This window comes from bacterium (assembly GCA_037128595.1).
Classification (GTDB): Bacteria; Verrucomicrobiota; Kiritimatiellia; order CAIKKV01; family CAITUY01; genus JAABPW01.
Genome location: JBAXWB010000023.1, coordinates 1 through 57,671, shown reverse-complemented (window position 1 = coordinate 57,671; position 57,671 = coordinate 1). Strand labels below are relative to the sequence as shown.

At 54.3% G+C, this 57,671-nt stretch carries 29 protein-coding genes (1 of these 29 running past the window's edge); 3 read left to right on the top strand and 26 right to left on the bottom strand.

What is annotated here, in order from left to right:
• From WCS52_13890 to WCS52_13810, 17 genes are all read right to left on the bottom strand, one after another.
• Nucleotides 1-1,696, bottom strand: partial view of a hypothetical protein gene (locus WCS52_13890; GenBank protein MEI6168271.1) — the 5' portion only. 548 nt of this gene lie to the left of the window's left edge; only the first 1,696 of its 2,244 coding nucleotides appear in the window; its start codon is at nt 1,694-1,696; the stop codon falls past the left edge of the window.
• A gap of 18 nt (nt 1,697-1,714) precedes the next feature.
• Nucleotides 1,715-4,687, bottom strand: a complete 2,973-nt coding sequence (locus tag WCS52_13885; protein ID MEI6168270.1) for a hypothetical protein — start codon at nt 4,685-4,687, stop codon at nt 1,715-1,717.
• The gene (locus tag WCS52_13880; GenBank protein MEI6168269.1) at nt 4,688-5,692 is read right to left on the bottom strand and encodes a hypothetical protein; all 1,005 of its coding nucleotides are present in this window, start codon (nt 5,690-5,692) and stop codon (nt 4,688-4,690) included.
• 51 nt (nt 5,693-5,743) lie between these two features.
• The gene (locus tag WCS52_13875; GenBank protein ID MEI6168268.1) at nt 5,744-6,823 is read right to left on the bottom strand and encodes a Gfo/Idh/MocA family oxidoreductase; all 1,080 of its coding nucleotides are present in this window, start codon (nt 6,821-6,823) and stop codon (nt 5,744-5,746) included.
• A gap of 156 nt (nt 6,824-6,979) precedes the next feature.
• Complete coding sequence (locus WCS52_13870; protein MEI6168267.1) at nt 6,980-8,872, bottom strand: family 20 glycosylhydrolase; 1,893 nt, start codon at nt 8,870-8,872, stop codon at nt 6,980-6,982.
• A 23-nt stretch (nt 8,873-8,895) separates the two neighbouring features.
• Nucleotides 8,896-12,102 (bottom strand): family 78 glycoside hydrolase catalytic domain, encoded by a 3,207-nt coding sequence (locus WCS52_13865; GenBank protein MEI6168266.1) that lies wholly within the window; start codon nt 12,100-12,102, stop codon nt 8,896-8,898.
• A gap of 16 nt (nt 12,103-12,118) precedes the next feature.
• Entirely contained in the window at nt 12,119-13,411 is a 1,293-nt protein-coding gene (locus tag WCS52_13860) for an SGNH/GDSL hydrolase family protein (GenBank protein MEI6168265.1), read from the bottom strand.
• 149 nt (nt 13,412-13,560) lie between these two features.
• Nucleotides 13,561-16,269, bottom strand: coding sequence for a beta-galactosidase trimerization domain-containing protein (locus tag WCS52_13855; GenBank protein ID MEI6168264.1), 2,709 nt, complete (start codon nt 16,267-16,269; stop codon nt 13,561-13,563).
• Nucleotides 16,270-16,276: 7 nt separating this feature from the next.
• On the bottom strand, nt 16,277-19,018 hold the full coding sequence (locus tag WCS52_13850) for a LamG domain-containing protein (GenBank protein MEI6168263.1): 2,742 nt from the start codon (nt 19,016-19,018) through the stop codon (nt 16,277-16,279).
• Complete coding sequence (locus tag WCS52_13845) at nt 19,015-22,053, bottom strand: hypothetical protein (protein ID MEI6168262.1); 3,039 nt, start codon at nt 22,051-22,053, stop codon at nt 19,015-19,017. The genes WCS52_13850 and WCS52_13845 overlap by 4 nt, the downstream gene beginning before the upstream one ends.
• Before the next feature lie 42 nt (nt 22,054-22,095).
• Complete coding sequence (locus WCS52_13840; GenBank protein MEI6168261.1) at nt 22,096-22,968, bottom strand: formylglycine-generating enzyme family protein; 873 nt, start codon at nt 22,966-22,968, stop codon at nt 22,096-22,098.
• On the bottom strand, nt 22,965-26,486 hold the full coding sequence (locus WCS52_13835) for a hypothetical protein (protein MEI6168260.1): 3,522 nt from the start codon (nt 26,484-26,486) through the stop codon (nt 22,965-22,967). The genes WCS52_13840 and WCS52_13835 overlap by 4 nt, the downstream gene beginning before the upstream one ends.
• Before the next feature lie 20 nt (nt 26,487-26,506).
• On the bottom strand, nt 26,507-28,093 hold the full coding sequence (locus WCS52_13830) for a beta-N-acetylhexosaminidase (GenBank protein MEI6168259.1): 1,587 nt from the start codon (nt 28,091-28,093) through the stop codon (nt 26,507-26,509).
• Nucleotides 28,090-30,072 carry a hypothetical protein gene (locus WCS52_13825; GenBank protein MEI6168258.1) on the bottom strand — a complete coding sequence of 661 codons (1,983 nt, stop codon included), beginning with the start codon at nt 30,070-30,072 and terminating at the stop codon, nt 28,090-28,092. The genes WCS52_13830 and WCS52_13825 overlap by 4 nt, the downstream gene beginning before the upstream one ends.
• A gap of 143 nt (nt 30,073-30,215) precedes the next feature.
• The gene (locus tag WCS52_13820) at nt 30,216-33,791 is read right to left on the bottom strand and encodes a hypothetical protein (protein ID MEI6168257.1); all 3,576 of its coding nucleotides are present in this window, start codon (nt 33,789-33,791) and stop codon (nt 30,216-30,218) included.
• 200 nt (nt 33,792-33,991) lie between these two features.
• A complete protein-coding gene (locus tag WCS52_13815) occupies nt 33,992-35,851 on the bottom strand; it encodes a hypothetical protein (protein MEI6168256.1) in 1,860 nt (619 codons plus the stop codon).
• Nucleotides 35,852-35,880: 29 nt separating this feature from the next.
• The gene (locus WCS52_13810; GenBank protein MEI6168255.1) at nt 35,881-38,610 is read right to left on the bottom strand and encodes a hypothetical protein; all 2,730 of its coding nucleotides are present in this window, start codon (nt 38,608-38,610) and stop codon (nt 35,881-35,883) included.
• An 857-nt stretch (nt 38,611-39,467) separates the two neighbouring features.
• Here WCS52_13810 and WCS52_13805 point away from each other — a divergent pair.
• The 3 genes from WCS52_13805 to istB are packed head-to-tail and all read left to right on the top strand — an operon-like array spanning nt 39,468 to nt 41,979.
• A complete protein-coding gene (locus WCS52_13805; protein ID MEI6168254.1) occupies nt 39,468-39,788 on the top strand; it encodes a hypothetical protein in 321 nt (106 codons plus the stop codon).
• Entirely contained in the window at nt 39,785-41,251 is a 1,467-nt protein-coding gene (gene istA, locus WCS52_13800; GenBank protein ID MEI6168253.1) for an IS21 family transposase, read from the top strand. Before WCS52_13805 ends, istA begins: the two co-directional genes overlap by 4 nt.
• Nucleotides 41,248-41,979 (top strand): IS21-like element helper ATPase IstB, encoded by a 732-nt coding sequence (gene istB / locus WCS52_13795; GenBank protein ID MEI6168252.1) that lies wholly within the window; start codon nt 41,248-41,250, stop codon nt 41,977-41,979. The genes istA and istB overlap by 4 nt, the downstream gene beginning before the upstream one ends.
• Nucleotides 41,980-42,120: 141 nt before the next feature.
• On the opposite strand, the gene WCS52_13790 is transcribed toward istB, so the two are convergent.
• The 9 genes from WCS52_13790 to WCS52_13750 all read right to left on the bottom strand — a co-directional run bounded on the left by WCS52_13790 (nt 42,121) and on the right by WCS52_13750 (nt 56,119).
• The gene (locus tag WCS52_13790) at nt 42,121-45,711 is read right to left on the bottom strand and encodes a hypothetical protein (protein ID MEI6168251.1); all 3,591 of its coding nucleotides are present in this window, start codon (nt 45,709-45,711) and stop codon (nt 42,121-42,123) included.
• A 157-nt stretch (nt 45,712-45,868) separates the two neighbouring features.
• Nucleotides 45,869-46,276: a hypothetical protein gene (locus WCS52_13785; GenBank protein MEI6168250.1), complete on the bottom strand. Its 408-nt coding sequence runs from the start codon at nt 46,274-46,276 to the stop codon at nt 45,869-45,871.
• On the bottom strand, nt 46,273-48,468 hold the full coding sequence (locus WCS52_13780; GenBank protein MEI6168249.1) for a hypothetical protein: 2,196 nt from the start codon (nt 48,466-48,468) through the stop codon (nt 46,273-46,275). The genes WCS52_13785 and WCS52_13780 overlap by 4 nt, the downstream gene beginning before the upstream one ends.
• A gap of 34 nt (nt 48,469-48,502) precedes the next feature.
• Nucleotides 48,503-48,919: a LacI family DNA-binding transcriptional regulator gene (locus WCS52_13775; GenBank protein ID MEI6168248.1), complete on the bottom strand. Its 417-nt coding sequence runs from the start codon at nt 48,917-48,919 to the stop codon at nt 48,503-48,505.
• Nucleotides 48,920-49,057: 138 nt separating this feature from the next.
• Entirely contained in the window at nt 49,058-50,086 is a 1,029-nt protein-coding gene (locus tag WCS52_13770; GenBank protein ID MEI6168247.1) for an MFS transporter, read from the bottom strand.
• Nucleotides 50,087-50,648: 562 nt separating this feature from the next.
• Nucleotides 50,649-51,776, bottom strand: coding sequence for a substrate-binding domain-containing protein (locus tag WCS52_13765; GenBank protein ID MEI6168246.1), 1,128 nt, complete (start codon nt 51,774-51,776; stop codon nt 50,649-50,651).
• Between the two features lie 99 nt (nt 51,777-51,875).
• A complete protein-coding gene (locus WCS52_13760; protein MEI6168245.1) occupies nt 51,876-52,859 on the bottom strand; it encodes a hypothetical protein in 984 nt (327 codons plus the stop codon).
• Between the two features lie 3 nt (nt 52,860-52,862).
• Nucleotides 52,863-53,999, bottom strand: a complete 1,137-nt coding sequence (locus tag WCS52_13755) for an MFS transporter (GenBank protein ID MEI6168244.1) — start codon at nt 53,997-53,999, stop codon at nt 52,863-52,865.
• A gap of 788 nt (nt 54,000-54,787) precedes the next feature.
• The gene (locus WCS52_13750; protein ID MEI6168243.1) at nt 54,788-56,119 is read right to left on the bottom strand and encodes a hypothetical protein; all 1,332 of its coding nucleotides are present in this window, start codon (nt 56,117-56,119) and stop codon (nt 54,788-54,790) included.
• Nucleotides 56,120-57,671 lie beyond the last annotated feature (1,552 nt).

The following is a 57,671-nucleotide window of genomic DNA, read 5'->3' as shown; positions in this document are numbered from 1 at the left end:
AAGGCTTGAAGCCAACTTCTCCCGCAAACTTTGCCGCAATACTCGACTGCTTTTGTACCGTGAACTCTGGAGGCGGCCCGATGACAATCACCGGCACATTCGCCCGAACAATATCCATGACCCGCTTGTAGTATTTTTCAGGGAGCACATAGATATACGGCAGCAGTAGCACCCGATACGTCAGCCCATCAATAGAAAACTCACCCTTGCCGATTTTAGCACGCAGCAGACTTTCCCCGCTCATGATGGCGGAATATTGAGCCGCATCCGTCAGGTGGATCGCCGTATTGGCAAGGAATGTGTAAAACATCCGGGTCAACCACTTGGGCGTTGCGGCCAGGGTTTCCCAGGAATACAAAAGTGCCACGTCGGTGTGCGGGACAAACTGGTCGCCCACCATTTCATCAAAACGATCCAGATTTTCAACATCCTGCATCATCGCACTGCGTGAAGGCTCTTGCGTAAAATTGATCAGGCCCTCGCTGAAACTGGACATCACATGACTGAACCAATTCACATGGAATAGCATCTTCAGGCGATTGGCGTGCTTCATATTCCCCACGGCGGGGTATCGGAACGCCCAGTCGTTGTAGAAGGCGTCGCGCATGCCCAACTCTTTTTTAAGTCCCTCTGCGAGCATGAAATTGTGGAGCGGATACTTATTCTCCACCTCGGTTCCCCCATCGGTCCAAGCGCCCGTCAACACTTTCCCAAGTTTGAAATAATCAAGCACCCCCGCGGCAAGATCAGTGGGAATACCGCTCCACGTTTGATGGGTCCCGAAAATCAGATCCTGTTTGAAAATCTTTTTCGCATAGGTATTGTGACTTTCCTGAGCCACATAGTTCATCTCCACCAGACTCCGGTAGTAGTCACAGCGCACCTGTATGGTCTTGTTGGTTCCCTCTAAATGATTCAAATGGATGAGATTAGGACGCAGTTCATAACCATTGAGCTTTTTGAAAAGCGCGAGGAATCCTTTCCCTGCCTTAAAATAGGCCATATTGCCCATGCCTTTGCCCGGCTCATCCCAGCCGAACCCGTCGAGGGGAATGTCAGAATACGAATCCAGTAATTGTTTCTGGGCTTGAAGGTATTGGGGATGGGCCACATCTACCAGCCCGGTGGTCTGCACCGCCACATAGAATACCGCAGGTCCGGTATAGCCGCCCGCCATCGTCCCCTTGATCACCAGACCTGCCTGGGGCACCAGATAATGCATGGGCGTGGCCTGAATTTTCGCCGGTGGAACCAAGTGATAGCCGTCCTGGCCGGTGACAAAGACTGCCGAGATTTCCTGAAAATTGATCTGGCCCCTCATTTTGGGAAAGTCCACGCGAAACTCGAAGTTTCCTTCGTGAATCATGGTATCAACCGGACAAATCGCCCAGAGGGCTGCCTCAAGACAGGTTTCCACGAAGTTCTCACCCCAGTGGGCATGATCCGTGTCGAGGATCATCTTGATGTTGCACTGATGCCCGAAAGCGACGATCTCTTTGACCGCATCATGGACTTCGGGACTCAACACGGTACTTCGCTGGTGGCGCACGAACATGATCGCTGATGAGTAATTCCAGTGGGCGATTTCCTCAAGATAAGGCCGGGCCTGTTTTGGGTTTTTGACTTCATGCGGTGAAATGAAAAAACCACCGACTTGTTTATGCCCCTTAGATACGGTTGATTTACGGGTTGTCATAGGTATTCCTTTCGTCTCTTAAACGCGAATTAGCGCCATTTCCATGGGTTTTAATTTCAGTCGAGAGTTGCTAACCATACTTTCCCCGAGCAGATTCAGGGCACTTGAATAAGTTCTTTTAACAATTTTTAACTCAGTGTTTTCTTCAGCAAGATTAGAGATCAGCAAGGTGTCCGCCGCGACAAAGTCCTCCACACTAATGCCATGCCAGTCAGCTTTTCTTAAAAGAGGGATCAAGGCAGGATCGCTATTCAAGAGACCTTGCGCCCATGCCCTTGACAGTTGAAAAACGTCGCACTGACCAAACACAATCCCCATACGCCTGCTGAAAACGGATTCACCAAACACATGGAACAGCCACCTGATCGCGCCATTCGTCCGATCCAGTTCATAAAGCGAGGCGCCTTCGTTCATCAGACTGAAGCCGCCTCCATCTGAAGATTCCGCAGCAATATAATAAGGACTTACCGTGCGGTCTTCAAGGGTCAGTGCCCGCACGTTCGGATTGAATCGCCAGACCTTGGCCAATGGCGAGTCCACCTGCATTTCAAGTGCCAGGAAATCATTCCACTTTGAAGAGATATTGAAATCGGTACGCGGCGAGTATTTCAGGTTGATCTCGGCATAGTCCCCCTGCTCCGCGACAACCAGATCCAGAATGACGGTCTGGATCTCCCGCTCCAGCTGCTGATAATGCAGCGTCATAAAGACCAGCCCCCCCGTACGCTTCATCGCCGAGCTCAACAACTTAAAGGGCCCGGCCTTCCTGTCGACTGGGATGCAGGTCATTTTCTGTCCTTTGAAGCCCACCACGAGCTTCCCCTGCTTGTCGATTTCGAGCCGCCAAAGACCGTTGTCGAATGCCCCTTGTGGTCCACTGGCACGTTTGTTAGCTGCCGCGGGGTCACTCGATGAAAATGCAGGGAAAGGGCCAACGGCGTAAAGATCGGCACCCTGCTTTACCGTATTCGCGCCACGATATGATTCCGGTGCGCGAATTCTTCCGAAGGCAAGCGGGACTTCGGCGGCATTGAAAAGCTTTGACGTAGACTTACCTGCAAACAGTAATTTATCGGCCTTATCAAGTTCTGCTACGGCATCCGAAGTGATTTCCGCGAGTTTCTGGGTGAGAGTCTCACGGGAGTAAGGAGGGACTTCATTGTTATTACTGGCATGGAACTCACCACGGCGCTGTCCCTGGACATAGGAACAATCATGCGCCTCCAGAAGACAAAGCTGGCCAACACATTGGTCGAGGATCCGATAGGCCTCGTCACGCTGCCCGCTGGCGCACCCTGCGAGTCGCAACTGCCGCAACCGCGCAGACAATGCCTGGATATTTTCATAATGGCTGAACGGATTCAAATTCGTCTCGTTCGGATAAAAGAATTTTTCAGATAGCTTGTAGGAATCTGCCGTATAGCTTTTGACAGGAGCATTTTCCGGAGCCAACTTGAAGCGCTCCCGATCGAGCTCATAACTGCCCCAAACGGGCGCATACTGGTGAGCCCTGATCATGTGGATCCTGAAGGGGACATAGCCGAGATCCTGAAAGCTCACATAGTTGAGGGATTTTTCACACCTGCCGTATTCGTCATGGATCAGGGGCAAATCCAGGAAGTAGTTATTGCCTTTCCGGGAGAGGGCCGGATGGCGTGCGGTCATGGATATGATGCCGTGTCCGGCCGGACTTTCCCAATTAATGAAATCCGTGTTTTCGGCCGGCGCCTCCCCGTGGTTCTGGGTGATGTGGAGCGCGCGTTGATACCCGAAATGTCTGAGGAGTTCCGGCATCTGGGGCGTTAGGGAGTTTTCCTGGCACTGATAGACGGACGGGGTCTTCCCAAAAACCCTTGCAAAGGTTTCATTGCCCTTTTTGAACTGCCAGAATTGTAGCGCGAGCGATGACATCAGCGCATAAGGAAGAGAATAGGTTCCGTTCGTCAATTCGATCGTTCCCTTTTTCCAGAGCTTCGCGACCGTTTCTCCCAGGCGCGGATAACGCGTAGCGAGATTTTCCCAGCAGGCGGCGCCACCCTCGAGGCTGACCTTGTAACCGTGCTTTTCAATCTGCTCGAAATACGAAAGGAGCATTTCCCTGGAGTAGTGCGGCCATTCAAGTTCAAAGAACCCCTTATCCTTAAAGAGAATCCCAAGATGCGGGTATTCCAGAAAAAGAACATCCATTTTTGAAAATTCTTTTCTCAGTTTAGCCAAATGCACAAAGGCCTGCCGCAAATGAAGGGTCGCATCCTTTGCCCTGTCGGATTGGATAGCCGCCATCGCCTTTAGAAAGAATGCATCCGCAATCCTTACGGCATCACGGCTCTGTCCTTTTATCTCCAGGAACCACTGCAGTAACAAACGGTTAACTCCGTATGCCTGGCAATCGAGGCGAAGCTCGCGAGGAAACGCGCCACGCGCGGGCTTTGCAGAAGAAACCTCACATTGCTCCAACAAACTTGCCACAATATCAGCGCCTTTTATGAGTATCTCCTCGGGCATCTCATTCCGGAAATAGCCGAACATGGCAAAGAGTTCAAAACTAACCGCCATGGATTTTCCAAGTTTTTTAATCGCCGGATTCTCACCGAGAATCCAGTTTGCATCCTCCCCCGCGTAGGTGTCGTAAAGGAGATCGAAAGGATAGAACAGCTGACCTGCAGGCGTCGTCAGTTTCTCTTTTTCGGATTTGCGCGAATGGGTCCGTATCCCCGGGATTATTGCAGGACGGACATAGAGTCCGGGGATTTTCAGGTTTTCAAAAAGCTCCGACGCTTGCGCGCAGGGAGTGATGACAAAATCACCGGCCGCGCTTTTCTTATTCCAGCCGTTCTCCCATTCCGGGACAATGCCTGTCAGCGAAAAGACCGCGGGGTCAAAGAGCATCCCGTATCCTTCCATCCAGCCATACATGTGCTCCCAGCATAGCCCCGGCCGTGTCTCCCGGAAATTAGTCGTCTTCGGGAAAATATATCGGATTTTCTTCATTTACACATCGCCGCTTTCTTTATTCAAATGAATCTGCAAAAACCGGAAGGCATTGTCCAGCATGGGCAGAGTGATCTCGTGACCTTTCCCGGCTTCTTCGTGGAGGGAAAGGCATTTATCAGAAGACTTGTTCTTGACCCGTTTCTGAATGGCGCTGACGAAACTCCGGTACATGATTTCCGGCGAACCTGCATCCAGCGCCCCCCAGCCCAGGAAGATCTTCCGGGGCGGAATGAGGGACACCACCTGATCCCAGTCGATGCCAGCCTTCATCATTCCCGGAATATAGTGATACAAACAATGACAGCAGCGGTACTGCCCGAACTGATGCCGCAGTGTCATGAAGCTGAAGAAGCACGCCGTTGCCTCGACCTTCTTGTTCACCGAGGCAAGAATATACGCCTGCGTACTGCCACCCGACCAGCCGATGGCCCCCAGGGAACGGGCCCCGAGCTTCTCCAGCGCTTCCAAGGCGCGTGAATTATCCCATACGGATTTCCAAGCCAGGCTTTTCCCCTGACCAGTCAGTTCAGCATGCGCGGCGATTTCGTCGAAGAATTTCGTGGAGTAGCCCCATTTGGCCTGACGCTCGCCAAAACAAAGGGCATCCGGAGCCAGGACTCTGAACCCGGCTAATGCTGCATGATAACTGTATTGGAGCGGATCATCTTTTACAGGATGGCAGTGGAACGCCTTGCCTACCGGAAAAATGTCATCGCCGCCATGTCCGTGGATGGACAAGACTCCGGGGGCATTTTGAGGCAGGCCCTTCTTGAAGAGATGGTAGGCGGAAACGCGTTCACCTTTGTCCACGTCGTATTCCACCCGCTGCCTGATAATCCCGCCTTTAAGCTGAAGTTCTTCTGTAACTTTAAGTTTCAAAGGGACCGAAGCTACTTCGAAGTCCCCAAGCACCTTCCGGAACCGGCGGTCAATTTCACCTGCCGAAAGATCCTGCGGATAGCCGGGAAATGTCTTCATCGTCTTGTTAGGAATAGGGCTCATTTACCCCTTTGCGATCTTTGCGTGCTTCTGTTCAAATTCTTTTCTTTCGGCTTACAACTCGCTCATTTTGACGATCCGGTGTTCCCGTTCTGATATCTCTGCGGCAAAGCCGGCCCTCATCGTCTCAAAGGAATCCGCGGCGGGATTTTCCGGAGGTAACCCTTTTGCCACCAGCTCGGCAATCCTGATATTCTGCCCATGCGTGTTGTGGATCCAAGCGTTGTCATCACTGGGCTTGTACGTGATCGTCTCAGCCATTTTGCTAACCAACCGCTCCGGACTATCAGTGAATTCCCAACGGCGGATTCGGCGGCGGAACACATCAGTTTCGATCGCACCTTTTGTCCCGAAAATGTGGTATTGCAGGTAATGGCCATCATCGGATTGCTTCTCCAACATTTCGAGCAGCGGATCGCGGTGATCCGATTCCGCAATATACATGGCAAAATTCAGATTTGAGATGGCCCCGTTTTGAAAGCGCATGCTGATCTGGTGGTTGTCGGAATGGTTGAAATAAGGAACAACATTGGGAGCGGCCATTGAAAACACCTCTTCGACGGGACTGCCCGTAAACCAACGCTGTAAATCCAGGTAATGGGAAAGCTTCTCCCCGATCAGGGTTCCCTTGCTGTTACTGCGCCAGGTGTTTTTGGAATGAAATTCACTGCAGTAGTAACGGCACTGACTATTCACCACTTTCCCAATCACTCCCTGATCAATCCATTCCCTGGCCTTCATGTAAATTTTCGAGTAACGCAGCTCAAAGCCGATCTGGAGGAATTTACCCGTCTCCTTTTCAACCTGAATCATCTCCTTCGCCCCCTCCAGAGTTTCAGCCATCGGCTTTTCGCACATGACCGCCTTCCCAGCCCGGAGCGCCTTAATGGCCAATTCAGCATGAACAGGATTGATGGCGGCAATGGTGACGAGTTTGATTTCAGGATTGTTCAAAATGGAATCCAGATCAGACGTGGCCTTAACGCCGAGCTCCTTGCCCCGCAGCGCGGCTCTCGTAGCATCCGGCTCGTAACCATAAATGGTCCGCACATACGGAGACGCCTTCGCCGCACCCACATGCGTATCCCCCATGCCACCCAGCCCCAACACGGCTAAATCATACTTCTCATTCATAACTTTGTTCCTCTTAGAATCAATTTGGAGTTATTCCTAACAGTGGTATATATAATACCAATGCATGATATTAATGCAATTGTTAATATTGGCCAATTATCGCTGAACGCATTATGGCAAGCGGCAATGATAAAATACTTACAGCAGGAATTTCGTTCACGGTTTACAGCTAAGATCGACTTCAAAACTGTGAGTAGCGTTGGCGATGTCCGGGTTCAACACTGATTCCAAAGTGTTTCGATTACCGGCAAAGGACCATTGCCAGTCGTGGCACAAGAGATTCTCAGGCTCCGACACGTTGCCTGAAATGCGGCTTACCCGGCAGGGGGTAAAACGACCCTTGCTGTTTTCAGCTTCAAAATAGGTAAAACCTTGCCCCCCAAATCCGGACGTTTCTATTTTGAGGCTTGTGGGAATTCTGTCTTTGGCTATCCAGAAGATCCGGGAATAGAAACAATCGGCTGCTTTATTTCCCTTAAAAACACCAACCCCGATTTGTTCCCATTCAGTCACACCGGAATATTGGATGAAAACCCTGGTTGTCTGGGCTGAATACTGATCCGGCAACATGAAGTGAACCTTCAAATAGCCATGTTTTGCCACCACGGCAGGCACTTCCCGCATCTCCTTGCAATATCGGGCATAGACAGACACCATGTCAGCAGGCGAAATATCAGGTCGTACCCGCTGCCACATGGCCACACGGTCCCGGCCTACGCCCTCAATCCTTGAAATAATTGAATCCAGCTTTACAATCAGTTCCGGTTGACCGGTGTTACCTTTAAAGAACTTTGGCAGTAGTTCTTGCAGTTCATGACTGATTTGCTCACTGCGCAATGAGAGCATGATTTCTCCCACAATATCGCGGGAGTTCCCCTTAACTTTATCAATATATCCAGGCAGTACCGTCAGCAACATATCCACCAGACGCGGGCGGCAGTAATCGGCATCATTTTCATGACATGTCAGATAAGCATTCAAACTAGTACAGCGTTCCTGATAAAGCTCCATGCCGCAAACCGCCCGAATAGCCTGATAAAACGGTTTATCATTTATGCCGAAGATGTCCTTTACAACTCCTTGAAGCAACTCATCGTAGTTGCCACTTACCCCGGACGCCCACAAGCGGCCGGTATAGGCGATGGCCGGCATACTTTGCAACATGAACGTTATCCGTTTTGACCAGATGGTCATCCACCCGCCCAAAGGATGGTGGTTGGCACCATATTCGGTGAAGCTCTCGACATTGTGAATCGTGTACTCATCGGCCGGGCAGATGAAATAATCGAATCCAAGCCGGTCATAATGGGTAAGCGAATCGACCACAGCCCGATTATTGAAATGCCCCTTGGCCTTTTCCACCGCTGGCTGATATTGCCAGCAGGCCATGATAACGTCGCGCGGCAACGCTTCCAGCGCCTGCGGGTAATACTCGAACATATCGTCCCAGACAATCATCCGCTTGCCCAGTTTTCCCGTAACAATGCGACGAACCGCCAAAAGGTGCTTCGCAAAAAGATCCGCTTGTGTTTCGCCGTTTTGTAACCGGGCGCGACAAAGATCACAGCACCCGATATCCCAACTTTCGTCACAGCCGGCATGAAAGTACTTCGAGGGGAAAAGCTCGCAGATTTCAGTGAAATATGCTTCCAGAAACGTGTAGGTTGCTTCCAGGGAAGGACAGAAGACCTGTTTAAAACTGGAGCCGAAACGACCCTTGAATTCCCCCCTGTTTTCCGCCAGGGATTCCAGGCTTGAATGCTTGAGAAATAATTCGGCATGTCCCATTGCTGAAACGACCGGAATGATCTCAATATTTCTTACTCCGGCATAGCGGACAATCTCCTTCATCTGTTCCACCGAATAACTTTCCGCATCAGACGGAAACGGGAAAGTCGGCGTTCTGATCCGTCCTTCCAGGTAAAGCGCCAAGGTGTTGTAACCATTCACCGCGATGAAATCAATAAAGCCCTTGATGAAATCGAGGGTTTCCATCTGCCGGGCCAGATCGAGCTGAACGGCGCGAATTTTAAGATCAAATTTTTTCATAAGCAAACAAACCGCTCATCATTTCAACTCGTTATTTGTTCCAATAACATTGTGTACGTTCCGCCTGAGAGCGAAATGCTGTCAGCATGAATGGCTGATGTGATTTTTCCTGACGGGTCCCCTTTAGGAGTTTGCAGACGCCACCCCGAAGGCAGCGACAGATTTCCCGAACAGCCAGCCGGCACTCGCAACTCCAGGCGCACAGTCTCATCGCGCCGCCGCCAGGAAGCACTGACCAGGCCCTGCCGCGTCTCAATCTTCCCACTGGCAAACTGCAACCCTTGCGGAAACTGCGGCCTAAAGCAGATCTGCCCAAATCCGGGCTGTTCCGCAGCTGGCCGTAGGCCCGCCAGGTATTTCAGCATCCAAGCCGAGACGCTTGCCATCCAGGGATGATCATGTGAATTCATGCCGCTGCCGGTTTTAAGCGACCAATGTTCCCAGAGCGTGGTCGCCTGATGGGCTCGCATATAACCATAGCCCGGAAAGTCGGGCGCGGTGATCACGGCCAGCGCCAGGTCCGCCCGGCCTTCTTCTCCAAGCGTTTCCAGTAAATATTTGGTACCCAGAACACCGGTGCTTAAATGTCTCAGCCGCGATTCGATGTTCGCCACCAGTTTAGCAAAAACGGCACTGCGCAGATTTTCCGGAACCACGCCCAGATACAAGGCAAAGCTATTGGCAAACTGGCTACTGCCCGCCCCGTCCATATTTTTGGGGTTATCATTTGCATCCAAACCCAGTTTGGTTTGGGAGAACTGTTTCGCATTTCCATATTGGCTGGTCGCTGGATCAAAAAAGCTTTGATGAAATACAGTCCTTGTTTCCCGTTCCATTTTTTTCCAGCGTTCAGCTTCGACAGGCTGTCCGAGAATCCTGGCAACCCGCGCCGTGGTCCGGGCACTCAGCAGTAAAAATCCGGTATGCGTCAGTTGATGCGGTGTTTCCTCAATCGCCAGCCAGTCCCCACCAAAAATGGAATTATCAACGAAACGCGTCGGATACGACCGGTCGAGAAATTCCATGTAGCGCCGCATGCTATCCCAATGTTGCTCCAAGACCCGTATATCTCCTGTATGGAGATATACCTCCCACGGCACCAGAATGGTGGCGCAACCCCACGCGACATCCCCCCCCATCCGGGCCAGCGTATACGGCGTAGTGTCGCCCACTGCCCCATCCGCACGCTGGTCGTCACGTATATCCTGGAGCCATTTGCCATAGGTCGACGCAGCATCGAAATTACACAGCATCGCCTCGCAGACGAGATGCGCATCCGCCATCCAACCCTGTCGCTCATCACGCTGACAGCAGTCCGTCGGCAAACTGTGCAGGTTATTGAGCAGCGTCCACCGGCTTGCCTGTTGTGCCCAGTTGAGGACCTCGTTGGAGCACTCGAACTGTCCGATGGAAGCAACGTCGGTATGCACGACCCGCCCTTCAATCATGTTGAGATCCGGCCGGCCGGCATAACCGGTCATTTCAACAAAGCGGAACCCGTGATAGGTAAAACGGGGCTCCCAGATTTCTTCCCTTGCGCCCCCGGCGCAAATATAGCGATCCGTTACCCGGGCCGAGCGGTTGTTGGCTGTATTGAGCATGCCGTCCACAGCCTGCAAGCGCCCTGCCTGCCGGGCCTTCGTCTGCGCTTCATCCGTCCAGACCGTGCCATCATCAAAAATGCACTCCGCAAAACGGAGCGTGATTTGCTGGCCAGCCCCCCCTTTCACCCGCAATCGCACCCAACCGGCAATGTTCTGCCCCAGATCAAATACCCAGACCCCTTTTTGGGGTTCACACACGGCCACCGGCGCCACCGTTTCCGCCACACGAATGGGGGGCTGCATCTGGGCTGAAAGCGCAGGACGATATTCTGGAAAGGTCAACGCCTGAGGCCGATCCGAATCATCGAATTTCGAATCGAAAATCTCCGACCGTTCAAGCCGGGCATCATAGGTCTCCCCATGATACACGTGACTTTCAATAACGGGACTTTGCAGTACCCGCCATCGATCGTCACTGCAGAGAACCGTTTGTGACCCGTCCGGATGATCCACCTGCAGTTGCAGGATCACCGCTGGCTGCCAGCTCCAACCGCTGCCCAGCAGAAGGGTCACGACATTGACACCTTGTTTCAAGAGATCCGTCACATCCCATACGGAATAGAGGACGCGCTTTTCAAATGATGTCCACGCGGAATCCAGCACGGCATCACCCGCCTTCTGCTGGTTGAACCGCAACTCATACCATCCCCTGCTTCCGACATACACACGGGCCCGGACAATGGGCTTATTGATTTCAACCAGGCGTCGCAGAAGATTCCCGTCCCCCTGGTTATGCCGTGGTTCATCGACATGAATGATCCCGTCGGTCAGGCAATCGGCATGCCAGTCATAGGTCCCGGCACGGACGCTGGACACCAGTTGATTGGACACGGATACCGACTTACCGAGCGCCAAATTCGTGCCGCCCATGAAAATCTGGAACTCATCCAGTGCCAGTAATCGCGCTCCTTTTCCGGCGTTGAAAGGCGTGATCACCGTCAACCGCACAAAACGCCCCTGAGCCGGGACTAATGGCCTGACTTCAACAGGATTGAGCCCTGGGTTGGCGATGTCCTGGTCTGTCATGTATACCAATCGTGCGGCCGATCCATCCATGTGATCAGAAGTTTCGATGCGGAACGATACCGGAAAGCCAAATCCAGGCCCTGCCGACTCACCTTGTTCCCGGTAATAACAGGGAAACAGGACAATACGATCGAACGTTTCATTCCGCCCCAGATCAATCTGCACCCAGAACTCACCCGCTTGATCTGCCTTCAAAACCGCACTGTGATAGCCGCGCCCCCCCGTTCCGCAATATTTGGGCGCCATAAATACGCCCTGCCAATCAGAGGCCGACAGCAGGCCCATCTCGAACCAGGCGATTTCGCTGACCCGGTGCAGGCCCTGTTCATTCCAGGTCTGAACCTGCCAGTACACCCGTTGCCCGGATTTGAGCGTTTTACCGCCATAGGGGACGAAGCACGAATCCGGACGCTCCACCCGCCCGCTGTCCCAGACATCGACCTGCTCACGACGACGCAATAGCCCCTCATCACTGGCGGCTAGAAGACGATACGCACGCTGGCCCCCTGCCCCATCCTGCGACCACGAAAAGCGAGGCAGGACATCGATCCCCAACGGATTGACGGCATGCTCGGTTTTCAGCTTATCCTGTTCGTCCATATGGCTAATCCCTCATTCACCGAATCGATTGGACTTCGATGGTGTGCTTAATGACAGGAAGCGCCAGGTAGGTTTCCCGCTCCATACGATCATGATAATTCATGAGTGAAATCTTGAGTTGCGTCAGCGCTTGCTGCACCGCTGCATCCTTTTCCAGCTTTTCCAAATCCACTGAATTGAGCCAACAGCCCGATATGTACTTTTGAATCGCGTGGTTTTCAGTTTCCTGCTTGGCGTATATTGCTGAAAGGAACCGCTGAAATTCCACGTCGAAGGGCGTCTTGGAAAATTCCTCCACAAGATTGATTCCCGCCTCAAGATTGACCCTTTCGAATTCCCTCGCCTCACCTCCCCAGATAATCCTCGCCCGCTGGGTGTCGAGATTCTTCACCCGAAGGGTCAGGCGATTCAGATCCCGGTTGAACGGTATAAACGGCAGGATGCTGCGCGTGCTGGTTGGTGATTTCGGATCCGGGTCAAAGCAAAAAGGATAGCGCGAACTGGCGATTTCCACCTTGCTTGTCGCACTCTGGCAGATGACATGACCTTCGGATGCCTCCGCTTTCCCCTTCAGATCAATGGTAATATCGCCGATTGTCCCGTCACACCCCAGGGCCTTGAGGAACGCGTACGCCATGATGAGGCCGCCATTGGCCCGGGGGTGCACGCCATCGCGGCCACAGACATCGTAATCATCGCCGAGTGATGATTTCGCCCGCTTCATGGTCTCCATCATGGGGGTGTGCAAATCAACAAACGAACACCGAAGCTCTGCCGCCAGAGACCGTCCAAGTTCGGTGAGCGAACCCAATGTCGAATTATAGACCTCGGCTACGTTAGTCGACCCCTGCAAGTCCGGGATGGGCCGAGAATAGAACTTCGTATCCACCGCGCCCGGAGAAGCGACGACAATGGACTGCACGCCTTGCTCCCGCAACACCTGCAGCGACTGCCTCAAGCTTCGCTCATAATTGACGCGGGTGTAGTCACTGAACGGTTTGTAAAAGCCGTCATTCATTCCAAAAGCTAATGTGACCCATGTCGGCTTGAACAATGAAATATCACGATTCATGCCGACTGATGTCAGCCACGTCGCACCGGACCAGCCGTAGGTGTAAAAACTGAGATCCTTACGCCCGGCACACGCCACCAGATAGGCTTCGATAACCCTGCTATAGAGATGGCCGTAAGTAATCGAATCTCCCACAATGGCGATCCGCGCCCCTTGGGGAAGGGAGGAGATTTTCGCTTGCGCCAGGGTATCTAAGGGGCTATTCGTCTTCGATACGATTTCATTGTCCCCATTCATTCCAGGCACCGCCCCTGGAAATAAGCAGACCAACGAAAGCACAACGCATACCACCCGTGTGAATGTCGCGGTTGACACGAATCCTCCCTTAACATTGCCTAGGTTCACAATTTTAGTCAGTTTCAACTGTCTCTCTTTCTTGTTTTAATTTAATCGATCTGAACGCACATCGGTTCGCCCTGCAGAACCGTCACAGGCCAGAGCCGACTGCCTGCATGAATCTGCACATTCTTGACATTTCCCGCAGTGGTCCAATCCGTATTCAAGAGCCATAAATGCTGGTGACCTTCCTTCCGGAAAAGATACCAGGCGACGTCGGTCGAGGGGTCCTCCACCCAGATCTTCCCGCGCGCTTCCGTTGCAAGGGATTTGCATAGTTCTGCCATCAATGGCTGCAAGCCGGGCGACCCCGGGAACGCCTGCAACGTCAGCAAACGGGCGACTCCTTTGCCTACTCGATTTTCTACGAGAACCGGTTGCCCTCGTTGGTCCCGCGCAAGAACCTGTGCCCCCGCTAGTTTGAGGCGGGTATTATTGATTTTCGCGCTCAGCCGGATCAATTTCGGCAGCAGGATATTATCCTCATCGCCACGCACTTCCTGGGCGAAGCCTCCCTGCTTGAGCAGTTTTACTCCAAAAAGTTCCTGCACTTCACCTCCGAAAATCCATTCCGGATGAGCCATCTCGCGCAGGTATTCGCGATCCACACGCGTGGAGAGTTGCGGAGCGGTCATCAGGAGGGTTCCTCCACTTTTGACAAAAGTCAGCAACTTGCGATAAAGCGGCGCCTCCATGGAGTTCCATCCGGGGAAAATAATCGTCCGGTATTTCCGCCAGGACTGCGCCGGGGAGGTGCTGGAAATAATATCAAACTGGCCCAGTGGCGTTCCGGAATGCCAAAGGCGGACATCCTCGCTTTCGGCCGGAAAGTCCGGAATCAGAGCGCCTGGCAGTAAGACCCGAAGCAATTTCCAGCCTGCCTCCGGATCGGAAGGATGCCACGCTGCGTCCGTTCCCCCGAAATTCTGCCAGACCTTTTGTTCGCCGATCTTCGGGAACGAGGTCGGGAAAGGGAATTCATATCGCCCGGTCATCATGGCCAATGGGACCTCCGGTGTTCCCGGGTCACCGTGCTGTGACAAGAACCGGTTGTAGCGAGCCAAAAGGGCCCGGCGTCCGCGGCAAAACCGGCTATGTTTCGAATAGGGCCTGATCCCATGAATCATCGCAAGGGCGCTTTCTTCGTCGTAGAGGTGCTTGACGCCGTGCAGGTAACAGGTATGGAGCGAGACCTGATAAAGCCGCTCCGTCGCCAGTGACGGCGGGAAGTTGAGGCATCCGCCAGCAAAATGAACCCCGAATCCCTCTTTTTTGAAGGTGCCATTTGCACCCCGCGCCTCGGCCAGCAGGATTCCATTATGCACACCCCAATTTACTTGAGGAAGCACCCGGTCCACTCCGGCCTGGTAATTCAAAGCGGCTAATAACTGGGACTCGCCGACAGTCACTTGGGTCTGGGGACTGGCCTGTTTGATGTAGCGAACCAGCCAACGCGCGTAGCGCATGTAGTTTTCATGGGCGGTCCGCATGGTCGGCTGATTTTCATTCCTGATCTGGCCTGAGGCATATTGGTGCGGACAATGGGAAATCTCATGGGAGAAGTGCCCCAGGAAAAGTGGACCGGCTTTCTCCTGCAAGCGGCGGGTTCCCTCCATCTCATCGAACAGATAGCTGAAATGGATTCCCTTCTGCGTGAAGATGCGGACCCACTCGTCCAGATCCACGGCATGAATCAAACTTCCCTCCGGGCGGAGCAGGACATAGTTGCAGTGCTGACCATCGCTGATATCGACAAGCAGGCGCTTGAATTCTGCCGCATTTTCAGGCGCCACCACATTGGTGTCGAAGCCGGTGTAGTATCCGCGCGGCAAAACAAGCTCCGGTAAACGAACGCCGAACAGGGCGTCCTGAAGGGGTTCCTCATGCCATTCCGCCTTCACCAGCAAAAGATGAAAACAATGGTCATGGTTGCGGATGGTTAAATGGTTTTTACCCCTCTTCACGAGACGCGGAGGGACTTCCAGCGTGATTTCCTCCAACTTCTGATCGGAGCGGAAAAAGGAGAAGTATCGATCTGTCACGCCCAAAGAATGGCCGTTGATAAGAACTTCATACCGCATCGTCCGGCAGGAACGTCCCCGCCGGGCATCCTGCTTGGCATAAGGCGGCCCCAACATCATATACAGGACTAAATAGGATTTACGGCCGGCTTCCTTCCAGGAATATGAGGCGGAGATTTCCTGCAGTTGTCCAATCCAGGCCGGCTCGCGGTCAAAGTAGCGGTAAAAGCAACGGGCCCCATGAAACGCCTGCGGTTCCAGGGTCAGGATTGGTTTGGGAGGACACGCTTCTGGCAGCGGATCGTTTACAAAACCGAGCTCCATGGGGTCGACCCCATCGTTCCAGGCCCGCACGGACAACAACCGGTACTTGGGCCCGAACGGCCATTCCAGGAAACGCTGCCGGTGGATTTGATCCAGCGTGAAGGCGATTTTTCCCCAGGGAAACATCAGCCGAAACTTCATATCCGGCTTACCCGACACGGTTAGGGAAAGACCGTAAATCTGGTTCCTGGACTCGGCCTGCCAGCCAGCGGTCCGTATTTCACTGAGAGATGTTTCCGTAACCCATCCCCCGCCCGGCTTTACATCCTTGCGGTAAAACTCCTGACGCAGGACTTTTCCGCCACTCACCGCGAGGCGAACGCCGGCATCATAGGCCTCGTCATGCGAAGGATGCGCATCGTGCAAAGCAGGGATCAGCGATCCCCACTCGATCCGAATGATTTCAGTTTTCATAGAAACTTCAGGGACCTGCCTTTTGAAATCTTTGAATTACCTCTTCAGAGGTAAGCGCTTTGGAATACAAACGGAACGGCCCCAGATCGCCGGTATACCAGTAGGCTTCACGCAAATAACATCCGAAAAAGAATTCCCACTGGTAGGCAAAGAAGTTAAACCCCGGTCCGGAAGCGTCATATTCTGCTTCACCGGACTTCTTCCCGTTGACATACAGGATCACCTTGCCGTCGCCATGGGTGATCACAAAATGCAACCACTGATCGAGGGGCACTGACAAGGAAAGGCTGATCTTATTACCGTGAAACAGGTTATTCTGCCACACGAAAAGGCATGTATTAGACTTGGCGTTGAACGCTTCGAAACACGCCCTCGGATTATCCCGATAGTGAAACACCATTCCCCGGCCTTCCTCTTTTCGGGCCGGCAGATGCGGTCGCGCCCAAAACTCGTAAGCGAACCTCTTAAGCGGAAAAATCGGTTTATAGGTATCGTTCCCCGTGGTGCCAGGCGGCGAATCGCTCGGTTCGAGCACCGCCTTTAGCGGAAGACGCCCCATGCTATTGGAACCATTAAACGAGATGAACCTCCGGTCGTCCTTCTCCTGCTCCCACTGCACATTGGTCAGTTGCAACGCGTGCCCATTGCGGCTTTCGTCATAAACCGCCTTGCCGGGCTTGACGTTCATCGGTAAGTCAATCAGCACCTCTTTGTTCGGCTCAAACCCTGAGGGTACAGGGAAATTCGTGACCTCCGGATTTTCCCCCTCTTTGAGGGCGCTAAAAGCCACGTCGTCCAGCCATACGGTTCCCGGTCCGTCCGCTTCAAAAATCACATCCGTGCAATCGCGTTGCGCCGGAGCGGTGGTAATGAACGAGAATGGGGTCCAGTCCTGGTCGCCCAAGCCACCCATATAGAATGCTTCGATTGGCTTTTTATCGTAGGCATACTTGACCTTCAACTCTGCTCCCCGTCCCCGCAAACCTTTGGTCTTAAACCAACCGCGCACCCACCAGCGCTTGGCATTCTGCTCGATGATGTACTGGTACATGTGCAGCGCGGCCTTGTCCGGCCCGTCAATGCGCAGGGAGGCCCGATCGCCATGCCCCGTGGTCTCGTCGAGCACCCCACCGCCCCAGACCATCGTGGCGCCCGGATCCCGCCAGGTCGTCGTCTTGCTGAAAGAAGTGCCGCGCGGATCAAAGGGAATAAGTTTCGTGGCATCCTTAGCCATGGCGTCCGGCAGCTGGGACTGGGCAAACAGTTTATCCGCTTCGTCCGGCGGGAGGGCCGTCAACGTCATGTTCAGCGCGCGCTCGGTTCCGGGCGGCAGGGTGATGCCGTCCCCCACCTCCGCGTGATGATAGTCATAGCCCCAGGTGCACTGCGAAATGACGAACCCGCGGTTCTTGGTTTGCTCCCAGCCAATCTCAGTTTCAAAAGCCGGGCAGGCCGCCGGATCAGGATAGAGAAAATCCTTGAACTTCCCCCACGCCATCTTCGGGTTGTTGTAGGCCTCAAGGAAATCCACAATGGGATACCGCCGCCAGGCATCCCCGACGCCCTGATAAACATTCCACCGGTGCCCGGCCGAGTTCCAGCGGTGTATGACTTCCGGGCCGGCGGTCCGATTGTTGTAGCACAGCGGATCCAACCACTCGAACGAGCTCAAATTTACCAGCGGCTGGTCGCCGACCTTCATTTTTCCCCGATATTCGTAGCGGTAAACCCCGCGCGTGGCATCGAATCGAACCGTGACCGTGTAATCCGTGTGGGCCACACCCGGCTTCTCGGTCGCAAACGAAAAGGTGAGGGTCTCCCCGCCCCCCTCAATCTTAAACGCGTCGGGGAACTTCCCAACCAGCGGCAGCAACCCGATCTCGCTAAGGGCGGGGCCGATCGCCGTGTAATAGGTCGGTCGCCAGCCGGGTTTCAGCTTCACCGCCTCGTGCGTCAGAGTCTTGTCCCGCGGATTCTGGTGAAAGTAACTGATCGGTTCATTCCCATCGTAGAGGACAGGCCCCGCGCCAGAAACGAAATGGAAATCGGGTTTGTGGGGTGGCATCGCGGCAGACTCGGCCTTAACTTTTTCAAGGGAGAAACTCTCGATCGACGTCGTGCTCTGGTAAACCGCCAGCCCCGCCTGACCTCCGGTATGCGGCAGGGTTCGATCCCAATAATCCAGCACCGCTTTACCCTCTAAGGACACCTGAAAATGTGCGCCGCGGGCCGTGATTTCCAAAGTATGCGGCTCGTTCACCGTCACCGCGCAGGGAACGATCTGAAGAAAGGCACCCGTGGAGTCCCACAGGGCGAGCTGCCCGCGCGTAGCGGAAACCTGAACGCGGTAAAAGTTCAAAGGGTCTTTGAACCGCAGCACCACACCCAAGTCCCAGCCCGGCTGATTTTCCCCCCAATAGAAACTCCAGCGGGAACAGCCGCCCGGCAGAGAAAAAGGCGTGCCTGCGCTCTTTTGCACCGTGAATTTCAAGGTGACTTTCTGGCCCCCCCCCTGGTCCCCCGGCAGAAGCCGCGTACTCCATTGCGCACCAGCACCTACGGCTGCCAGAATCCCCTCCTTTTCCGTCCACGTACCGGTCGATTCTTCTGGCGCAAGATATTGAAGTGAACGGGATTCCGCCCATTTACCCAAAGGCACCGTGGACCAGTTGTCAGCTTGGCTTGGGGCCGCAAAACAAATGGCTAACCCAACGAAAATCACTCGTGCAACAATCTGATACCTTTTCATAAATCTCCATTTCCAGTTAACTTCCAACAAAGGCGAACCGGACCGAACAAGCCGGACGGTAGCGGCTTGGGGCCGAACAGATTCTCGGGGGTGTTGATCACCCGCACCTCGAGTTGAACCTCGGTTCCGCCGGCCATCTCCGGCAGGGTGAAGCGCCAGGGCGGATTGACCCGTACCCCGAGTGAGTGGCCGTTGATGAAAACAACAGCGGAATTGGCAAGCCGGCCGAGATCAAGAATCGACATCCGTGCCTCGCCCCAATCAGGCAAACGCAGTGTCTTCCGGTAGATGCCTTCGCCCGCAAAGCAGGGAAAGCCCTGTCGGGTCCAGTCGCCTGTGTCTAACTGGTCGATGGGCGGCGTCAGGCTCGGCCTGGCACGTTGGGGGCTCACCGTAAAGGCCCCAGCCAGATACGGATTCCATAGACGGTGGTCGTTTTCAAGAAAGATGCCACCCGTCTCAAATACCACGCGGTTCAACCCAGGCCGCAGCAGCGCGGCAACATCGGCTTCGAAAATCCAGTGGTCGAGGATGGTGCCAGGATGGAACGGTCCGGCCAGTTGCTCGTTGACCCACACTTTAAGCCGGCTGGAATAGCGCTGGCAAATCAACTCCGCCCGTGTCATCTCATGATCCACCAGGAGCCATACCGGACCACTGAGTTCGCACGCGTGTAAGGTGAACGCGTGGCGCTCCTTGCATTCGGCATACTGGATAGCCCCGTTCCGGAGTGGCAGGATATTGGGTTTATTGGTGGTAAAGGCCCAGGGGCCACTCAGTGCGAGGGTCTGCTCCGGCATGGACGCACCTGCCGCTGGCACCACCGGATACGGGGGGGCGGCGGCGGTGGAATCTGCAACAAACACGACGGTCTCCGCCGCTTCGAGATCGAGCCGGAAACGGCCATGGTCCGCCGTGACCGTAGTGGTGGCCGGGGTCGATTGTTCCAAATCAAGACGGAGCAGTGGCCGCGGATCACGAATCGTGACACCAAGGTTTCGCTGAGGCTTCGCGGAGCAGTTGTGCAGAAGATAGAAGCGCCTGCCCCATTTCTCCCAGACGCGCGAGATCACCTGGCAATGTGAATTCCGGACCTCAAGCGGTTGCGGCACCAGCGCACGCAGCCGGACATCGAGGCGCTGCCAGAGTTCCGGCGGCGCAGGCACCGCCTCGTCCGCCGGCACGAACAGCTCAAACGGAAGATCGCCGGCAGCCAGATCAGTGAGCACCCCGGTGACCGGATCATAGACCGCATCAGGTCGCTCGTACAAGCAGAGCACCGAACCACCGTTCTGTGCAAACTGCCGCAGGGTTTCGAGCGTACGCTGCTCGATGACGCGAATAGCCAGCAGGATTACGCACCGAACTGTGCAAGTCGACTTGCCCTTACGGGTGGGCACCCGAAGCGTGCCTTCCGCCACAGTGGCCTGCTGAAGCACGTCCTCAGGCAGGATTTCATGCACCACCTGCCGGTACAGCAGTTCGTTCACGAGATCGCGGAAGGTGGCTTCGACCCGATCGACCACGGCTCCAAGATCGGTGGCATCGGGTTTCGTTTTCGACGCACCCAGTTCGAGGTGGGCTTGGAGTGTCGTCGTCGGGTGTAGCACTGCGACTTCGGCCACACTCTCCCATCCGGCGGTGAGGAAAGAGAGGCGGCTTGCCCAGTCGGTCCAAGCCCGGCTGTAGTCCCACATCGGGTTGTGCAAGTGATCCGGCGTACACTCCCATTTACGATTGCCGGCAATGGAGTAGTACAAACCATGCGGCACAAACAGATCGGCGCCGAGTGCGGACAGGAAGCCGACAATACGACGAACCTCACCCAAGTCCAGCCGCCAGCCGGAAGCGAGCCCGAAACTTTCGCACATAACCCGGGGTGAGTCATAAAAGAGCGCCGCCGATGCCGTGTTCCGGATGCAGGCGGTGAGGCTCTCCGCCCCCGCGATGCCGCGCGGGTATTCGAACAGCGAGCCCCCTTTGGTTTTCGGCCCAAGTTGATCGACGGCGTTCAGCGACTGGTGCTTCATCACCGCGAAGTAATCGCCAATCTGGCGGATATGTTCGCCCATTCCATCCTCAAGGCAGTAATGGCCGGTACTGAAAATGCGGGCATCGTCGCATACCGTGCGGATGGCTCCAACAAAAATACGGATGAACTCATCACCGAGGAAGCGCCAGAAACGCAGGCGGCTTGCCCGTGCTGCGGGTCCGGACAGGAACAGCCAGGGAAGCAGCGGCTCGATCCGCGAGCCTTCTGCCGTCAGGAAGCGCTGATCGAATTCGCGGCTCCAGGGAATGGCACGCCGGATATGACCAAAATGGGCGCAGGCGTTGTCGGTAAATATGCCGCGTACCTGTTCGCCCAGATCCGCGCCAAAACGTTCACGGTACCAGCCATGCGTTTGCCGGATAAAGGCGCCAGCCACTTCGGGATCAAGATAATCGGGGTAGCTCTCAAATAAAATACCCGGGCCAGGTTGATAGAGATGCTCGACAAGCACGAGCACCACAGCATCGCCCGCAAACGGGTTTCGCCATTCCAGGTGCTGGCCTGTGAGTTGCGGCAGCAGGTTGATCGGCTCAGCGGGCGGTGATGATGGCGTGGCGGGAACGGCAAATGTGTAACGCGGAGCCTGCGCCAGCTCCAGCCTGACCGTGGCGCCGGGGGCGACACGCTCTTCGACCGACACCACCAGTGACCGCATCGAGCGACCGGGGAACTGCTCCAGGATTTTTCCGCCAGCAATACCGCTGGGATAATGGTTTTCATCGTAAAGCCAGGTGTCCAATCCCTGCTTTTTTGCTTCGTCAATCGCCACGCGCAGCGCGTCTTCCCACTCCTGTTCGAGATAGCGGGAACGCAGGCCGTCACGGCCATGGAACATGAAACCGCCGTACCCCTTATCCGCCATTTCCCGGATCTGGAGTCGGAGTTCGTCCGGCTGCAGAAAATGATTCATGAACCAGAAACTGACCGGGCGGAACTCGGCGGGGACATTTTCAAGCGCGTTTATGAGCTGTGCTGTTTCCATTTTGTACTCTTAGTCTATGATTCGGTCTATGAAAACCCGTGATTAATGGCTTGTGAGACTTGTCAGGCACCGCACGCGAAAGCCGATATTGTCGGCCACGCGGGTCGGGGGTGCGCTATAGCGGGCGGCGAGGTTACACATGCGGAAATCGTTATCCCAGCCGCCGCCGACGATGATGCGGTTCTCGCCTTTCTCCGCTGCGGCGGCACTGGAGGACGGCGCCACAGAGCTTGGGGACTGATCCTGACCGGCAGACCAAGAATCCTGGACCCATTCCCAAACATTGCCGAGCACATCATAGAGCCCCCAGGCATTCGGATTCTTTTTCCCGACCGGCTGAACCCCCTTGGGCAAGGCATTCGCATAGATGTCCCGGCATACCGCCACCTCGGAAACCCGCATCTCGTCATCATTGCCGTAAGGAAACAAAAACTCGCTCCCCGCACGAGCCGCGTACTGCCACTCCCGCTCCGTTGGAAGCGAATAGGCCCGGCCGGCGGCCTTCTCGGCAGGCATTTCCGAGAGCTTCCGGCAGAACTCCAGGGCATCGTTCCAGCTCACCCGATTCACCGGGCAATACTTGGAAGACTTTCCAGCGGATGGATTCGCCCCCATAACCTTCCGGTACTGGGCCTGGGTGACTTCGGTAACCCCGAGATAGAATTCCCGCTCGATCTTCACTGTGAACCCTTTGGGTTTTGGAAAGAGAAACGCCGGCTTAATCTCGCGCCCATAACAGAGATAACTGCCGGAGGGGATGCCAACCAATTCCATGCCAATGGAGTTGGTAAACCGCTTCAAGGCCGGCGGCGTCTGCGTCGTTGAAACGATCGCGCGGGCCTTGTTCTCCTCAGCCGACAACCCCATGACGCCAGCACTCAGCAGTATTATCATGCTAATTAATCGCAATTTCATTTTTCCTCCTTGATGGTGAATTTCTGGCGGCCGCCGGGCGACAGAATTGCGGTATCAGGCAGTTTGCCTCGAAGGCTCCAGCCGGCATTCCAGGCAAAGGTCGCCGCCCGCGGCTTGTCCGTGGGATTGTTGACATCAATGATCCATTCCCCATTGGCCATCCGGACGGCATCGTACCAGAGTTCCGGATCTGAACAGGAAATCGGGTGCCCGCAGAAAAATTCCGTTCCGTGTTTGCCTCGCCAGAGCACCACCCTACCCACTCCGTCCGGATCCACCCCGATCGGGCGGACCCGATTAGTGCCGATTTCATGCCAGTAGGCGGTCCGCCGGGTAGTCAGTCCCCGTACTTCCAGTGGGATCCACTCACACGGAACTGACCTGAGGTCTTCCGCTTTGAGCGTAACTGCGCCTTCTGCGGCAATAAAGGTGTAAGGAAACCGATTGGTTACAAGTGCGCCAATGCCTGCTTTAAGACCTGAAGGTGCCAGCAACTCATTGATCGCGACCTCCGAGGGCGGTCCGCTCAAGGCGTACACTTCCCAACGGTAGGCGGTGCCCTTTTCCGCTTTCGCGTCGGCCACCGGCCAGCCAACATCCAGAGTGGCCTTGCCATTCGACGCCGAGAGTTTATAGGTCAGTCCTTTGCCTGTAACCAGCCAGCAAGCGCCGGTTTTTCCAGTTTCCGAGGTAAGGGCGAACAGGCCACTTTCCGGCACGTCGCCCGTCTGTTCCAAGGGTGGGGCGCCTTTCACGGGCAGGGATCCGCTCAACCGCTTGCCGCTGATCCGGAAGTCATAGGAACCTTGGCCGTTCACATAGTCCCGGGTTTCCCGCAGGGCTGAGACCCACGGTTCCTGAAACGTGACAGGAGCCGTCAGGATAACCTCACTGGCGGAATGCCCGATCCGCTTCCAATCAGGCAAACCAATCGTCCATTGATTGGGAATCCCGCGGTTCTCGGGATAGAAGGGTTCAAGCGGTTTGGGGAAATCCCAAATGGTATCGATCGCCCCGGGGAAATACTCTTCAAGATAAAATATCGAGCCGCCGAAATCGCCACGCCAGCGGTAGTCAGTCTTGGAAATGGTCATCTCCTCCATCGGCCAGGTGCGATAATAGGTCGTCCATGGTTTACCGAAACCATAGCCGAAGGCGCCTGCCGTCTCTATACGTGTATCGAGGTTAACTTTCAACGCCAACACGTCCGCAGAAATGACCGGACGCGCCCAACGTGCCATCAACATGGTTTCCCGGCCCTGCTGGGTGGTGTAGGGCCCCGGATGGGTATACCAGGCGCCCTGCCCTTGGTTGCCAGTCCCGAAGTTGCAGCGATCGGCGCAAAGATAATGACGATTCAGCCAGTTCTCGGTCTGGATTTCCGGGGAGACGGCAATCCCACCCGCCTGATCCTTGACGACCAGCACCAGATGGCGTGATTGACCATTGCTCAAGTCCAAGGTGGCCTCAAACTGTTTCTTGCCGTCCGGGAGAAACCGCCGATACACCCCCTGATCACCATCATAGACCACGATTTCCTTCAGCCCGACCGGAGATTGTGCCGCCAGGCGGATCCGGTACCGGTAATTATCGATGGCAAAAAAATCCTCCTCGCGGCGCGCCACATCCCATCGAGGAATGACATAAGAGTAGGTTTGACTGGAACTCCAATTCAAGATTTGCGGGCCGGTCGTGGCACAGATGGCGGAGGCTCGTCCGCCATAGCAGTAGGTTCCGCCGGTATCGATGGCTGACCCGATATTTTTCTTCCCGCCCAAGGTGGTCACAAACGGCCCCCCGCGTTTCACCACGCCGGCAATCTCGGAAGGATCCGACATCAGGGACAGCGCCATCGGGCTGATCACCAGCTTCTGGCTCTGCAGGCGGAGAAAGACCGGCAGCGTGTCCTTAATATCATCAATGACGCCCTTCCGGTCCCGTGTAAATATCGACATGGACCCGAAAGCCCGGTGCGCCCAGGCTGGCGTCAAGTTGCTCTGGTGCGAAAAGAAACCCAGGGTCATCAGAGTACGCAAGGGAAACGGTTGCTCGTAGGCGAGCCACAGTATAAGTGGACCGGCCTCACTGCTGGGAACATTGCGGCTGGTTTGAATAAACCGCCGATCCCGGGTCAGGATGTTCTCTTCAACCAGCCAGAGCCAATGACGATTGAAGAAATACCCCCGGGTGAAGTTTTCATGTTCAAATTCCATGCCTGGGTACGCGGTAAATTGATCGTCTGAAAGAGCGGCACACTCCGCCTTGAGCTTCTCCCACTTCCCGGCATTCATCTTGCCCATGTCTTCCATGAAAATAATAAAATCCAATCCAGAGGCCTTGGCGGCAGTCACCCACTCGGCCACCGTTCCGCTGCCGGAGGAATACGCACTGTGCGCTCCCGCCAGTCCGCGGGGTACCGGAGGAACCATCTCGACCAGCTTTTCGCCTCCCATAGGGGTGGCGGTGGGCAGGAGCGAATCCGCCCCGGGAATAGACGGAGCCAGTCCCGTTTCAGTTGCCTGCTTCCAGTCAACCGATTCAGGAGCCCTCACCGGCTTCCTGAACAACTGCTCCCGCACGGTCTTGGCGCCCCCCAATGCTGTTCCCGCCAGAGAGGGTTCCGCCAGCCAGCCGTACACGTTGTTCAACAGTGTCCAGCCGTCACTGGGTCGATCCTTGAATCCCCGATGGAGCATAACCCCGCCTTGCGCAGGAATATAGGGACTCCAGAACAGATCCTGAGGATTCACCGAAAAAATCGCCAGTCGGCCCTGGCCCCTGGCCCGCACTGCCAACAAGGGGAGCCGCCCCCCGGGTTGCCCTTGCGGCAGGACAAAGTCGCCATACGTCGCCTTGAATGCCGAGCTCAGGATAGTATCCCGCTCAAAAGGCGATTCCGCCCAACTCACGGCTCGACTGCCCGAGCCGGTGAAAACCAACGGAGTCCAGTTCCCGTCCAATGTCAAAGGGGCAGATAATGCCGTATAATGGGCAGATGGGCCGGAGCGGTGCCACAGGGTCTTCACTCCGCGCGTGATGGGGGACTCAGCAATTTCACTGGTCCAGATATACTCGGGCGCCCCGGGCCACTTACACCAATCCACCACTTGCCGCCGTTCCGGATCCTCGACGCCCTGAAAATAGATGGTCGCCCCCAAGCGCTGCAACCATTTGAGAAATTCCCGACCCTCGAGCGGCTTCTCAACACGACACGAGGGGACAACCAGCACCCCTCCCCCTTGCTCCATGAACGACTCCAGTTTGGGCAGAAGATCCGTATCAAAATGAGGAGGGAGACCGGCCAATAGGACGATGTTGTATCGCTGTAGTTCCTTAACCGTCGGACTCTTGTCGCGCGGACACATACCCACTTCATACCCAGCGTCCAGCATCTCCTGCAAGGTCAGGGGATTCCAGTAGTTACGACCACCGCGTTCGTTATCAATGATCAGGATCGCGGGCTTCTGTGCATTGCCGGCAAGCAGGGACGGAACCAAAAAGGTAACCAAAGACATCATCGCTATAAAACAAATCCTGATCATTTTGAATTCTCCAATAAGTATTTTCCAAAATCCTTAAGCCTCACCTCGTGGCTCGGCAGACGCCGCTGAAAGCTTGCCCAATCCCGCTGGCCAACCGCGGACCAATTCAATTCGGCCAGGGCCAGGAGCCGCGGGAAAGTCTGTCGATCGACATTTTCGGGGCGCTGCCCCCAGACCGGGGCGTGAGCACCCAGAATGTGCTTTCGTTTGTCCTCGGGGAGTTGATCCGGGACCGGCTCAAATCCATAGACTTTGTCCAGAGGAGTCTTAACCATGTCATAGTCAAAATACAGATGGCTGCACGAGGAGTTAATGACCTCGTGCCCGTTTTCGATGGCGTCCACAATGGGATTTCCCGGCACATCGGTTTGCTCATATTCATCTTGCTCACCGCAGGGATGCCACTGATGCACCACCGCGCCAGCCGGGTATTTGCCGCCCCAGGCCAGCGTGTCCCACATGATCGGAATACGCCCCTTCGCAACGACAAACTTGGCCATCCGCCGCATCCCGTAGCGATAGAGCAGGTACTTCTTGGGATCGCCTTTAGCATTGCGGTGCAGCGCGGCAATCTCTGGCGAATCTTCGTGAGCCAGCGTGGCTTGCCGCGCCTGACACAGCGGACACTGTGACCACGTGTTGCCGAGATATTCATCCCCGCCAATATGAATCCAGGGTGAGGGGAAAAGATCCATGACTTCCGTCAGCACCGTCTCAAGAAATTCAAACGTCTTCTCGCTCCCCATGCAATACTCGGCCGCAATCAGGTTCTGATCCGGCCAGGTGGTGCAACCGGGCTCGACTTCCGGCCATTGCTTCCAATCCGGCTTCGCCTTGCGCCAGGGGTTGTTCGGACAAAGTAAATCGCGCATGGCCAATTGCGAGTTGATCGAATGGGCCGGCATCTCAATCTCGGGGACTACGACCACATATCGACTCGTGGCATAGGCCACAATCTCCCGGATATCTTCCTGGCTATAGACGCCCCGTGACTTTTGAACATCAGCCTGCCAAAGCCAGCGATCCGTCTCGGTCAACTGCGGATACTGCTTGATCTCAAGGGTCCAAGCGTCGTTGTCCGTCAGGTGCAAATGCAGCCGGTTCATTTTGTAGTAGGCCAGCAGATCGATGTAGCGCTTGACGAAATCTTTGGACAGAAACTGGCGGGCCGTATCCAGCATCAGCCCTCGCCAAGGGAATCTCGGCTGATCCTGGATGGAAAGACAAGGGATGTACCAAACCTCGGATTGCAGCAGTTGGCGCAGGGTCTGGCAGGCATAAAAAGCACCGGCCGGTTTGGAGGCTCGGATCAGGATCCGGTCAGGATGGATATCGAGTTCATAGCCCTCTTCGCCCAAGTTGGCATCGCCCGTGGAGAAGTGGATGAACGAGGTTGCTCCCGCGAGCGGCTCGGATTTCTGCACTTTGAGTGTGCCCCCTATCGCTGGCGACAGCACCTCGGAGAGGTACTGTGCCAACGGCAAGAATGGCGCATCGGCAGAAATGGAGGTACTCGCCTCCACAACAAACCGACCAATACCAGGCCGTAGGTGAGTTGGTGCAGGAATCACATCTGTATTCATTTGAACTCCAGCAGAAAGACGCATCCTTCCTCGGGCTTTTCCAAAATAATATTTGACCCGTCGCGCATCAGAGGCGTTGAGGGTGGCGTTAGGTCGTGGGTCCTATCAATGACGCTGACCTCACAGTTCTTTGCCGCGACATCCACGCCTGCCATATCCATCTTGATCCTGCACTTGCCGGTGAAATTGCAGGAAACCAGTACGGCTAACGAACCGTGATCGTTGAGCCCGGCCAGAACTTTTACGAACTCGTTCCCTTTGTCGTCAACAGCGGTTGCTTTCACCCTGTTGGCATATTTGGTGATCCTGTTGAAGGCACTGAGCGCGTAATAACATTTCTTCTTCCCGCCATAGGTATCGAATATCCCAAAGTACGCCATCGCACTGCTGGTGTAGAAGTTGGCCATGTCGGCGGGCGTATCCTGGAGTCCGCTCAGCACAGCACAGGTATAGGCGGCGGCATCAGGTCCATTCATGTCTTCGGCTGCCCGCCGTTTACTCTCCGCTGATGACGCGGGATTGAAGGCAATGCTGAAAGCCCCGACACCAGGATAATGCCACTCGTTCAAGTGCAACTCCGTCTTGGTGAAGCCATACTTGTCCAGAAGTCGCCGACAGGTGGCCGGACCGGGGAGCAAATCGGTCTCCAGATTCGGCGAGTAGGAATGCCAGGAGAAGAAATCCAATGGCGCATTTTCCTTTCGACACGCCTCAAGAAACGCCTCGATCTTGACGAGTGGCAGATTGGCGACCGCAGGACCCCCGACCTTTACCTGTGGGAAGCGGGCTTTAATTGTTTTTGACGCCGTAATGTAGAGGCGAATGTAGTCTTCCCAAGTCCCGGACCACAGCGGCGCTCCAATATTCGCCTCGCACCAAATCTCCCAGTATTCAATGTTGTAATGGAATCCGTTATCCCAACCCTCGTTGTAATGAGCGATGATGTTGCAGCAAATCTCCGACCACTTCGCATAATCAGCCGGAGGGAACGCGAAATACTTATTCTTGCTGTGCTCTATGGCGACGCCTAGGCGGTAGAGAATCTTAGCCCCGGTAGCGAGGCATTTTGCAATGTAATCATCGGTCTGGGGAAAGTAGTAGTTGGCAGGATCCCTGGGATCGAGATGGAAGAGTGGGAAAATATGATGAATATCGACCAGCCTAAGCCCCCCCTGTTCCCAGGGGACGTCGTGGAGACGCATGAGGGGAATATCCAGCGCCTTGAGATCGGCGGTGTTGTCCTGGAGGTTTTCCGTCGCCAACGAAGGGCCTAAATTCGTCCCGTGCAACCTTCGGATTTTTCCCTGCGGGGACTTAACGTCGACCTTCAGTTCGATGCTCTCCGGCTTCGCCAGAAGATTCGCCCCGTCCCCAAGTGAAACGGCCAGAACCATCCAGAGTGGCCGGCTGGGGACGGTCGCTTCCGCGCGAAGGCGCAACGCCTTAATGACTTTCTCCGGAACGGGGTTCTTGATCGGAGCGGCATAGACAAAGATCCAACTGCTCGGATTCGCATTCTTACCGCTGACGGTGAGACGTTTGGCTTCGCTCGCCGGCCCGCCATAGCGGAACGGCGTCAGATTCTGCCCGTTGAGGATTTCAACGGCTTGGACGCTTCCGTCAGTATAGGCGAACTCTAAAACACCCACCGGTCTATTATCAGCCATAAATGTACCGGCATGCAGAAGATAGACCCAGGCGGCCTTCCGGCCCACCTCAATTGCGACGGACTCCGCAAAGGCCGGCTCTCCAGCTCTTAGCCCCACAACGTCCGGGCATCCCGAGACCGGCGAATTATGGAGTTTGAAGTCCAAGTCCCAGACGCGCATGCTTGTCGGCGAAAAGCCGCTGATGTCAATGGAGCCGTCGTTGGCCAAATTGAGCAAGCCCCCCTTGTCGCCCTGGGTCTCGCCAAGAACCTTATTCACCACCGCTGACAGATCCAACGCTACTGTATTTGATTTCTCGCTTATACTCATCGAAACACTACTCTTTCGCTTTAAGGAAGTTTGGCTAACGGAGATATCCTCTACCGGTAGAGCCTGAGATGTAATAACGCCCAATACCATTACCACTGACGAAATTTGCATCCATCCTAAGAATCGGCTCATTATGTTATCCCTCACTCTTTAACTTCGATGAATTGGCCGGCCTTGATATCCATCGTCTTAGCCTTGAACGGGAAATCCGGCAGATCCATGCTGTTGGTTAAGGTCACTTTCAGATCCTTGTCAGTCGGGTTGTTCACCTGCACGCTGTAGGTGCCCCCATGAAAATATTGCCCATCTTTCCTGGCAGGATACTTATGGTCGCCAAGGATGGCCACAACGACGACCACATTGGTATTGTCCGCCACCACGGGATGTCCGACGGCGACATCGGTCTGTTGGCTGTAATCAGGATCAAAACGGGCGTAGGCAATGCCCTGATAGACGCCTATCGGCCGCGCCAACTTACGCGTCTTGTCGTAACTGACGGCGCTCCAGTGGTCGTTCATGCCGAAAACCCGGACGGGCAGAACCCACTGCAGATTCTGCTTCGGCTTCTGCATGGAGAATTCAACCGCACCATTTTGCGATTGAAGATCGCAGAATCCGAGGGTCACGGGAAGTTGCTTCCCTCGCGTCAGTTTCATCGGGTACCCCGGAGCGCCATCAAGGCCCATATAATCCGCCAGTTTCTTGTAACGCCAGACACCAGTCAGTTCAGGAACTTCCCCGTGGACACTTAACCTGGAGATCTTGATTTCCTCTCCCGCCTTGACTTCACGGCCTTCCACATCAGCCATCAGACAGATGTTACCCGTGCTGAAATCGACCAGCCAGGGAATCTCCCCCACATTGTAGAAAATAATCGTAGACGCACCAGACCGGGTGCCATGGATGGCAAAGAAGCCTTTGGGCTCAATCCGTGTCTTCCCCTCCTTTGCCAGAGCATTCCAGCGTTTGCAGGACAACGCATCATTGTTAGCAGTAAAAATGTCAGATAGGGGCTGGCTCTTTTCATTTTGGCAGATGCTAAGGACCATTTCATTTCCAGGAATGACTCCATAAGGACCAAACCGATACCCCGCAATGGGCAATGCCTTGAGCGTCTGGTCCTGCTTGAACCGGTAGGTCGTGGTGCTGATATTGGGTGCAATATCTCCCCTTGCCGAAACTCCTGCCAAGGATGGAATGTACGGATCGGCGTGATCAAAATGACTGCGGAAGGACAGGTAGTCGATCCGCAGATCATACAATGTGGTATCCACCAACGGTCCATAGGTTCCCCACGGGCCCCAGATCTTTTCCGTTACCGGAAACATCTTGCTGCAGCGGGTACTGAGCCAGGTCACATCTTCGCTGACAAGTTCCTGCAAGGGCCGTGTGACCAGGGTATTCGTGAATTTCCCCGCGGAGGATTCGAAGGTCCGGGCACCAACCGCTTGAGGCGAGGCGTAGAGGTTGAAGCTATCCATCCCTTTTCCTGAGAAATTAAATCCCTGCTCTCCCGAGACCCAAGGAAAAAACAAGGGGCCGCGTCCATAGGCACCGTTGACTCGGTCTCCACAGGTGTAATGCATATTCATATGGTTCCGGTCGAACTGTTCACCGCTCACCGCCACGCCCCCGTCAACATCGCGCACTTCCAGGACCAGATTTTTCTGCTTGTCGTGGTTGAGCATGAACACCTGCACGTAGTCCTTTTCGCCATTGAGACCGATACGCATGTAAGTCTTCAGTCCATCCCGGATCCTGATTTCACGGAGACCGGCTTCGCTCTTGATGTGGAGGCGAACCGGGAAAAGATAATTAGGCGTGAGATAATTCTCGGCGTGGCCTTCGTAATCCCGGTTCATACAGTTCCAATCCACGATCAGCGGTCCATTGGAAATGAACGCGGCCGGGCGCCAAAGATAGTTATACCAAATGGCACTTGGAACGTCCGCCAGGGTTTTCGCAGACACGTAGGTAAGCAAATGCTTTTGATGGACCGCCGCCTCGAGCATCGCCGGTGAATCTAACAGATCGATCGCCAGCGGTTGAGCATTGGCCGCGGCGTTCTGAACCTCCAGATAGGATTCCAGGTTCTCCTTGAGCCCCTCGGTTTCCTTGCCTCCTTCGTACAGGATCAGTCCGACGGAGTTGTACAATTTCATGTTCCACATCGCGGAAATATTGGATTTTGTGAACCCGAAATAACCCAGCGTGTTCTTGTTTGCTACATGGCTCAGCATAAAACTGATATGAGGAAGGCCGGAACTTTTCTTACGGGCCTGAACGTCAAACATTTTGCCGTCCTCTGTCAGGAACTCCTTGCCGGGCCAGACCAGCGTCATGCCGAAATAATGCTGATGGTTACCGCGGTTATCTTTGACGTAGAGGCCGGGGATGCACAGAAGCTGCTCGTCGGAACTTTTGGCGCATTGCGTTTTCAGCTCTTCGAGCTTATCCGCCGTCATATTCTCAAACGTTTCGAGAAAAACGATGTACTGCAGGCCGGCCTTTTTCGCGGCTACGGCGTAAGCGGCGACCGAGCCCTGCGCACCCGACAGTTCGGTTCTGGCGCCAATGATACCGCGCCAGGCGGGAAACGGATCAGGGTTGGACGCCTTGCGCCACTCCGTCATCAGCGCCTCATCAAGTGTCGTGATGGGGCTGGGCCCGGCAACAGGTTCATTCACTCTGGACAAGTCCTGGACATAGCCACCCAGTTTTCCGTTCTCCAGACTGGGCGCGCTGAGCCACTTGACGGTATTGGACAGTAGACGACGGAAGTGGCTGGGTTTACCCAATGCGCCTTTCTCGAGTATAACCCCTCCCTGCATGGACTCCTCATCGCCTTCAAGGTTCCGGTGTGTGCCCGCCACCCAGGTATATTTCCCCCTCATGACATAGATCGCCATCCGTCCGTTTTTGTAGTCGCGCACCGCAAACAGCGGAGGGGCGCTGTCACAGGCGCTCTTGGACATCGCCTCCTGGCACGCAACGTCCTGGAAGCGGACATTTTCCACGGTGGTGTAGGCGGTCTTTGAGCCGCGCACAAGGACATTCCAGGGTTCTGGCGCGAAAAGGGCATACGCAGGCATTCCGCGACTGCCCTCATTCCATTTGTCGCCTTTTGGAATGGCCGGATACCAGAGGCCTTTTACCTCTTCGGTCACCGGATGGGGCTTCACATTATCCGTGAAATAGACCTGTTCGTAAAAAAAGCCAAAACGCAGGGCGAAATCCTCATTTTTCTCGCGCAAGGCCTGCTGGCGCAAATAACTGACACCGAACCGGGCCATCAGAAGTTTTGTATACTCAGAAATGTCGGGTGCCGAATCACTCATCCCTTCGACATCCGTGGCTATAAGCACGCCGCCACCTTCTTCCATGAATTTATCCAGGAGGGTGAAGAGCGCCTCCGCCGACGGCTTCTCTTTCTCATTGGTCGCAAAAAAAGGCTGGAGCACCACCACCATATTGTATTTTTTCAAGCGCTCCCATTTGAGAACTTCCCGCGCCCCCATGTAGTCAATCTGATAGCCTTCACGGAGATAAAACGAGCACACCAAAGGGAAATCGATACTGTTCGCGCCGGATTCATTCAGAACCAATACGGCAGGTTTCCTGACGGCCGCTTCCTCAGACGACCTCGCCTGACATGACATCACCGCGAACACCATCAGTGCCGCGCCTACTAGCCTCCACTTGATAAAACAACTGCTCATTGTCTGCTCCTATTTTTAGACCTTCGCCGGAACGATTCAGGCAAACCGCCCCTCACCCTAGCCCTCTCCCTCTCGTTCAGATCCGCCCGTGGCGGAAAGGGGGGAGGGAATCGAAAGTCTGCTTCCTCTCCCCTTGCGGGAGAGGATTGAGGTGAGGGGTATTAGCCTACTCAAGAAAATAAGTGGGTAGGTATCTTAGTTTACCGGAACTTGTAAATGGTTCCTCTCGGAAGAAACTGACTTGTTCGTCCGTACGTATTGATCTCATACGCATCCGCAAGACCATTACCATCAAGATCGCTCGTCAGCCACGAAGGAACTTCTGTCGTGATCAACACCCCATCCACCGCCGCAGTCCCACTCCTATTTTTGGCCAGAAAAGACGAATAACGGTTGATGTTGGCCGGAGCACTTAACCCCTGGGCCACTAAATTGCTCGCAACAAATACCGCGAACGTTGGCGGACTGACACTCAAATCCTGACAAATCGTGACCCGGGTGACCCCATTGGTTTGCAGTGGAGTCGCGGGAGTATTATCCAACTTATTCGAGCAGACAACCCATCCCCCGCCGGCGATCGCGACCACGAGATACCCATTCGTGTTGGCATATGCCAGGAAACTCGACGTGTTTGTCTCCAGCGCTGCCGGCTGCAGCCCGAGCGCCGGCCGGATGAAAAAGTCGGTCCAGACCTTTGTGGCAGTAGTGGTTATACTATTGTAAAGCGTCGTGCTATCCGGCAAGACAACCGCCTGACTATTCCCGACGCCTTGATTCGTCTGGATGGTTACCGTGTCATCCGAGGCGCTCCAACCCCGGAACTTGAGGCTCGTCACAACGGTGTTCCCGGCATAGAGATCGAAATTATCACTGAACGGCAGAGGCATGCTCGCCAACGATACCGACCCCCAGGTGTTGGAGATGGCAAATGTGCCGTTCATTGACACGCCCGCAGCGCTGGCGACCAACTGTGCGTTGACAAAAGTTACCAGGCCGGCAGAACCGACATCAAGGCTGGTCACCACAAAGGCTCCATTTCCGGAAATTGACAGGCTCCCGACCACATGCGCGGTGGTGGATGTCAGCGAGGCCCCACTCGCCATCACCACCTGGCCGGTCAACGCAAACGTTCCCGTGCAGTTGACAGACTGGGCAAACGTTACCGACGCATTCGTCGCGACCGTGAGGGCACTCACCGTAAAGCCCTGCCCCTCAAAGGCGACATTACTGGTGACCGTCACCACCTCATCATACGTCCCCGCATAGACATAAATGGAATCGCGCGGACGCCACACGCTCAACGCAGCAGTAATTGTGGGGTAATTCGGCGTCCCGGCACCGTTTACGTACAATGTCCGCCGCGCATACCCGTACTGCTGCAACTCATCGGCATCCGGCTTCCCCTCGACATCGTTGTTACGATTGGAAGCCAACCCTGTCACATTGCTCCTAACCCCCACATTGTCCAACCAGCAACTGCTGGTGGTATTTCGTATCACCAGCCGGTTGTAGGCTTCCGGCGTGCCTACAAATCGCAAATCCTGAATAATCAACTGGTCATTCAAAAACACCGCCTGATTCGAAGTGCTGTAATCCTGGAAAACGGAAATCCGGACGTAGGCGTTATTGGTGGCGGGCTCCACCGTATTCCCCCAGATATCGTTTGTGCAAACGTGCCACCCGGCCGCAGTGGCCACAACGACGATGCCGTTGCTGTTGAAATAACACAGGAAGCTGGAACTATTGGTTGCCGGATCAGCGACTTCCAACCCGATCTTCGGCTTGATCCGGAAATCCGTCCACACCTTGAGATTGGCGGCCGCACTCAAGGTATTGGTCAAGGCCACTCGCTCACCCATGACGACAGCCTTGGAGTCCAGATACCCCCCGCTATTGGTCACATAGGCATCCGAACCCGACGCCTGCCAGCCATTCGTGATTTCAACAAACGTTTGACCCTCAGTGTAGAGAGTTTGAAAGTCGTCGCTGAAATTCGGGATCGCCCCGACAGTGGTCACCGCCGCCAGCATTGCCACTGAAAATATTAAGTATTTATTCATGATTACCCCCATTTTTTACGGTTGAGTAATCACTGAATCATAATGACCGTCCCCACGGGTGGGGGATTGAGCGTGATCCGGCCGTTACTGCCACTGCCGTAGTCAACCGAATACGTTGGCGGCATGCCAGTAATGCTCAGGAACGGACTCGCGAGCGTGCCGGTGTACCGGGCGATCACGTAACTGCTGCTCCCATCGGCCGTGCCGGACAGCGCCAGCGTTGCACCCGCGACATCAAGGTTGCCGGAGGCGATCAGCACGTCGTTGGTGCCGGCATTCAACTCGATATTGAGTTTGCTGCCGCTGGTGAACGATGTGGGCCCGACCCGCAGGGTGCCGATCGAGTTGCCAGGGCTGACCGTGCCGGCCACGGTCATGGCGCCAGTCACTACGCCATTACCCGTGAGCGTCTGGCCCGCGCCGAGGGCGTACGTACTGGCGAGGTTGAGCACATTGAGGGTCGAATTGGTGTTGTGCAGATCGATCACCGGGGTGTTGGCAATCGTGGCCGTGTTGGACAAAGCCAGCGTCCCTGACGTAATCGTGGTGCTGCCAGTATAGGTGTTTGCCGCACCATAGAGGGTGAGCGTCTGGTTCGTGGAATTGAGGACAAGCGCCAGATACTTACCCGAGCCACTACCCCCATCCGCGAGAACGCCATCATAACTCCCTGCACCCGTGACGGTGAGCGTGGACGTGCCAGTAGCCGAGTTGGTCACCGCCCCCTTAACCACATTGGTACCGCCGAAAAGCCCGGCGACCGACTGATTGAAGCCGCTCAAGTTAAACACCGGCGGATTGGCAGCCAATCCACCATTAATGTAGAGCGTCGTCGTCGTCGGCAGACGGTTATCGCCGCCAAGGAGGAGCCTACACATATTGACGGTAGTAGTACCACTGTAGTTGCAAGTTCCGTTAAGCTTCCAATACATTTTGGTGTTGTCACCGTTGGGGATGCAGCTACCAAAAATGACGTTACCCACAACGTTGGAACTGAAATCGGAGATCGGCCCGTTGATCGTGAATGCATTGTATTGACCCCCGATGGTTGCGTTACCGGCAACGCCGATACCGCGATTGGCATGCAACGTGGTAGTCTGAGCGCTGTTGAGCATGGCATTGTTCATAATAACGAGACTATTGGTGGTAAAAGTCGTCGGTACCTTGCCCAACGGGCTGGCTCCGCCCGACACCTCACTAGCTCCCGATGATAATTGAATGGAACCCTGGCTGATGGTTGTACGCCCGCTGTAACTATTGGTGGCCGCTCCATCATTATAATTCAGCATGCTAATCCCGAATTTTGTAAAACTGACCGGCCCACCGCCGTTATCGGTAAATAGTGGGGTCCAAATGTAGACCGTATAAGTCGGCCCTGTATCGGGGCAGTAAAAAAGCAATTCACCGCCAACTCCAGGAAGCCCGGCGGTAATCGTTGAATAACTAAACCCGTTAACGTTGTTGGTTCGGCCACGAATCGACGAGCTTTGGCCATTATTGTACATGGCCAACAAACCTGAGGTGAGTGTAATGTGATTGTCGTTCAAATTCAAGTTGCCGCAGCTATTGTTCAGCAGGGCGTTAACGGTGACGACTCCACCGGAGGTCGACAAGGTCGTGGTGGCATCAGTTATTGACACGTTGTCACCCGTAATCCAGTTCGACGATGTGCTGCCCAGCGAGTTCCAGTTGGCCACCCGGATGTTACCCAGGGTGTTCGTCCCCACCCACCCGGTGAAATATGACCCACTGTCCCACCCGGCACGGGCATACGGGATGATGGACGTACCGGTCGCGCCGTTGATGGGGGTGCCGGAGGCACCCTGCGCCGAACCGATGTGGACCTTGAAGGTGGAATCGTTCCACAAAGTGTTGTTATTTGGTCCATTAAAGATCAAAAGCGACGCACCCAAGTCGTGAACCAGACTGTTAATTGAGACGGACATCCCTCCGCTATTTTTGTTGACGTCAATCGTGCCCTGCGGGGCAGACGAGTAACCCATTGCATTGGTCAAGGCGCCCAGAGTCTCATTGTAAGAAATGGTCGATGACTCGTTACCGACTTGCAGCCTATATGTGCCACCACCGTCCAGGCGATAGGCTGCATTGGAATTGACACGGCCGGCCACGTCAATGTTAGAGCTATCCGAATTGAGTTCGTAGACATTGAAGGTCGCACCGTCATTGATTACGATGCCCGTGACGTTAGGTAACCGGCCAGCCCCTTTCACATGCAGAAGCCCATTGGCGACCGTGATGGTACCCGTAATGCTGCTCGCGTCGACGGCATTCGTGGAAATAGCATCAATAGAGATCCCAGATTTACCTAGCTTTGTGAAACCGTTGGTGCCCGTGATGTTTACTCTGATATCTAAACCTAAAGAATAGTTAGGCGCGGGCGTGCCGCCGGAGATTGTGAGCAGCGGGGTGCCGCTTGTCGTGGCGAGACTCAGCGTTTGCCCGCTTGCGGAGGCATAGAGGAAACGGTTAGACGCACTTGTATTGATCAGGTTTCCAATTTGGCGGTTCCCGTTAAGATACAGAACATTGCCGTAGCCTAAGGCGCTGAAATCCACAGTGTTGTCCGGAGCAGCGGGTGCCGCGCCACTCAGCCAATTAGCAGGCACGTCCCAAGTTCCTCCACTTGCACTATTGGTCCACGTATAAGTCGCGCCCTGTGCCGTCATAACGGCTGCGCTCAAGATCACGACCAACAGACCGACCGACGTTACCCAACTCCAACGCTTCGCATTATTCATGATAACTACCCCCTCCATGCCTTGCTGTTGCCTGTATTTGTTCACACCTATCAATTTAATCCAACTGATACCATATAAGATACCATAGTTTAAAAACTCTATCAATAATTTTTTTACATTTTTCAACTATGACGATATTTAAATGGCATTTGACAGCAATAACCATTATTCCGTCACATGGTATTTAGAATACCAACGCCAAGTCCATAGAGTAGCTGGGCTGGCGGGACGGAGATGAGGATGAGTTGGATTTTCTTCGGTTGATTTTCTTCAGTTCTCCCAGTTTAAAATAACCCATTTTCTTCCCCTGGTTGGTTGTTCTTTGCGCTGAATAGGGGTGACGTTTTCTGAGGTGGCTAAGAAGATGGCCGGATGAAACGACCGTTGCCCCACAAGTGTCTTCACTGCAAGAAGTTCTTTCTTTCCGACCCGCGGAATGGGCGGCGCCAAAAGTACTGTTCCCAAGCGGCCTGTCAGCATGCAAGCCACCGTGCATCACAAGCGAAGTACCGTGTTTCGCCAAAGGGGAAAAGCAACGAGACGAAAGATGATGTGGCGGAGCGCGTCAGGAAGAGCCGGGCAAGGCGACGGGGGGCTCGGGAGGCGGAAGCGGCCGTGTTACGTGATTGCTGCGCCGCAGAAGTTGTTGAAACAGAAGAGGATAAGGGTAGTCGTGTTGTGTTACGTGATGACTGCCTTGAGCAGAATCCGCTGATTATAGGCCTGATTTCGCAGATTTCGGGGGTGTTACGTGATGACATCGCCACGACCGTAAAAAGGCTCCACAGTCGAGGACAAATGATTCTTGGGAAAGGCCCGGGGATCGTGCGTCAAAACTGAAAAGGAGCGATAAAAAGATGAGAGTTGAAAAAAGGGTATTGTGCGAAGAAGGTGTGAGGCGGGTGCCGGAACAGTTCAGTTGGGTGGATCACCGGCTGGTGAGGGATGGGTATACCCGGCGGTGTCCGGCGGCGGTATGGGGTCTGTACTTGTTCCTGGTGACGGTGGGTGATGCAGAAGGGCTGTCGTATTATTCGGATCGGAGTTTATGCCGGGAGTTGAACCTGTCGGAAGGGGAATTGACGGCAAGCCGGTGGCGGTTGGTGGAGGAGGAACTCCTGGCGTGGGAAGCGCCGCTTTACCAGGTGTTGAGCGTGCCTGAGAGGAGGCGGGCGTGATCGACTATACGACATATCACCGGATCCACGAGTTGAGCGTGCGGGATAAACTGTTGGCGGGGCAGATCGCCACTGAGGTGTCACTGGATGAACGCACGGTCCGGTACTGGCTGGATCAGGAAAGTTTTCGTCCACGCGAAGGGATCAGGCGTGAGAGCAAGTTGGATGGGCACAAGAAGGATATCGCGCGGTGGCTGGAGCAGTATCCGCTCTCCGGGATGCAGGTCATGCGTCGGCTGCGGGAAGCGGGGTACACGGGTGGCTACAGCATCCTCAAGGAATACATCCGGCAGATTCGTCCGGCAAAGGTTCAGCCCCATCTGACGCTTGGGTTTGCACCGGGAGAGTGTGCGCAAGTTGACTGGGGCAATGCGGGCAGTATCGCCATCGGGAATACCCGGCGGCGTCTAAGCTTCTTCGTTATGGTGCTGTGCTACAGCCGACGGCTGTATGTGGAGTTCACGCTCAGCGAGGCGATGGAGCAGTTCCTGGCCTGCCATCAGAATGCCTTCCGGTTTTTCGGGGGTGTCCCCGCGAAAATCATGTTGGATAATCTGAAGACGGCCGTACTGTCACATCCTTATGGACAGCCTCCGACGTATCATCCGCGCTACGAGGATTTCGCCCGGCATTACGGCTTCGAGCCCCGTGCGTGCGGAGTGCGCAAGCCCAATGAGAAAGGCCGGGTTGAGAATGCGGTGGGCTATGTGAAGAAAAGCTTCCTGGCCGGACTGGAGCTCCACAGCTTGAGCGCAGTGCAGTTGGCGGCAGACCGTTGGCGGGACGAAGTGGCCAACCAGCGGATCCATGCGACGACACGGCAGGCCCCGGATGAGCGGTTCAAGGGGGAGACGTTGCCCCCCCTGCCGAAGTCAGGCCTTTATGATGTGGGCGTACCACGCGAGACAATGACCAACAGCCAGTTCAGGATCGTGTTCGATACCAATCGTTATTCAGTGCCCTCGAAATATGCAGGGAGCCGGGTAAATGTGCGGGTCTACCCCGAGCGGTTGGCCATATATCACAACAACGTGTTGATCGCGTCACCCTTACGCTCCTATGAACGTTATCTGGATGTCCTGGATCCCGATCATGAGAGGGAGCTGATCCAGCAACGACGGGGAGCCCGGGAACAGGCGATGTGGCAACGCTATCTCCAGCTCGGAAGCAAGGCCGAGGAGTTCTATCGCCAGATGCAGGAACGGCGCCCTAACGCCAGGATGCATATGCGCAAGATCGTGGGGCTCTCGGAAATCTACGGTGTGGACGCGGTGCGTCTGGCCATGGAGGACGCTTTCGAGTTGCAGGTCTTCAGTAGCGAGTATATCGCCAATATCCTCGAGCAACGCCAACGCTTCAGGCGGCAAGAGCCAGGCGTTCTGCATGTGCCGCGTGCTGGAGATATGCTGGAGTTGGAACTGCCACCCGCCGATCTATCGATCTATGAAGGAGGTATCCAGTGAAACTTCCCGAACTGCTTACCGATCTGCGACTGGCCTGGTGCGGCGAAAACCATGAGGACCTGGCTGCCGAAGCGGCCCGAAAACAATGGACTCACCACCAGTTCCTTCAGCACCTCATGGAGGGTGAATGGAACCGACTCCACGGCAACCGGGTGGCCCGTCACATCAAGCAAGCCCGTTTCCCGGTCTTGAAAGCACTGGATCAGTTCGACTGGAACTGGCCACGGAAAATCAACCGGCCACAGATCCAGGATCTGTTCCGGCTGGGCTTCCTCAAGGACAAAGGGAATGTGGTGTTCATAGGCGGGGTTGGAACCGGTAAAACCCATCTGGCCACCGCCTTGGCCTGCGAGGCCTGCCAACAGGATCACGCAGTGCTCTATACCTCTGCGGTCGACATCGTCAACACCTTGGTCGGAGCACAGGCTACAGACCGGCTCAAAGCCTGCCTGAAACGCTATACACGCCCGGAAATCCTGCTGATTGATGAGCTCGGCTACTTGCCCATCGATAAGCTTGGAGCCGACCTTCTCTTCCAGGTCTTCAGCCTGCGCTATGAGCGGGGATCCACCTTGATCACAACCAATAAAGCCTTCAAGCACTGGACAGATATCTTTAACGGGGATGTCATGATCACGTCTGCCGTTCTTGATCGCGTGCTTCACCACGCCGAGTCAGTCGTTATTGATGGACCATCATATCGCATGCGTGAAAGAAAGGTCGAGTAATCATACCGGTCGCCGGGTTCCGCGGGGAGCCCGGCGACCTCAACAACTTCGGCCCGCCACTCCAGCTACAAGTTCGCGCCGCCGCTCATAAGAAGGAATATTAAGATCCAATGGATGGTTGGAGGCGGTTTTCATCATCAATCAATTCTTGATGACCTCAAGGAGCTGACCGGCCTTGATCTCAACGGTCTTCGTCGTGAAAGGGAAACCCGGAAGATCCATGTTCTTCTTCAACGTCACAGTTAGATCTTTGTCCGTCGGATTGTTCAACTGCACGCTGTACACCCCGTCAAAACACAATATCCCGTCTTTCCGGGCCGGATACTTGCCGTCACCGAGCACAGCGACTGAGATGACCACATCATTGTTGTCCGCGACAACCGGATGCCCCACCTGCACAGCCGTTAATTCTGCACGTTCCGGATCCAGTCGCACGTAGGCGACGTTTTTCCATGTGCCGATTGGTCGCGCCCGCTTACCGATCTTGTCGTAAAAATAGGCCGACCAATGGTCGTTGAGTCCCGATACCCGGCACCCCAATGTCAATTGCAAGTCGACTTTGGGATTAGGTATTGAGAAATCCGCCACCCCTCCTTGAGCTTCAATATCCAGTGTCCCATCGGAGACAGGCAGCAGTTGACCTTTTACCAGTTTCACATCATAGCCGCGCTTCCCGCCGAAAAGATATTGTTGAATCCCCAGATGCCGCTCACCCACGTTATTGTCCCTTGCTTTCCCCACAATGCTCAAACAGCGGAACGTATAGGCCTCGTCCTTCTTGAACTCCTTCCCGTCCAGATCGGCATACACTTGCACGAACGGCCCTTCGGGACGCACACGCCATGGCTCGTTCCCAATGTTAAAGTTCACCAGGGCGCCGGATTTGGACTGGGTGGCATGCACGGCGATAAATCCGCCATGTTCAATTTTAAGCGGAGCGCCAACGCCATCGAGTCCCTTATCCAAAATGGCACGCTCCTCAGGCCAGCGCACCACAAGCGGCACACTCCCGGGGTTGCGCGAGACAACCACCATCATCTGGTTACTCGGAAGCAAGCCGTAAGTCCCGTAGCTCATGCCGAAAAGCGGCAACTGCCTAACCGTGAGATCCGTCTGGAAAACATATTTATTCTCATGCAGAAGCATGGTGATGTCGCCCGGATCCGGAATACCTGCGACCGACGGATTGCCCACGGTAGGCTGGCCATAATGGTTGCGGAATCCAATCCGTGTCTGTAAATAATGGAATAGCTCGGCAGGGACCAGCGGCCCATAGGTGCCATACGCAAGATAGACCGGCATATTCGAGGGGTACGTGTCTATGCAGCTGTCGGAAAGAATGCCCGCATCCGTGCTGATCATCTCCTGCAAAGGACGGTTGACAAGTCTGCGAACCTCAAAATCCCCTTTACTGGTTTTGACTGTCCCGTTTCCCCCGCTTCCAAGCGCTACGCTTGCTCCTCCGCCATCCGTAAATTTAGTTCCCAGCGCAACTCCCACTTCCTTATCAGTATCCCCAGTGTAAACGAAATAGTGAGGACCATGCCACAAACTGCCGTTATTACGATCACCGCACCAGTAGTGCATATTGATATGCGACCGGTCAAACTGTTCGCCGCTGACGGCCTTACGCCCATTGGCATCCGTGATTTCCAGGATCAGGTTCTTCTGCCTGTCATGCGCCAACTCAAAGACATGTGTGAATCGTTTCGCTCCGTTCGGACGGATCACGCCCCAAAGCTTCAGCCCGTCCCATATCCTGATTTCCGTCAGACCGGCATCGCTTTCCACATCCAGCTTGACCCGGAACCGGTAATTCGGCGTCACCCACTCGTCCGCATAAGTCACGTAGTCCCGGTTCAAACAACTCCATTCACGGATCACTGGACCGCTGCTTACATACGCCGTAGGCGGACGCAGGTATTCATAACGCAGCGCCGGCATAATGCCTTCGCGGTCACTGGCCAAAACACAAGTCAGCATATGTCCGTCCGCAACGGCGGTTTTTATACCGGCGGGATCCGTCACAATATCTACCGACTGCGGCTGAATATTGCAGCCCTGATTATTGATTTCCAGATAGCCTTTGAAATTCTGTGCCAACCCTTCCACTTCCCGTCCATTCTTGTAGTAAGAGAGGCCGACACTGTTGTAAACGCGTAAATCATACATCGGCGCAGAGGCAGGATTCGCAGAGAAATTATAATATCCCCAATTGATACGGCTGAAGATGTGCAACAGCTCATTCTGGTGGGGCAAACTCACATTCCCGTCATCCTTGTCCTTTGTGCGGCAATTCAGCCTGCGGCCATCCGAATCAATAAATTTCGGTGACGGCCAATAATACTCAAATCCGTAGTAGAAGACACTGTGTCCGATGTTGTCGTCCACAGCCACTCCGGGGATGCATGTGAATTGCGCGTCCGAGTTTTTCTTGCACTCTTCGCCAAACGACTTGTATTTATCCGGTGTCAGCTGCGCAAAATCTTCAAGGAAAACCAGATAGTCCAACCCCGTCTTCAAGCCGGCCTGACGGTATTCTGCGACCGTACCCTGCCCGCCCGAGGTGGCTGTGCGTGCGCCGATCAGGCCGCGGAAAGAACGCATGCCTTTCGAGTTTTCAACTTCCGAATCAAATTTCTGATTTTTCCAATCCGCCACCGGCGTCGGGCCCGGGTCGGGATTCTTGATCCGCGCCATGTTCTGCCTGTAGCCGCCTAGCGTTCCGCTCGCAAGACTCGGCTCTGCCAACCAGTCAAGGGCATTGACAATCAACTGGTGCAGTGAACTTTCCCGTCCTTTTAAGGGTCCCTGCATGACGTAGCTTAATTTGCACGGGTCGGAGCCGTTCCATATCTCGTCACGACCAAATTGCCCGCCGTTCACCAGCATGGTTGCGCCACCGAAATGCCATTTCGGATCTGTCACGCCAAACACCATCCGTCCTTTTTTAAAATCCCGAGCCGCCAGCAGAGGAGGCGCGGCGACTTCAGTCACGGATTGCAGAACCGGCAGTTTCAGTTCCAGGTAGCGATACTTTCCGGTCCGGGTGTGGGAGGTCGGAGATCCGCTGATCAGCGTCTGCCATTGCGGCGACAGGGATAACGCATAGGAGTAATTGTCACGATAGGTGTTGTCCTGTTTAGCCGTGAAAGCCGTGGACAGCGGATACCACAACCCCTTACAACCGGCGGTAACCGGGTGCGGCATCACGTTGTCCGTATAGAAATAATTACATATGTGATCGTTCAATCCAAAATTCACAACCCGGTTTTCCGGGTTGTCTTCCTCGATCACCTGCTGTTGGAGGAAACCTGCGCCATAACGTTTCACAAACGTGTTTTCATACGCGGCATAACAGAGTTTACTGTCCCATACAGAAGGGCTGTACAACAATAATACGCCCCCGCCCTCCGCCATAAAATTGTCCAGCATGTCGCAGAAATCATCCGCTGTTTTCTGATCCTTCAGCGCCCCGCTGTGGAACGCCGGCGGATCGGTCACCACCAACACGTTGTACTGTTTCAAGCGATCCGGGGACAGGACTCCTCCATTACCTCTGAAATCCAGCCAGTCAACGTTAAACCCCTCTTTGTCATGCAATAATCTCAGGTAATTGATGTCCAGCCCGAAATACGCAAAGTCCGGACACATTACCAGCACGGATGTTTTTTTGACCGCCTCCTCTGCGGCTTTCACGCTGATACCGGATAGGAGCGATAGCAGCATCATGCCAATGTTCAATGCCGTGGTAAGCCGCTTTTGGCCTTTTTTTATGAGAATTAGTTTTCCTGGTTTCATGTCACTTTTTTTCATAATTAACGCTAATTCATTTTTATTATTCTTTTCATTATCTTCTATTGCCGTGTTTGCCCATTTTCAAAATAGTTCACCAGCACCTTCGCAACTGGAAGAAGCCAAATTGCAGGGGGCCCTGCGGACGCTCAGTTGGCGGCACAATAATCAGTTCAACAGAATCATCATTGGCGACATCCTGGCCCAAACAGGCCTTGGTCAGGAGTTTTCCGCCGGGCGGCAATTCGCTTCTGCCGGCAAAATACAGATTGTTGTCGTCATAACCCATCCACAGTTCAAACTGGCGCGGATCCTGGACTTCCAACCAGCCGCAGCCGGACAACTTAACCGCTTCGGCCCATTCATTCCCGCCCAGAGTCCCGTCTATCACAGGGGGATTTTTCATGGGCGGCGCCGAAAGAATCGTGTTATTGAGCTTTTCAGCCCATGACAGCGTCTGAAATGCGAACAATAACCCTAGCAGTATAAAAAGTTTTTTCATAGATGCCCCAGGGACTCGCAGTTAAGGATTTTTTCCCTCAGATCGTTAGCGGTGTAATAATAGTGGTTGCTGGCCTCAAACCCGATCCGTGAATCCCGCAGCATGACGGCATGCAGCCGTTGTGCCAGCTCGATTTCTTCGCTAAGAACAGCTTTGATTTCCTTCGTATTGCCGGTATTCCGCAACCGGACAAACCGGATTTGGAGATAGGTGCTCCGGAAATGGCAGAAGGTGGCTTCTGCGACGTTAGCCAGATCTTCGAATGCGGCGAGTTTGCTTGCTGAAAAGTGCGTTAAACACCCCGATTCCGCCGGTCCGCGAGGCCGCGGCCCCTCCCCAACTTCAGCAAGGTGCTTTAATCCTTCCGCCCAGCCGGTGCTTAATTTCCGGAACTGTTCTTCAAAGACATCCTCGGGATAATGGTTGCCGCGCCAGGAATCGAGATCATCGTAAGGAAACCCGATCATCGTCGCCTTATATCCGGTCGGCTCCGCAGCCAGCAGACTCATCGGCCCGAAATTCTGCGGTGCGGTATAGAGCTGATTCGTCCCATTTATGGGTAACTCTTCAAATGCCTTATCAAAACAAGCCCAGGCTTTCAGAATCAATGGCGCCGCTGTCTCGCCGTATTTTTCAACTGCCAGTTTTTCTTTCGGCATTTTTAGAAGCTCAAAATTGCCGCCAGGATAGCCGCCCAGCGTCCAATTCAGCATCAGGTCTTTTACCCCTGCGGCTTCCAGATTCCGTAGATGTTTTTCCACGAGGCCGGGCACGGGTATGTAGGGCACGGCCGAACACTCCCAGGTGTTGTTCAGCTGTACTTTAGCAATGACGCTGAGACCGCACTCCTGCGCTTTTTTCCATAGTCGGGAAGAAATCGGGCCAGGCCCGACTTTGGAAATGGAATAATCCACCACCAGCCCTTTGATGCCCCCGGCCTCAGTGGGCACATGGGTTTCACTGACGCACATGAGTTTGACGTCCTTGGGCAAGAGCGCCACGGCGGTTTCGTCCCACTCCGGGGACCAGGCCCAGGTCCAGGCAATCACATCCGCCTCCGGCTTGATGCGATGCGCTCCTTCAGCAATCGCCTGATTGATCTCGGCAACGACTTTGGCCGGACCGCGCGCTGAACAGGCTGGACAGGGCGCCGTAATATCGGCAGGCCGTGAGCAACAGTTCGTAAGGTTCTCGGACATGGTGATGGTTAAGATTCCACCAAGTTCCGGCACACTTCGGAATAATTCTGCCACTCCATTGCGCAATGCATCCAATACCGGCTTACAACTGGTACAGACCGTGAAAGATAATCCATCGCGGGATGGCATTCCTTTCCAGTCAGGGTGTGATTCGAAGAAATCCGCAGGCATAGCCCGTGGCTCATTTATATAGAGATACACGTTAATGCCAAATTTTTGCGCCCGCACGCACAGTTTTCTTAGATTTGCGAGCCGTACCTGCCAAGCGGTTGTATATTTTGATTCCCCACACCATGGCACCATGGTGTAAAGCGTTCCTTGCAACCAGACGGCATTGATTCCAGCGGCAGCGTAATCCGCCAGCAAGTCGTCCGGATAGGGATCAAGTTTTTCATTGAGCAACGGATCTCCGTAAACCGCTGAATATGAATACGTCAGACGCAGGCCATCGCCGCAATCCTGAGATATTGAAGGGTTAGACGAACTATGGCCATACCGCTTCAAAAACCCGAATGGACGGTCTTGGACAATCTGATCAACAGGAAAGTATTTTGAAATGATTGCCTTCAATACCGCGGTCTGCTGAATTTCCTTTTCGGTAAGAGGGGCATATCGAACGGGTGCGGTGTCCGGCTTCATAAGCCCCAATTTATGCCAGAAAAAATCGTCTTCCTTGAGGACATATGCCATTTCATCCGGCGTCCAGTCCAACAGTGCGAGGATTTGCTCGTAAGGCAGAAGATGCCAGTTGCGCCGGATGATGGTGAGATAGCCGCGTTCATGCCAAAGCGGGCACAGGCTGTCGTCTTTCCTTAAGCCCATGTCGGCGGCAAGCATTTTGATCTGACCCGATGTCGCGTCAAGGACCTCTGCCAGTTTTTCAACGGGCACAAGCCCCCAGTTCCGCCAGATAACGGCCTGGAGTCGCGTTGGAAAATGCGAAAACTCCAGCGCCTTTTTGGCCTCACCATGCGGTAGATCATTCACATTCATTATTGTATATATTCCGTTGTGACTTCGACCGACATCACCATGCCGGGGGGCAGTTGCTTGGGACAGCCGCCAACAGCTTCGATTTCCATAAAGCAGGAGGGATCGCTGTAGACGCTGAATCGTGTGCCTTTAATTGAATGAACTGCGCATAATCACCGTTGCAGGTTCGAATCAGGCATTCATACCCGCGTTCCGCCAAATGTTGTTCAATGGTTATCAGCATCCGCGAATGAAAGACCGCCATGCTACGGCCCATCGTTCCGGCCACCAATTGAATTTTAAGCTTGGCCTCATGCCCAGCGACAGCAGGCCGCCCCATCCGCGGTGAACGGATATAGCCCAGACGCTCAGCCGTTTCGACAATACGTTTACGCGTATCCTCTTTTACCAGTGAATTGTTACGGAGCGCCCGACTGACCGTCATGGCACTCACATTGCATTCCTGCGCTATGGCGGAAATCGATTTGAGATTGTTAGGGCTTGCTTTTATTAATGTAAAATTAACATAACTGATGTTAATGTCAACATTTTAAATACGATTTGTTTCACTTTTTTTGATAGGACAATGAATCAATCGCATGCAACCGGGCTAGTTGCTCATGACTCTGCGCCGCTTTATAAAGATAATGGCCATTTGGGCAATGATGGACGCCGCAAGACCAATTGCACAGACCAAATACATGTCCGCAGACGAACCACTGTGTCGCATCCAGCCATCACACAACACGATCCCCGCGATGGAACCGAACCCCACAAGGGCTTCATTGACTCCGATGTTGAATGAACGCCGTCCCGAATTACTCGCATAATAGACGGCACAATAATACACAAAGCCAGCATATAGCCCCAGGACACAGAGCATGGAAAAGCAAACCCAGTAGGTTGGCCATAACCACATGGCCCACAATGCGGCAACTCCGCCACATTGAATGATAATGAACGGTGTCCGCCTGTACAGATAGTCGCGAAACCTGAACATAACCAGACCGAAAACCGCCGAAACAGCCATATGCATGAATAGTGGCAGACTGGCCCACAGTGAACTGATCCCTTTCGAGGCAAACAGCGGCGGTAGAAACGTAAACAGCGGGCGCTGCACAAACGTGACCGTGAAGATCATCAGCCATCCGATCGCAATATAGGAGTTTAATACCGGATATTCAGGACGAGAGCCATGTTCAACGGCCTCGTCGCCGAGTTGCCCCGCCACCGGATGCTTGACCGGTCGCGACAGCATGAAGGCGATAAACGATGTGGCTAAAACAACTGCCAGAATCAAGGCGGGCACCCCCCACTGATAAAGCCAGCCTGCCGTCACATTCCCTAGAGCAGCGCCCAGACACCATGACAACGAATACAAAGCCACGGAGGTCTTGAGACTGCCAACGGAAGCTTCTCCCCGCATAAAAGCTTGAAATGAATTGAAAAACCAAGCGACAGAAACCCCGAACACCAACAACCCGGCAGCCAGCAGCCAAAACGCACTCGAACACAGGACGCCAACACTAGCGATCCCACACACCACAGTACTCGCAAACAGGACCCTCCGGGCATTGTGCTGCGTGATAAAATGACCGGACAAAAAACTGCTCGTCATGTAGGCCGCTTGGAAAAGAATGCCAAGTCAGCCGCACTCCTGCATACCAACCCCGCGCACCCCCGCCGCATAGAACACTGCGAAAGATACAAAGAATACCATCCAATCCATCAACGCCGGACTAAGATATAAAAGTGCCTGCATCAGTTTCCTCACTTATTTCCAATTGAAGGCGGCATCATAACTGTATCACTTTGTTTGTCCACCCCAAGTTCCGGCCACCTAAAATCCCGGCGCATCTGCGATTTGGTGTACCTTCAGGCCAGACGCGTTTGAAATCGCGAAAAAATCAAGAGGTTTACCACCCGCCGAGTACGGCTTGAGACACAGAGGCATGGAGATAATTCCACAGAGAAGATAACCCAAAATGTGGCGTTTATTTTTTCCACATGTACTCATATGGAAAAATTAACGCCACATTTGTATTCTCTGTGGAATTACCTCAGTGACTCGGCGTCTCGAGCTTGGTACTCCAAGCGGGTGGTTTTTTCTTTCGATTTTGATACGTCTGCCGAGAGGGGGGCTCAAATGCTGCACCTAATCGCAGTTATGCGCCCCTAAGAGAAGCATTCGCACGTGCGGCCTACTTCGCACCGCTGGATTGCCGGATAACGAGTGTCGGCTTGACCAGAATCCGTTCACGATCGGTGCTGCGCGAGATAATCTTCTCTGCAGCAATACGGGCCAGTTCATCCTCCCGGATCGACACGCTGGTCAGGGGCACTTCGAAGTGTTCGCAGTGCGAAGTATTGTAGTAGCCGACCAGCGCAATATCTTCAGGCACCTTCAGACCGAATTCTTTGATGATCCCGAGGGCGTTAACAATCCGGAAATCACCATGCGCAAAAATCGCGGTGGGCCGGGTGGCGGGATCAGCCAACGCGGCTCTCAGCTTTTCCTGACTATCCTTTTTATCGGCGGCTTCAAAGATGCACCTTTCATTCTGCTGTAGATTAGCTTCCTGTAAGGCCAGCCTGTAGCCCTCGGCCACCTGGGATGCCGGGGTATGCCGATAAATCATTGGGGGCGGCAGGGGATCCAACTTAACATTCAAGTGCAGAATGCGCTCGTGCCCCAGCTCAATGAGATGCCGGGTTGCAATATACCCGCCATAGACGTTGTCAGAAAGGACATAATCGGCATGGATCTGAAGGTCGGACTCCATGCGGTGCAAAAAGACAATACGCAGGTCGCCTTTGTCCATCTTTTGCAGCAACTCATAAGGAAATTCTTTAAATTCACGGTCTATGACAAGCGCCGCAGGATTCAACCGCCCCAAACTTCGCAGGATATCACTTTCATTCCCCTCCCGAATCACCACCGGGAACAAATGGGCTTTGTTCAGCCGTGACACCATACACTCGTACATCCGGCCATATAGATCCCCGCCCGCCTTCATGAAAAAAAGAACCAATCTTTCCCCCGACTCCTCGCCACTACCCAGCTGCTCAACCAACTCCGCTCCCTTGGGGGTCACGAACGTGCCCCTACCCCTGGAGCTTTCCAGAATGCCAGCCTTAACCAATGTCACAACGGCTTTATGCACGGTTTTGAAGTTAACGTGGAGTTCCTCGGCAAGCGCGAAAACTGATGGCAGTCGGTCGACATAAAGTCCCTTGCGTATACCACGCTTGATCGCCTCTTCGATCACCTCCGACTTGGTCGAATACCCGTTCGCCGTTCCCGTTTTCTTGCGCTTTCCAGAGTTCATGTCCATTCCTCTCTCATCCAAAGTGAAACTTTTCTCAACCAATATATACCCTATTGTTATTCCTCTCAACGGAATAATGAATGGGTTACAGGGGCTAAATCAAGTAAGGGATAGTGAGGAATAAGTTGTCTCTACCGACACACTCATCAAACAGCCTGAGATCAGCGTCTCAGGGCACCCCCCGCAGGCCTCGATTTCCATAAACAGGCCAGGGTCACTGTAGACGCTGAACTTGACCCCTTTTTCAGACGGCATCCGGTCGGGAGACACGTCACTGATATCAATGTATTTATGACCATCAGAAAGCGGACCGACGGTTCTCCGAACTCTGAGTTTCTTCGTGGGATTGGTGAATTCCAACCAACTGACATCCTTATTCATGCCAAGTTGATAACGGATGCCCCCATCTGTCTTGGTATGCCAGACCCCGCCTTGTTGATACTGCTTTTCATGGCTTGAAGCATAGAGGTCCCAAAAGGATGAAGCGGAAACATCGTTGAAGGTGACTTCCGTTCCCATGCCCGAGTCGAACTGACATAGGGTCCATGGCGCCAGCGAGAAATGCCCCTTCTCCAATGTGACAGAACCGATATACTGGATGGATTCCGTCACCCGAACTGTCAAAGAGGGGTTTAACATCGATGCACAGGATAGACAGGATGATTCGGGAAAAATAACAGTCACAGCCCGCTCGAACACAGTGGGAATTCCAAGCCCACGATCGTTGATAAGATCCACTTCTGCCCGAATCCTGGCAAAGTTTTCCCCAGCCTCCACCACCTTGTATTTGGCTCCGGTAAGCCCGGGCGGAACCCGCCATTTCCCGCTCGCATATTCATAGCCTAAAGCCGTTCCTTCGGGTGCAGGCCAGAGCCCGTCCCCACCTGGGTTCAGATATTTCTCACCATCTGTTACCCCCAGAATGGCCTCTGGGTTCACCTTATTGACGACTTCCCCATTCAGCACGGCAAAGAGGCGCCCTTCCAGATCCAATCCGGCCACAACCCCATTTTCAAGCGAGCCAATCACATGGCATCGTCTGGATCCTTGACGGAATAATTCAACAAGTTCAAACCCAGTCATCCGTTACCTCCGCTTCATAAAGACAATGGCCATTTGGGCAATGATGGACACTGCCAGGCCGATGCCACACACCAAATACATATCGATTGTTGATCCGCTATGCCGCATCCAGGCGTCGCCCAACACGATCCCGGCGATGGATCCGAACCCCACGAGGGCTTCATTGACTCCAATATTGAAGGAACGACGCCCCGAATTGCTCGAATAATAGACGGCGCAGTAATACACAAACCCCGCATAGATTCCCAGGAGACAGAGCATGGCAAAGCATACCCAGTAAGTTGGCCATAGCCACATGGCGAACAAAGCGGCTACCCCACCTCCTTGGATAATAAAGAAAGGCGTCCGGCGATACAGATAGTCGCGAAACCGGAACATGGCAAATCCGAAAACCGCCGAAACCGCCATATGCATGAAAAGCGGTAAACTTGCCCACAGCGAACTGATCCCTTGTGAGGCGAACAGGGGCGGCAGGAACGTAAACAGGGGACGTTGGACAAATGTGACCGTAAAGATCATCAGCCAGCCGATGGCAATATAGGCGTTTGAAACAGGATATTCCGGGCGCGTCCCATGCTCCACTGGCTCCTCGGCAAGGTGATCAACCGCTGGCTGTTTGAGCGGTCGGGTAAGCATGAATGTAATGACTGCCGTAGCGAACACAACTGCCAAGATCAACGCAGGCACGCCCCATTGATAAAGCCAGCCTGCTGTTACATTCCCTAGAGCAGCGCCCAGACACCATGACAAGGAATACAATGCCACGGAGGTTTTGAGACTCCCCACTGAGGCCTCGCCCCGCATAAATGCCTGGAACGAATTGAAAAACCAGGCGGATGACGCCCCGAACATCAGTAACCCGGCTGCCAGCAGCCAAAACGCGCTCGAACATAGGACGCCAACACTAGCGATCCCGCACACCACCGTGCTCGCAAACAGGACCCTCCTGGCATTGTGCTGAGTGATAAAATGCCCTGACACAAAACTGCTCGTCATGTAGGCCGCTTGGAAAAGAATGCCAAGCCAGCCGCACTCCTGCATCCCCACCCCACGGACTCCTGCCGCATAAAACACGGCAAAGGATACAAAAAACACCATCCAATCCATCAACGCCGGACTAAGATATAAAAGCGCCTGCATCCGTCTCCCTGATATTTTCATTTAAGTGACTCAGGGGCAACCGTCGCATTATGAACAATGCATTGTCCAGAAAATCCACTTTGTAGTCGCTTTCGCCATACCTATTGCGATGGCGCCAACTGTCTAGTCTCCTGGAGAGTTGCTGATGGCAGGGATGAAAAAATCTGGCGATATGCCCATTTCAGTTATGTGGCAGCAATGCGCCGTTCTCGTTCAGGTAGCGCCCGGCCCTTGTCCGTCAAACGGTATTTCTGGAGACAGTTGTTGGGTTTGCTGGAGAATCTGACGTAACGAACATATGGGACGGAGCGATGCAAAAATGGTGAAAGACCTCAAATACTGGATGCCGTGAGCCACGGCCTTGCCCTACCCACTACAGTAGTGCAGTCGTATTTTATTCATCATTTCGCTGATTTTTAGATTTGCTCTTTACTGACTGTTTTCCTGCTGATAATTTAATTGTATTTGTTGGCGACAACTTTAGGGGGTCACGGGCGATTTGAATCGCTCGTGACTCCTTTTTTTTACGAAGGATACAGAAGGGAGCAGAGTCGTGTTTGTAAGTTGCGAGATTCATCGAGCTGAATGGAATATCCCCTACCCCGCCGGGTGTGATGCGGCAAGCATACCAGGGATGTTACGGCCGTTGACGTTCGTGAATCATGAATTTGCGTCGTTTCCCTGGCATCTGTCGGGGCGATTGATTCATCTTCTGAATAAACCTGTGGCGACTTTCGATTACCTGGATCCACGCTCAATCCATAGTTCATACTCATAAAAATCCAGCCTCATGTAGAGGCAGAGGCGGGTATTTCTATTGGTTTACGAAACTCTGGTTTGACTAGATATTCAGGGATTGTGACTTTGCCAAGATTCTTTTCCAGTGTTTCCAGTCCTTCAACTTTGAAGGAATGCGCCTTCCCGATGTCTTTACATGCAACTGTTATGAACGCTGCATCGGCACCATGCTCTGCACTGCAATCGCCGAACTCGGCAATTTCTGTGGAAGAAAACGGCAAGTCCGGCTCCACCCCCGTGACGTGGGCGCGAATCCAAACATTGATAGCTTTCCGGCCTGGCCGCTCGATCATGAAGGCTGGGATATCGTTGGATTTTTCAGGGTTGTTATATTTTGTAACATCCCATCCTGCATGGGCGATTGCCCACCCGATTGCAACCACACCAGGATGCTGGTCTGACAGGTAATCCATTACCTCGAAAGCATTGGCAATGCCAGCCATATCATAATCTGGTGAGGCGGGAGTGAGGCGATCACCCCAGTTTGCGGGGTCATCCACCGGACGCACAGGATATCCTTGCAGCCAAAGCATGCCGCGAATACTGTCGCCCACGGCTGGACGGTAGCCTTTCAGAATATGTTCGGAGGCGTAGAGCGTCACTTCAAAGTTCTCTTCATCATTATGCATTAGAACAACTGACATTTTGCAAAGTTCAGTGCCTTCGACCTGAAAAAATGCCACACTTTCAACAACAGTTTGAAAACTTGCATCCGCCCCATTCTCACCCATCATCATGGTGCGAAGTTGAGCGGTAGAAAACTCAATCTTTTCAATTTTTGTCACATCAGCGGCAGGATCATTTTCTAATGTTCTTTGCCGTTCAAAGTCCAACATGGGCCCTTCGGTTATTGCAAAGGTGGTTTCCTTTACTTTTTCCAGACTGTAGGCCATAGCAGCGATTGAGAACTCGTACTTTTGTCCATTGGCATAGACATGTTGCTGGCAAGGGAATAGAGGATCAAAAAAGGAAATAGTGACGGCGTTGTGGTTGACGGTCTCAACAACTCCCTCAAGATCGTCTTCATCTGGCTTAATATCCATGATTTCCAAGATATGCATCACGCCCTCCCTCATGAAGGGATACATGGTGCGCAATTCATAAGATTTCCGGCTTGGGATTCCTCCGGCAATAGCAACAAAACAGGCTGGTGAGGCCGGGAATGCATAGGCGATGGTATTCAGTTCATCCTGGTGTTCGGCGGTATAAGCGATCTGATCAGGAAGAAGTGCAACCGGCAACCCTTTCTCCAAGATGGCGGGAAGCAGTTCGATGGTTTTTTCAGCGTCTCCGAAAAATGCAGTAAGGTGTTGGCCGCCCATAGAGGTTTCCTTTCAGATCAGACTGGAATCAATCTCCTATCGGAGATGAACCTTAGCATCATTTTATTGCCGCACAAACAGGATCAGGCAATATTCATTTCCATGTTTTTCACCTATATTCATATCATTACCACCAGGACAAATAGCGTCCGTGTGATTTCGACAGATTTTTGACCTCAACCAGCAGATGAATCCCGGGGCGGCGTAGCCGCCTTGGCACCTGCCGCGGGACGCGGTTTCGAGTGAAGCGAGGGAATTCAGTTGGCCGGTGGCATAATGGGCTGAGGCGGGTTGCCAGAACTAGCCGCGATGGAATTGATCAACACGGTGGCCTGATGGTTTGCCGGCCGCCGGACAACACGCGCGTCTCCAAGGGGGTATGGGGATCTCCCCATCATTGTTTTGCAGGCGCTCTTCCGCGCGAGGCCGGCGCGCCGCCGCAAAACCAACGCGCCCGCCCCCACTGGGGGCGAAAAGGCGCAAGGGGGCTAAGGCGTAGCCGCAACAAATGGGTGAGCTTGCGAACTCCTTGAAGGGCTGGGGAGGTGTGAGGAATCGAGCCCTCCCCTGCCCGACCAACGCGCCCGGCCCCTCGGGGGCCGAGGAGCAAGGGGGACAAGCGGCGGAGTGGACCGGGAACCCGAAGGGCGGCGGCGCGCGGCTCCGCGGGGGGAGAGGGGCCCCGCGGTTTCTTCAGCCGCGCCATAGAAGCCGCCGTGCCAGTGCCCCCTGCGGTTTCCCCCCCTTTGGTGGATTCGAGTTTGGAGGGGGGATCAGGAAAGGGGGGTTTCCAAAGGGGGGGAAACTGAGGGGGGAACTGGCATTCCCGGGCCGCCCGCCGCGCTCTTCTGTGAGGATGGCGCAGCATTTTGCGGATGGCATTCCAGCGGCCGACAGCGGTCGGGGCGGAACTTTGAGCCCGGACCGATGGCGGGTGATGGAATGTCAGTCCGCGGTGCGCCATCACCGATCCCGCGAAGCGGGACTTCGAGGGCGGCACCTGCCGACCGAGTTATTTCTTGGCGCTTGAAAGGACCGGACGAAACGACGCTGTTGCTGAAACTGAACCACGGAGGCGGATTCCGCCCCTCGGGGCGGTACGAGACGGGTCCGCCGGTATGCCCCGGCGGATCCGCGAGCGCGAAGCGGCCGCCTTTGGGGTGAAGTTGAAGCATAAGGCGGCGAGGAGCCCGGCCCTTTGAAGCGCCCTGGACAATAGGGTGTCCAGAGAAAGACCGGAGGACGCGGAGCGATGCCCTGGAACGGCACCTGGCCTTTTCTTTTTCTTCGCAGGTGCCGGGACGGGCATCGCGTAGCGGTTAAGCGCCGGTACTCCGGCGCGCGCTTCTGAAGAGCTGGCGGGCCAATGAAGCAAGGTGCGTGACCCGCTTTAGCGGGCGTAGCAGGCGCCGACAGCGGTCGGGGCGGAATTTTGAGCCCGGACCGATGGCGGTGCCTGGCACGCACCTTGCGGCCCGCCAGCACCGATCCCGCGAAGCGCATATGCGTCAACCTAACGGGGTGCCTGCGTAGCAAGAATGCCTACCCAGAA

Bases quoted from the DNA above. Each gene is read 5' to 3' on its own strand.
- WCS52_13865 (MEI6168266.1), bottom strand. From the start codon at position 12,102: ATGGACGAACAGGATAAGCTGAAAACCGAGCATGCCGTCAATCCGTTG.
- WCS52_13825 (MEI6168258.1), bottom strand. From the start codon at position 30,072: ATGAGTATAAGCGAGAAATCAAATACAGTAGCGTTGGATCTGTCAGCG.
- WCS52_13780 (MEI6168249.1), bottom strand. From the start codon at position 48,468: ATGAATGTGAATGATCTACCGCATGGTGAGGCCAAAAAGGCGCTGGAG.
- WCS52_13870 (MEI6168267.1), bottom strand. From the start codon at position 8,872: ATGAAAAAATTTGATCTTAAAATTCGCGCCGTTCAGCTCGATCTGGCC.
- WCS52_13845 (MEI6168262.1), bottom strand. From the start codon at position 22,053: ATGGAAACAGCACAGCTCATAAACGCGCTTGAAAATGTCCCCGCCGAG.
- WCS52_13840 (MEI6168261.1), bottom strand. From the start codon at position 22,968: ATGAAATTGCGATTAATTAGCATGATAATACTGCTGAGTGCTGGCGTC.
- WCS52_13885 (MEI6168270.1), bottom strand. From the start codon at position 4,687: ATGAAGAAAATCCGATATATTTTCCCGAAGACGACTAATTTCCGGGAG.
- WCS52_13815 (MEI6168256.1), bottom strand. From the start codon at position 35,851: ATGAATAAATACTTAATATTTTCAGTGGCAATGCTGGCGGCGGTGACC.
- WCS52_13855 (MEI6168264.1), bottom strand. From the start codon at position 16,269: ATGAAAACTGAAATCATTCGGATCGAGTGGGGATCGCTGATCCCTGCT.
- WCS52_13880 (MEI6168269.1), bottom strand. From the start codon at position 5,692: ATGAGCCCTATTCCTAACAAGACGATGAAGACATTTCCCGGCTATCCG.
- WCS52_13760 (MEI6168245.1), bottom strand. From the start codon at position 52,859: ATGACTGGGTTTGAACTTGTTGAATTATTCCGTCAAGGATCCAGACGA.
- WCS52_13850 (MEI6168263.1), bottom strand. From the start codon at position 19,018: ATGAAAAGGTATCAGATTGTTGCACGAGTGATTTTCGTTGGGTTAGCC.
- WCS52_13860 (MEI6168265.1), bottom strand. From the start codon at position 13,411: ATGAATGGGGACAATGAAATCGTATCGAAGACGAATAGCCCCTTAGAT.
- WCS52_13835 (MEI6168260.1), bottom strand. From the start codon at position 26,486: ATGATGTCTTTGGTTACCTTTTTGGTTCCGTCCCTGCTTGCCGGCAAT.
- WCS52_13765 (MEI6168246.1), bottom strand. From the start codon at position 51,776: ATGAACTCTGGAAAGCGCAAGAAAACGGGAACGGCGAACGGGTATTCG.
- WCS52_13820 (MEI6168257.1), bottom strand. From the start codon at position 33,791: ATGAGCAGTTGTTTTATCAAGTGGAGGCTAGTAGGCGCGGCACTGATG.
- WCS52_13810 (MEI6168255.1), bottom strand. From the start codon at position 38,610: ATGAATAATGCGAAGCGTTGGAGTTGGGTAACGTCGGTCGGTCTGTTG.
- WCS52_13785 (MEI6168250.1), bottom strand. From the start codon at position 46,276: ATGAAAAAACTTTTTATACTGCTAGGGTTATTGTTCGCATTTCAGACG.
- WCS52_13875 (MEI6168268.1), bottom strand. From the start codon at position 6,823: ATGAATGAGAAGTATGATTTAGCCGTGTTGGGGCTGGGTGGCATGGGG.
- WCS52_13750 (MEI6168243.1), bottom strand. From the start codon at position 56,119: ATGGGCGGCCAACACCTTACTGCATTTTTCGGAGACGCTGAAAAAACC.
- WCS52_13805 (MEI6168254.1), top strand. From the start codon at position 39,468: ATGAGAGTTGAAAAAAGGGTATTGTGCGAAGAAGGTGTGAGGCGGGTG.
- WCS52_13755 (MEI6168244.1), bottom strand. From the start codon at position 53,999: ATGCAGGCGCTTTTATATCTTAGTCCGGCGTTGATGGATTGGATGGTG.
- WCS52_13790 (MEI6168251.1), bottom strand. From the start codon at position 45,711: ATGATGCTGCTATCGCTCCTATCCGGTATCAGCGTGAAAGCCGCAGAG.
- WCS52_13830 (MEI6168259.1), bottom strand. From the start codon at position 28,093: ATGAATACAGATGTGATTCCTGCACCAACTCACCTACGGCCTGGTATT.